Genomic DNA, 57671 nt, shown 5'->3' with positions numbered 1-57671 from the left:
TCTTTCTTGAAGCGATCTTGTATGGCGACCAGTTGATCGTCGCTGGTGGCGACGATCCATAGACGGGCGCGCTCGGCCATCAGCCGATTGTGATCCTTCAGGACGCCCATCGACACGGCCGTTTTCCACGCGACGGGTGCGGCGCGGCTGGTTCTTCCTGACGGCGTGCCGACCAGCAATGCGTAGGGCCCGAGGGGTAGCGAGACGAATGGCATGGCCGGCTTGACGCGCACGCGCCAGTCGATGAATGGTGAATCGCTGAACAGCAGCGGCGTGGGCAGACCGTGCAGCACGGTGAAATCGTAGAGCGCGAGTTGTTCACGCATGGGTCCGTAGACCCGGCGAATATCGCTGACGAGCGCCGCGCGGATTTCGTCGTCGAACATTGCTTCCTGGGTGTAGTGGTCGACGGCTTGTTGCGCGTCGTGCTGATAGGCGCTGAAGATCGCGAGCTCGACGCAATCGTGGACGGCGCGTTGGACTTCCGCTGCCGAGCCGGCTTCTTCGGGTTTGCCGAGTTGCGCGGCGCGCAGGAAGCGCGCGAGGGCGGCGTCCTGGGTTGACGGGCCGGTGACGCGTGGGTCGTCGATGGCGTCTTTGTCTAATGGGACGTAGAGGTATTTTTCTGCCGCGAAGCGGGATTTTTTGCCGTCATCGAAGTTGATTTCGCCGTTGGCGCAGTTTAGGTATCGGGTGCCGATGTGGCCGTGTTCCCAGACGTAGTTTTTCAGGAAGGGGCGCAGGGGATGGAGTGGGTCTGGTTGTTGCATTTTGCCTTTTGCACTCCGTGCGGGTTGGGTTTGGGTATGGTCACATAGAAGTTGCGGTTTTGTTGGTTTTTTTGCCTGTGCGGCGGTTGGTTGGCTGTGGTTTTATGGTGTTGGCGTTTTCTTGATCTGGCTCTTTGGTCTTTCCTTGATCTGGCTTTTTGGCCTTTCCTTGAATTGATATTGGTCTATTAGTGTTGCCCCTGTGCGGGGCGGCACTTGTAGTGGTTCAATGATCTTGGACACCTCTAAAGGCATCGGCTTATACACAATTTCCAGCGTGACCGCCGGCACGTAACTTCTGCAATGTCTTGGCAGCGACATGAACCTCTTTGAGTCCCAGCCAAATAGCTTTCGTGCCGGGTTCGCCATCGCCCTTGCGGCCGAGGAATCCGCCCAGGCGCGCGATCAGGCGCAGCACCTCGTTGAGCTTGGGCTTGTCCGGCTGCTTGACGTCGGTCAGCAAATACGCGCCACGAATTTCATCGACATCGAAGAACAGTTCGGCATCCAGATCGGGGCAACTGCGACCCATGTGCATCAGACGGACGATTCGCCAAGCCACGACCAGAAACAGCGCCAGCGCGCGTTCGAGCCGTTCGATCGCGCCCAGTTGCAGCGCCTCGACCCGGCAACCGTTCTTCAGCACGTTGAACAAGATCTCGATTTCCCAGCGCGCCCGATACCAGTCGATCAGTTCAATCGCTTCCTGCAACGTCGTGGCTTCGCGGTTGGTCAGCAAGCGCCATTCGATCGGCTTGACGCCGCCTGGTGCATCAAACTCACGCGCCACCAGACACGTGGCCGCAACGCTCTGACCAACGCCTGCCGGCAGTTCGATGCGCCGCAACCATACGTGCTGACGCACCTGGCGCGCCTTCACGCCGTGACGCGAGCCCATCGTGAAGGCAATCTCGCCCAGCGGTGTGCCTTCTGTCGTCGCTGTCCATAGCTTGGCTCCCTCGGGCAGCGCGCGGTCGTGGGTCGAGCGAATCAGCCAATCCGCCGGCGTGCCCAACTCCTGCGCCCGCACCATCAGCGCGAGCATGTCTGCCTCGCGATCAGCGACGTACACCAGTCGCGTGTGTGGCAGGCTCGATGCCGTTTCCGCTACGCGCTCGTAACCCTCGATCCAGCGCAGGCTTTCCTTGAGGCCGCCGCGCTGGCCCTGCGCGTCCTTGGGCTCACGCGCCCACATCCATGCGTCGAGTACACCCAGCGGCACCCGCTCAGGCGTCACCGCATAGGTCGGATGCAAATACATCCCGCGCTGCATCTCATAAGACAGTGGCCCAAGGCCCGCGGCCTGCCGGCCGTTGAAATCCAGTTCCGTGGTGTCCTGCAGGCACAACACGACCGACTGAGCGGCCATTCGTTGCTCGGTCTGCCGCCAGTGCGGTTCCAGAATCGCACTCCACTCGACCTCGCCGTTGTCGAAGAAGCGGTACGCCGCCATCGTCTCGCCCCAGCCCCGACACGCCTGCGGCACGCCAGCCGTCGGCTTGGCCGCCAATCGTTCCATCAATGTCCTCGCTCGCTTGTTCAAGCGCGCGTCGCCAAGGTCGAGGTCAGCAAATTCGGTTTGCGTCCAGCACGGTGCTTCCAGGGCCAAGGCGTTCACGCAAAAAGCGAGAGTAAACGCGATGCGCCGAAAGTTTACAAGCCCCCGTCGATCTCATTGCCCGACGACGGTTTGTTCCGGCCTACGGTTGCGGAGGGCTGACTTGTGTATAAGACGATGCTCTAAAGGGGATAATTCTCCAACTGAGGTGAGAAATGAGCAGACGGAACATTCCCGACGAATTGAAGGCAGAAGCGGTCCAGCTGGTGGTCAGCAGGGGCTATTCCTATGCGCAGGCGTGTGAGGCGCTGGGCGTGGGCGACACGGCGTTGCGCCGCTGGGTGACGCTGTGGCGCGCTGAGCAGGTCAGAGCGCCGCGTACACAACTGGAGATAGAGGCCGATGCGCGCCGCATCCGCGAACTCGAAGCCCGGGTCGCCGATCTGGAACGGGAGCGCGACATACTAAAAAAGTCCACGGCCTTCTTCGTCAAGGAAATGGATCGCTTCCCGAAGTGATCCAGTCACTGAAGAAGGTCTGGCCTGTGAGGGCGATGTGCCGGGTGATGAATGTTGCGCCTAGCAGCTATTACGCGTTTGCCGGGCGCACGTCGAAGAGTGCGGCGCCTTGCCAGCAGATAGCGGCCGCACGGGAAATTCATCGCGAAACCCGCGGCAGTTATGGGAGCCGCAGGATGTCGCAGGAGTTGCGAAAACGTGGTCACGCGGTAGGTCGTTATCGTGCCGGCACGCTGATGCGGCAGGCACAACTGGTGGTCACCAGAAAGCGCACACATCGCTATCCGAAGAGCAATGAGCAGGCGCAGGTGGTGCCTAATCTGCTGGACCGTAACTTCGAGCCGCCGGCCATCAATCAGGTATGGGCAGGCGACATTACGTATGTGAGGACGCTTCAGGGTTGGTCTTATCTTGCCATCGTGATGGACCTGTATTCGCGCCGTATCGTCGGCTGGTCGTTGGGGCTGATGCCTGATACAGCGCTGGTGATCAGGGCGTTGCAGCAGGCCCTGGAGCGGCGCAGTCCGTCGCCAGGCCTGATGTTCCACTCGGATCAGGGATGCCAGGGCGAATTCAATCGGTCGTTGCAACATCTCGAGATTGGAGGTGTTAAATGGGACGACCACGAGGTTGGGCTGCGCAACAGACGGGGCGGGCATCGATGTCTTCACCGGGCAGGCCAGGTGTCAATCAGTTAGAGACGAAACAAGCATTCTGGAACCGCATTGCCGAGGGAATGGAGAGTGATGCCGCCGCGTTGGCGTGCGGCGTGTCGCAGCCCTTGGGCCCGCGATGGTTTCGCCAGGCTGGAGGCATGCCGCCGATAGATTTGGCGCCGCGCTCGGGTCGCTATTTATCGTTCTCGGAGCGTGAGGAGCTTGCCTTGCTTCGGGCGCAGGACTGCGGGGTTTGCGAGATCGCACGGCGGCTTGGTCGTTCGCCCTCGACCATCTCACGCGAACTGTGCCGCAATGCCGCGACCCGTGGCGGTACGCTGACCTATCGGGCGACGGTCGCGCAGTGGAAAGCCGAGCGAGCGGCAAGGCGGCCCAAGACCAGCAAGCTCGCCGAGAACGAGCGATTACGGGCTTATGTGCAGGACCGACTGGCGAATGCGGTTACCGATGAGAAGGGCCGGCCGATACCGGGACCCAACGTACCGTGGAAGGGAAGACGGCATGGTCGTCGGGCCGACCGGCGTTGGGGCACTTGCTGGAGTCCGGAGCAGATCAGCCGCCGGTTGCGACTTGATTTCCCCGATGATGAGTCTATGCAGATCTCACACGAAGCCATCTATCAAGCACTCTACATTCAGGGCCGTGGTGCATTGCGACGCGAACTCTCTGCGTGTCTGCGTACCGGCCGGGCACTGCGCGTGCCACGGGCCAGAACGCAGCAGCGAGGAAAAAGCTTCATCACCTCCGAGGTGCTGATCAGTGAGCGCCCGGCCGAGGTTGCCGACCGTGCTGTACCTGGGCATTGGGAAGGAGATCTGATCATCGGCCTGAACAGCTCTGCAATTGGCACTTTGGTTGAACGTACGACCCGATTCACAATGCTGCTGCACCTACCGCCCATGCCGGGCCACAATTCTGGCGCTCGGGTGAAGAACGGGCCGGCGTTAGCTGGCCACGGCGCCGAGGCTGTTCGCAATGCCATTGCCGCGAAGATCGCGATGCTGCCCGAGCATTTACGCAAGTCACTAACTTGGGATCAGGGCGCGGAAATGGCCCAGCATGCGCAGCTACAAATCGACACGGGTTTGGCAATCTACTTCTGCGATCCGCGAAGCCCGTGGCAGCGTGGAACTGACGAAAACACCAACGGCCTGTTGCGACAGTACTTCCCCAAAGGCACCGACATCAGTCGATATTCTGAACGCGAACTCGATGCGGTCGCCAACACACTCAACGCCCGACCGCGCAAAGCCCTTCAGTGGAAGACCCCCGCTGAAGCGCTTGAAGAGTTACTATCCACAGCTTAAAAAACAAGTGTTGCAACGACTCCTTGAACCTAAGCAGTACACCAGCGCGCACTTCACGAACGAACTGAAGGCAAACGGCATCGTCCAGAGTATGAGTAGAAAGGGGAACTGCTGGGATAACGCGCCGGTGGAGCGTTTCTTTAGAAGCCTGAAAGGCGAATGGATCGACGACAAAGGGTACCGTGATCACGCGCATGCCGAACGCGACATTGAGGCTTACATCGACGACTTTTATAACCACCGTCGCATCCATTCTGCAGCAGGCGGACAACCGCCGGCACGATGTGAAGCGTCACTTTTTTAGAAATGCCCCTTTCCGGGTGTCCAATTTTACTTGACCATTACAACTTACTTTCTTTGCCGCCGCAAAGAAAGATAAGCAAAGAAAGCGGCTCACACCGCAAATTCTTAAGCGGGTGTCTCGCACAGTTGCGGTAGTGGTGCATCTGGAATCTGTGTTCTCGCACACTCCGCGTGAGTGACACAGCCGTCATACTTCCGGCGGCGCTGCGCGCGCCGAAGCGGTACTTCATAAAACCGCCCGTTACGTTTTTACATTCATGCTTTACTTGATGCGATGGCACTTCCAGAGCTCCGCGGTGTTCGCGCAATCCACGCGTCGCCGAATCGACGCCGATGGCCCCAACCACACTCGAACGAATCCATAGTTTTGCGTGATGAACCCTTCCGGCGAGCACGCAGTGCGAGGCGGGAAGTATGACTGCCTTGTCACTCACGCTGAATGTGCGAGAACACAGATTCCAGATGCACCACTACCGTGGCTGTGCGGGGGCCCCGCTTATGAGCTGGCGGTGTGAGCCGCTTTCTTTGCTTATCTTTCTTTGCGGCGGCAAAGAAAGTAAGTGCCGCCCCGCACAGGGGCAACGCTAATAGACCAATATCAATTCAAGGAAAGACCAAAAAGTCAGATCAAGGAAAGACCAACACCATAGGCAGCCAGAAAAACTAATCGCCGAGCAGGCAAAAAACCCACATCAAACAACAACCCCTCCGCCGCAGGCACCCCCACCGCCTCCACGCCAGCAAATTCATACGAAGCTTACCTAACGTTACAGAAGCGACAGCATAGTTTCACATACTCGACAACCCGCCCCCTAGAATGCAAAGCGATAAGAGCGCGGCACCGTTAGCCAACCGCAAGCGAACTGAAAGATCACAATGCATTCGCCCGCAATGCCCAAGGTGCACACGCATCGTCGTCGTTTCGCTTCCATTCCAAGGAGAACGTATGATCCGCTTGCCTCTCGCCGCTATTACCCATGCCTGTATGGCCAGCCTTCTGGTCGCCGCTACCGCGGCCAGCGCGCAAACCGCGCCCGCCGCGCCGTCAGCAGCGGCGCAAGACGCAGGTCGCCTACATGCGGCCGATCAGGCCTTCATCGCCGATGCCACCAGGAACGTCGCCACGCAACGCGATGCCGCACGCATCGCCACGTCGCGCTCCACCGACCGTGACGTCAAGGCGTTCGCCGAACGCGTGTCGAGCGACAACGCGAAAATCTCGGACGCGCTGCGCGCCGCGAGCCCGCGTGGTGTCGACGTGCCGAAGAACGATCCGGACACAGCAGTGCTCGCGAGCATCAACAACCTGCGCGGCGCCGATTTCGATAAGACCTACATCGAACAGGTCGCGCTCGCTGGCGAACAGAAGGCGCTGTCGGCATTCCAGGCGGAAATCGCCTCGGGCCGCGACGAACAGTTGAAGGAGGCGGCAAAGAAGGCGCTGCCGACCATCCAGGAGCACTACGCGATGGCGCAGGATCTCGCCAAACGTAAGCATCTGACTGTCCAGTAAGCTGCCGACTCGAGGCACGGTAAGGCACCAGCGCGCGTCACGTTATTGCGTGACGCGCGCGACCGCGAGATCAAAAAGCGGCTCGAACTCGGCTCGAAAAGCCGCCCCCAAATCCCGCCACAACCTTTTCGCTCGCGGCCAACCCCGGCCGCATGCACACAGCAAACCGAATCCATTCTTTTCAGCGATAATCGGCTTCGATCTTTCGAGCCGGATCTGACCCGCGCTGCTTTCAGCGCGACTCAAACAGTTCGAAAGCCGTTCCCGATTTCACGCGCATTCATTCAAAGCTCGCCTCATGAGCAAGCCTGCCAATCTCCCGCAACAGTTGGACCACATGCTTCGGCAAGCCATCGCGCTTCAGCACAACGGCGCATTCGCGGAGGCCGAAGAACTCTACCGAGAGATTCTCGAACTCAAACCACGCCATTTCGACGCGTTGCAATTGTTGGGCTCGCTCGCACTGCAAGCGGGTCGTCTGCAAGAGGGCATCGAGTTGATCAGAAGGGCGCTGGCCATCAACGCGAGACAGGCGCCACTTCATTCGAATCTCGCGTATGCGCTCAATACGCTGCAACGTTTCGACGAAGCCCTCGCGTGCGCGGATCGCGCGCTCGTATTGCAGCCCAAATTCCCGGATGCACTGAACAATCGCGGCAACGCGCAGGCCGGTCTGAATTTGCCGCTCGACGCGCTTGCCAGCTTTGATCGCGCGATCGCCTTGACGCCGGATTTCGCGCAAGCCTGGAACAATCGCGCCTGCGTGCTGCGCGATCTGGGCCGCCCCGCCGATGCATTGGCAAGTTGCGACCACGCGCTCGCACTGCAGCCGAACTATCCCGATGCATGGAGCAATCGCGGCAATGCGCTCAGCGATCTCAATCAGCCGCAAGAAGCAGAGCGTAGCTATCGGCGCGCACTTGATCTGGCGCCTGCATTCGCGGATGCCTGGAATAATCTCGGCCTGACCCAGATCGATCTCAACCAGCACGCTCAAGCGTTGTCGAGCTACGCGCGCGCGCTGGCTGTGAATCCCGCAGCGGCGGAAACGCATTGGAACGAATCGCTTTGCCTGTTGCAATTGGGGCAGCTTGAGACTGGGTGGCAGAAATACGAATGGCGTTGGGAACGCCGCCGCATCAAGGCGAGCAAGCGCGCCTTCGCACAACCCCTTTGGCTGGGAGATTTTTCAATCGACGGCAAAACGATTCTGCTGCACGCCGAGCAGGGCCTCGGCGACACGCTGCAGTTTTGCCGCTATGCCGCGCTCGTGTCGAAGCTCGGCGCCAAAGTCGTATTAGAAGTACCGTCCGAATTGATGCGGCTGATGTCCACGCTTCACGGCGTGGATCAAGTGATCGAAGCGGGGCAGGCACTGCCGCCGTTCGATTGTCACTGCCCTCTACTGAGCCTGCCGCTCGCGTTCAAGACCGATCTCGCGAGTATTCCCGCAAAGACACCGTATCTGTTCGCCGACCCGCACGCAACGCGTGAATGGGACGCGCGTATCGCAGCACAAGCGGAAGGGCGCTTGAAAGTCGGACTCGTCTGGGCCGGTGGAAATCGGCCGCATGTCGCCGAGCTCCGCAAGAACGACGCGCGCCGTTCGATTACGTTCGAGTGGCTCGCGCCGGTTCTCGATGTGCCGAATGTGCAGTTCTTCAGCCTGCAGAAAGGCCCGGCCGCGCTGCAATTAGCGCGCAACGATCCGCACGCGAGCGTCGTCGATTACACAGAAGAACTCGACGACTTCGCCGACACCGCCGCGTTGGTGGCGAACCTCGACCTGGTGATATCGGTGGACACATCCACCGCGCATCTGGCCGCTGCGCTGGACAAGCCGGTGTGGATTCTGAACCGCTTCGACAGCTGCTGGCGCTGGATGTTGGAACGCACCGATTCGCCCTGGTATGCGCAAGCGAGGTTGTTCCGGCAACCGGCATTGGGCGACTGGGACAGCGTAATTCGAAGTGCGCGTGATGCGCTGGCCGCATTGTGCGCCGCGCGAAAACCAACGGCGCAATGAAGATAAGGCACTATCTGTGCGTTAGCCGGATAGATCAGAACTGAACGCTTCACTCGTTGCCATGACAGCGCTCTTCAATCCGCGCGACACCTTTTACACCGGCGCGAGCCCGCCGGCACGTTTGCCCAGACGCGCGTAGACTAAACGTCCGTTTATCGATGGCTACGCCACGGAGATTGATCAATGGAATACAGACATCTGGGTGCATCCGGTTTCAAGGTGCCGGTACTGAGTTTCGGCACGGGCACATTCGGCGGCAAGGGCGAATTTTTTCAAGCGTGGGGCGCCACCGACGTCGCCGAAGCACGTCGCCTGATCGACATCTGTTTCGATGCAGGCGTCACGATGTTCGACAGCGCGGACATCTATTCGAGCGGCGCTTCCGAGTCGGTGCTCGGCGAAGCGCTCAAGGGCAAGCGCGATAAAGCGATCATTTCGACCAAGGCGACCTTTCGTTTCGACGACGGTCCGAACAACGTCGGCTCGTCACGTTTTCATCTGATCCAGGCGGTGGACGCGGCGCTCAAACGTTTGCAAACCGATTACATCGACCTGTTCCAGTTGCATGGTTTCGACGCGAAGACGCCGGTCGCCGAAGTCATGTCGACGCTCGACGATCTCGTGCGCGCGGGCAAGATCCGCTACACGGGCGTGTCGAATTTTTCCGGCTGGCACCTGATGAAATCGCAGGACACCGCGGATCGTTACGGCTATCCGCGCTACGTCGCGAATCAGACTTACTACTCGCTGATCGGCCGCGATTACGAGTGGGAGTTGATGCCGCTCGGCGCCGATCAAGGCGTGGGTGCGGTGGTGTGGAGTCCGCTCGGCTGGGGGCGTCTCACCGGCAAGATCAAGCGCGGTCAGCCGTTGCCGGAAACGAGCCGTCTGCATAAAACCTCCGACATGGGGCCACCGGTCCCGGACGAATATCTGTTCCGCGTGCTCGATGCGATCGACGAGGTTGCGGCCGAAACCGGCAAGACCGTGCCGCAAATCGCGCTGAACTGGCTGCTGCAGCGTCCTACCGTTTCGACGGTGCTGATCGGCGCGCGTAACGAAGAACAGTTGCGGCAGAACCTCGGCGCAGTGGGCTGGAATCTGACGCCCGAACAGGTGGCGAAGCTCGATGCTGCCAGCGCTGTACGTCCCGCGTATCCGTACTGGCATCAGGAGGGATTTGCGGAGCGTAATCCGAAGGCGGTTTAAGGGCGCTGCCCGGCGTATCCACCGGGTAACAACTCGCTCCGGCTCGACTTGCTACTTGACGAGTTCGGCCGGAGCGGCGAACAGTTCGCTGTAGTACCCATTTCCCCGCGCTTGCATGGCCCGCCGGGCCGTATTCGACTTGCCAGTCCTTCGCGTTGGCGAGCGCCCGCATTTCCTCGGCGCGTGGCTTGTTGCGTCTTTCGATATCGCGCATCGGCGCGTAGACGATATGGCCGGCTTCGGCCAACGATTGCGCCGTGAGCCTGCCGATGCCGGTACCCGCGTTCGTCACCAGGATGACGTTTTTCGGCATGGCTCTTCTCCGGTTCGATGAAAGTGATACGACGTTTAAAGACGCTGTGAAAGCGGCGCTTTATGCGTCTTCAAGTCGGCTTAAGCCACACCGCCGTTGGCGCGCAGGATCTGGCCATTGACCCAGGCTGCATCCGGGCCGGCGAGGAAGGACACCACCGAGGCGATGTCGTCGGGCTGGCCGAGGCGTTGCAGCGGCGGCATCTTCGCAAAGGTCTGAATCTGTTCTTCAGTCTTGTCGTCGAGGAACAGCGAGGTCGCGATCGGGCCTGGCGCGACTGCGTTGACGGTGATGTTGCGACCGCGCAGTTCCTTGGCGAACACGTGCGTGAATGCCTCGACGGCCGCCTTGGTGCCGTTATAGATCGCATAGCCCGGCATGTTCAGCGCCAGCGTGGTGCTCGAGAAGTTGACGATGCGTCCGCCGTCGTTCATCCGTGCGGCCGCTTCGCGCAGGGTGTTGAAGGTGCCACGCACGTTGATGTCGAAAGTCTGGTCGTACAGCGCGTCGCTGGTGTCGGCGAGCGGCACTGTCTTCAGCACGCCGGCGTTGTTGACCAGCACGTCCACTTTGCCAAGTTGCTGTTCGGTGGTCTCGAACATACGATGCACGTCGTCGGCTTTCGATACATCGGCCTTCACCGCGATGGCCCTGGTGCCCGCTGCCGTGAGTTCGGCGACGAGCGCTTCAGCCTCCGTCGAACTCGATGCGTAGTTGACGGCAACCGCAAAACCGTCCTTGGCGAGGCGTTGCGCAACGGCTGCGCCGATGCCACGGGATGCGCCGGTAACAATGGCGACCTGAGCGCGCTTGATCGTGTTCATGATTCGTTTCCTTCTCTGTGGTGGGTTGATGAGATGAATCATGGCCGCTTTCCTCGCTGAGATAATCGGCTTAAACTTGCCATAATCATTCCATTTGCTTTAACAATTGGCCGATGGGCCTGTCATAGAGGCGTTGAAGATGGATCGTTTCGAGGAAATGCGGGTGTTCGTGCGGATCGCCGAACGGCAGAGCTTCACGCGCGCTTCGGACGATCTGCAGATTCCGCGCGCCACCGTCACTAATTTGATGAAGCGCATGGAGCAGCGGCTCGGCGTGCGGCTGCTCGAGCGCACAACGCGCTCGGTGCGGCTTACGCATGACGGAGAGGCGTACTACCGGCGCTGCGTGCGGTTGATCGCCGATATGGAGGAGGCGGAGGGCTCGTTTTCCAACCTCGCGCCGAAGGGTCTGTTGCGCGTGAATCTGCAGGGCACCTTGGCGCGGCACTTCATCGTGCCGGCGCTGCCGGCGTTTCTCGCGAGGTTTCCCGACATCGAACTGACGATTGGCGAGGATGACCGGCTAGTCGATCTGGTGCGCGAAGGGATCGATTGCGTGTTGCGGGCGGGCAATCTGCAGGATTCGTCGATGGTGGGGCGGCGCGTGGCGCAGCTGCCGCAAGTGACGGTGGCGAGTCCGGCTTATCTGCAGGCGTATGGCGAGCCAGGCGATCCGACGGATTTGTCCACGCATCGGGCGGTCAATTACCTGTCCAGTGCAACCGGCAAGCCGGTGCCGCTCGAATTCAGAGTCGACGGCCGCGATACGGCGACCTACCTGCCGTCGGCGGTGTCGGTGACCGGCGCCGATCTCTACACAGGCGCGGCGGTAGCGGGGCTCGGCATCGTGCAGGTGCCGCAGTACCGTGTGGCGGGAGAGCTGGCTTCGGGGCGGTTGAAGATCATCCTCGCGGACTTTCCGCCGCCGCCGATGCCGGTTTCGGTGCTGTATCCGCAGAATCGTCAGTTGTCGTCGCGGGTGCGAGTGTTTGCGCAGTGGTTGCGCGATATTTTTGAGGCCGCGAGTGTGCAACCGGGGGCGCGGGGGGCATGAAGGACGCGTGTTGCGATGATGAAGTGAGTAGTCAAGGCAACTACGGTTTGCGAGGCGCCTGATGCGCGGTGTCGATATGATCCGTGTGATGTGCGTGATGTGCGTGATGTGCGTGATGTGCGTGATGTACGTGATGTACGTGATGCGCGCGGGCGGTGCGTTGCTTGGTGCGGGGGGCGGCTTATCGTGGGATCATGTGCGTCGTGCTGGGCGATATTGTTTATTTGCACGGTACGGACAGTTTGGAATAACAGGAGTAGAGCGATGATCGATGGACTGGTGGGCGGGCGATTGTACGGCGAGGCGCAGATTCGCACAGGACAGAATGGGAAGCGGTTCGTGACCTGCAAGGTGCGGGCGACCACCAACGATGGCGATACGGTTTTCGTCAATGTGATTGCGTTTGATGATGATGTGCAGACGGCGCTACTTGCGCTTACTGATTCAGATAGTGTCGCGCTGAGTGGGGCGCTGACGCCCAAGGTTTGGACTGACAAGAATGGGTTGATTAAGGCTGCTATGGATATGGTTGCACATAAAGTGCTTGTGGGGTATCGGGGGGAGGGGTGATGGTTTTTTTGCCTTTGGCGGCGGCATTGATTGTTGTACTGTGGGTGTGATTTTTTTTGGTTTTTTGCTTGCGCGGCGCTTGGTTGTCTGTTTGCCTGCGGTGTTGGGCTTTGCTTGGTCTGAGGTGTACTGTCAACAGCAGACACTCTTTTCTTAAGCCGCCTGTTGTTGTTTGCTGAACGCTTCGGCAAACAACGCTGGCGGAACATTGCCTAGGCGTGAGTGGCGCCGTTGGCGGTTATAAAAGCTTTCGATGTACTCCTGAATTGCCGCCTTCGCGTCGGCACGCGTGGCGTAGCGATGGTGATGTATCAGTTCGTTTTTTAGACTGCCCCAGAAGCTTTCCATCGGAGCATTGTCAAAGCAATTGCCCTTACGCGACATTGAGGCCTGCATGCCGAATTGTTCAACCAGCTTCCGATAGTCATGAGCACAGTATTGACTCCCACGGTCCGAATGATGAATCAAGCCTTTCTCGGGGCGTTTGTTGCGCACAGCACGCCACAGAGCTTGCGCCGTGAGTCCTTGTGTCATGCGCTCACCCATGGCGTATCCAACCAACTCACAGGTGAAGACGTCCTTAATACCGGCGACGTAGAGCCATCCCTCGTCGGTGGCACAATAGGTGATGTCTGTCACCCAGGCTTCGTTTGGCCGCGTTGGCGCGAACGTCTGGTTCAGCAGATTGTCGGCGACAGGCAAGTTGTGATTCGAATTCGTCGTGGCTTTGAATTTGCGCTTCTGCTTACACCGCAGATTGAGCTCTCGGCGCAGGCGAGCGATGCGGTCGCGGCCGGCTATAAAGCCTTGTGCCTCAAGCTCAGGCTTCACGCGTCGCGTGCCATAGGTCTCGCGGCTCTGCTTGTGCACAGCCTTGATGGCGACTTTCAGGCGTTCATCAACCTGCGCACGTGGAGACAGCTTACCTTTAGACCAGACATAGAAGCCGCTGCGCGAAACCTTAAAGGCACGGCACAGGACAGCAATTGGATAATCGAGTCGCATCGTATTCATGACCGCGTATTTGGCAGCGACTCCTGCGCAAAATACGCTGCCGCTTTTTTTACGATATCTCGCTCCATCTTGGTCTCCGCCAGTTCCCTACGTAGTCTGGCTACCTCGGCTTCTAATTCGGCAACCGTACGACTGCCTGGCGCCGTCACGGCGCCATTGCCACGCTTGGCTGCTTTGACCCACGTGGCCAAAGTCCCCATCGGAATGGCAATTCGCTTCGCCGCTTCATCCAGCGTCAGGCCCTGTGCAAGCACAAGCTTTACAGCTTCTTCACGAAGCTCTGGCGTGTATGTTCTTGGTTTCGTCATCTGTGCTCCCATTGATAAAGTTTATCAAAAAGGAGTGTCTTAAAAAGTCAGGCTACCTCAGTCTGGTTGCCTGCTCGGCGCTTAGTGTCTGGCTGCCTATGGTGTTGGCGTTTTCTTGATCTGGCTCTTTGGTCTTTCCTTGATCTGGCTCTTTGGTCTTTCCTTGAACTGACTTTTTGGCCTTTCCTTGAATTGATATTGGTCTATTAGCGTTGCCCCTGTGCGGGGCGGCACTTACTTTCTTTGCCGCCGCAAAGAAAGATAAGCAAAGAAAGCGGCTCACACCGCTAGCGCATAAGCGGGTCCCCCGCACAGTCGCGGTAGTGGTGCATCTGGAATCTGTGTTCTCGCACATTCGGCGTGAGTGACAACGCGCTCGTCAGCTCCCACTCCGCACTGCGTGCGTCGCGGATGGGTATACGTGGGAAACCAAGGGCTTCGTTTGTGCGCAGTGGGAACCATCGGCTTCGCATCGGCGAAGCGCCCCCCGCAATCATGATTCAACCCCCTCAATTTGAAATGTCGGTGTCGCACTCGCACCTGCATTCGTCTCACAGCCACCGCCACGGCCAAGAAGCCAAGAAGCCAAGAAGCCAAGAAGCCAAGAAGCCAAGAAGCCAACAAGCCAAGAACCCAAAACCGGAGAAGCCAAAAAGCCAAAAAGCCAAAAAGCCAAAAAGCCAAAAAGCCAAAAAGCCAAAAAGCCAAAAAGCCAAAAAGCCAAAAAGCCAAAAAAGCGGAGAAGTGGAGAAGTGGAGAAGTGGAGAAGCCGCAATCGCTGCCGCATTGGCGATGCAATGACGAGCCACGGTATGGGGTAAAACGCGAGAGCGAAGACGTGGAGGTCGGTGTTGTGAAATGCTCTACGGCGCGCGAAGCGCCGCTGGAAGTATGACGGCTTTGTCACTCACGCCGAATGTGCGAGAAGACAGATTCCAGATGCACCACTACCGCGACTGTGCGGGGGCCCCACTTATGAGCTGGCGGTGTGAGCCGCTTTCTTTGCTTATCTTTCTTTGCGGCGGCAAAGAAAGTAAGTGCCGCCCCGCACAGGGGCAACGCTAATAGTGTAGTGGTTCAATGATCTTGGACACCTCTAAAGGGGATAATTCTCCAACTGAGGTGAGAAATGAGCAGACGGAACATTCCCGACGAATTGAAGGCAGAAGCGGTCCAGCTGGTGGTCAGCAGGGGCTATTCCTATGCGCAGGCGTGTGAGGCGCTGGGCGTGGGCGACACGGCGTTGCGCCGCTGGGTGACGCTGTGGCGCGCTGAGCAGGTCAGAGCGCCGCGTACACAACTGGAGATAGAGGCCGATGCGCGCCGCATCCGCGAACTCGAAGCCCGGGTCGCCGATCTGGAACGGGAGCGCGACATACTAAAAAAGTCCACGGCCTTCTTCGTCAAGGAAATGGATCGCTTCCCGAAGTGATCCAGTCACTGAAGAAGGTCTGGCCTGTGAGGGCGATGTGCCGGGTGATGAATGTTGCGCCTAGCAGCTATTACGCGTTTGCCGGGCGCACGTCGAAGAGTGCGGCGCCTTGCCAGCAGATAGCGGCCGCACGGGAAATTCATCGCGAAACCCGCGGCAGTTATGGGAGCCGCAGGATGTCGCAGGAGTTGCGAAAACGTGGTCACGCGGTAGGTCGTTATCGTGCCGGCACGCTGATGCGGCAGGCACAACTGGTGGTCACCAGAAAGCGCACACATCGCTATCCGAAGAGCAATGAGCAGGCGCAGGTGGTGCCTAATCTGCTGGACCGTAACTTCGAGCCGCCGGCCATCAATCAGGTATGGGCAGGCGACATTACGTATGTGAGGACGCTTCAGGGTTGGTCTTATCTTGCCATCGTGATGGACCTGTATTCGCGCCGTATCGTCGGCTGGTCGTTGGGGCTGATGCCTGATACAGCGCTGGTGATCAGGGCGTTGCAGCAGGCCCTGGAGCGGCGCAGTCCGTCGCCAGGCCTGATGTTCCACTCGGATCAGGGATGCCAGCTTAGGTTCAAGGAGTCGTTGCAACACTTGTTTTTTAAGCTGTGGATAGTAACTCTTCAAGCGCTTCAGCGGGGGTCTTCCACTGAAGGGCTTTGCGCGGTCGGGCGTTGAGTGTGTTGGCGACCGCATCGAGTTCGCGTTCAGAATATCGACTGATGTCGGTGCCTTTGGGGAAGTACTGTCGCAACAGGCCGTTGGTGTTTTCGTCAGTTCCACGCTGCCACGGGCTTCGCGGATCGCAGAAGTAGATTGCCAAACCCGTGTCGATTTGTAGCTGCGCATGCTGGGCCATTTCCGCGCCCTGATCCCAAGTTAGTGACTTGCGTAAATGCTCGGGCAGCATCGCGATCTTCGCGGCAATGGCATTGCGAACAGCCTCGGCGCCGTGGCCAGCTAACGCCGGCCCGTTCTTCACCCGAGCGCCAGAATTGTGGCCCGGCATGGGCGGTAGGTGCAGCAGCATTGTGAATCGGGTCGTACGTTCAACCAAAGTGCCAATTGCAGAGCTGTTCAGGCCGATGATCAGATCTCCTTCCCAATGCCCAGGTACAGCACGGTCGGCAACCTCGGCCGGGCGCTCACTGATCAGCACCTCGGAGGTGATGAAGCTTTTTCCTCGCTGCTGCGTTCTGGCCCGTGGCACGCGCAGTGCCCGGCCGGTACGCAGACACGCAGAGAGTTCGCGTCGCAATGCACCACGGCCCTGAATGTAGAGTGCTTGATAGATGGCTTCGTGTGAGATCTGCATAGACTCATCATCGGGGAAATCAAGTCGCAACCGGCGGCTGATCTGCTCCGGACTCCAGCAAGTGCCCCAACGCCGGTCGGCCCGACGACCATGCCGTCTTCCCTTCCACGGTACGTTGGGTCCCGGTATCGGCCGGCCCTTCTCATCGGTAACCGCATTCGCCAGTCGGTCCTGCACATAAGCCCGTAATCGCTCGTTCTCGGCGAGCTTGCTGGTCTTGGGCCGCCTTGCCGCTCGCTCGGCTTTCCACTGCGCGACCGTCGCCCGATAGGTCAGCGTACCGCCACGGGTCGCGGCATTGCGGCACAGTTCGCGTGAGATGGTCGAGGGCGAACGACCAAGCCGCCGTGCGATCTCGCAAACCCCGCAGTCCTGCGCCCGAAGCAAGGCAAGCTCCTCACGCTCCGAGAACGATAAATAGCGACCCGAGCGCGGCGCCAAATCTATCGGCGGCATGCCTCCAGCCTGGCGAAACCATCGCGGGCCCAAGGGCTGCGACACGCCGCACGCCAACGCGGCGGCATCACTCTCCATTCCCTCGGCAATGCGGTTCCAGAATGCTTGTTTCGTCTCTAACTGATTGACACCTGGCCTGCCCGGTGAAGACATCGATGCCCGCCCCGTCTGTTGCGCAGCCCAACCTCGTGGTCGTCCCATTTAACACCTCCAATCTCGAGATGTTGCAACGACCGATTGAATTCGCCCAGTACACCAGCGCGCACTTCACGAACGAACTGAAGGCAAACGGCATCGTCCAGAGTATGAGTAGAAAGGGGAACTGCTGGGATAACGCGCCGGCCCCCTGCGTCACAATAGATGTCGCCTCTGAATTTTCTTGATTTAAAGAGATCAGAGGTGCAAGTTGAAGTTGAAACAAACGTATTCTGTCGAGTTTAAAGAGCAGGCGCTATTGAAGGTCTTTCACCGCGGAAGTCGCACCATCGGATCCGTGGCCGATGAATTGAACATGAACGTAATGACCTTGAAGAACTGGATGAAAGGTGCCGCTGCATCGACCCGGGGCGATGGATCCGGACACGCAAAACGTCCGGAAGACTGGTCGTTGGAAGAGCGCCTGCTGGCCTTGCAGCAGAGCCATGGGCTGGTCGAGGAGGCCCTGAACGCGTGGTGTCGTGAACGGGGCCTGTTTGTCCATCATCTCGATCAATGGCGCGCGGACTTCTGCGCCGCCGCCGGGACAGGAAGCCGGCGCGAGAGCGCCCAGGCAGTCCGTGAACTGAAGCACGCCAATATGCAACTGCAGCGCGAATTGAACCGCAAGGAGAAAGCGCTGGCTGAAGCCGCGGCGCTGCTGGTGCTGCAAAAAAAGTATCGTGCGCTGTTCGGGGACGAGGCCGAATGACGGCCCTCGAAGAGCGCAAAACATTGATTGGTTTGATCAGCGAGGCGACCATGGGCGGTGCTCGCCAGGCACGCGCGTGTGAGGTGCTGGGGCTGAGCGCCCGGACGGTACAGCGCTGGCAGGGCGCTCAGCCTGACGCGGTGGATGGGCGCTCGTTACGCTGCTTTGAGCCGCCTCACAAGCTGAGCGCTGCCGAACGTGCCGAATTGCTGGCTGTCGCGAACTCAGCCGAATTCGGTCATCTGCCGCCGAGCCAGATCGTTCCACGCCTGGCTGACCAGCAACGCTACATCGCCTCGGAATCGACCTTCTACAGGGTACTGCGCGAGGAGAATCAACTCGCGCACCGGCGTAGTGAACGCCCGACGACCGTGCGCAGCAAGCCACGCGCGGTCTGTGCCGACGCGCCGAACCAGCTCTACAGCTGGGATATCACTTACCTGCCGGCGGCGATTCGTGGGCAGTATTTCTATCTGTATCTGTTTATGGACGTGTTTAGCCGCATGATCGTCGGCTGGCAGGTCTATGCCGAAGAGAGCAGCGCCCAGGCCAGCGAGGTACTCAAGGATCTCTGTGCGCGTGAAGCAATACAGCCCAACCAGGTCATTCTGCATTCCGATAACGGTGGTCCGATGAAGGGGGCCACGATGCTGGCCACCTTGCAGGCGCTGGGCGTTATGCCGTCATTGAGTCGTCCGGGCGTGAGCAACGACAATCCCTATTCGGAATCGCTGTTCAAAACGCTGAAGTACCGACCCGCTTATCCGCTGGAGGCGTTCGATACCCTGTTCGCCGCGCGGACCTGGGTTGCCGGGTTGGTGCGCTGGTACAAACCACGAACATCGTCACAGCGCGATCCGGTTCGTGACGCCAGCCCAGCGTCATGCCAATCTCGATCAGGACATCCTGGATCGACGTGCAGCGCTCTACGAGACTGCGCGGCAGCGTAATCCGCTGCGTTGGAAAGGCCCCGCCCGCAACTGGAAGCGCATACATGCCGTGCATCTGAATCCGGATCGGGCCGACGACGATGGCGTCATTCCACAACCCCGCTACCAGGAGCGAAAAGCCGCCTGAAATTTAATTGTCGAGGCGACAACTACTTTGACAACGGCCGGGCTCGAGGCACTGTAGGCAGACGAGCTGACTGTCCGTGTGGCGACAACTGATCGGGTCGGCGCCACGGAGGGGAATATACAAGTCGGGTAAGGACGCGACGTTGCCGTCGCGTCCTCCCCTAAGAACCGTACGTGCGAGTTTCCCCGCATACGGCTCAAGCCTCAATAAGGCTGGCTCATGCCAACCCGGTCAACGACGTTTGACCAGCATGTGTACCGGCGTTAGGGCCGGACGACCGCATGCGCGTTGCCTTTAGGTAACGTTCTGCGGGAGCGGGACTTGCGGCTTCGGATCGCAGCGCGCTGCGCGAAGTACGTGAACCACTCGGTGTCGTAAGGATTGGCGTCTGATTGGACCTTCGGGTGCCGCTCGATCGGCGTGGCCGACGCTTTTCGAAGCTCCCGGTAGATCGGGGAGCCAGTGTCATCCAGTTCGTCCGTGCGTGCGGCGAACACCCAGTGCCGCAGCCCGAACTGGTGGAAGTAACGCCGGTATACCCAGTGTCCCAGTTTCTTCGGATGGCGTCGTCGCGCCCATTGCCATAACGCGTACCAGATCTGGCTATCCACATAACTGAAGGTTTTCTTCGCTACGATGTGCCGGTGGTACATCGCCCAACCAGTGATGACCGGGTTGAGAGTATCGATGAGTTGCCTTTGCGGAGCGCCCATCAGTTGGCGAATCAGACTCCTGACCTTTTGCAGGAACGCGTGAACGTTCTTGCGCGCCGGTTTGATGAGCAGTTTGCTGCCATATCGCCGGACGTGCTGGCCGAGGAAGTCGTAGCCTTCAGTCAAGTGGGTGATCTTCGTCTTCTCCGGAGCAAGCTCCAACCCTCGTGATGCAAGGAAGGCCGTGACGACTGGAGTAATCTTCTCCTCCAGCACCTCCCGACTTGCCCCAGTGATGACGAAGTCGTCGGCGTATCGCACCATGTTGACTTTGTTGATAGCCCGCTGTGACGCATTCCTGAAGGCGGACGATAACGCCTTGTCCAATCCGTTTAAAGCCAGGTTTGCCAGGACGGGGCTGATTACGCCGCCTACAATGTTGCATACTTTTCACTCCATCGTCTGAATCATTCGAATTCTCGCCTGCGAGGAGACCTCCGGGCTGCGGATCGATCCGGAATACGACGAGGATTTCATCTTTGTGGATTTCGACACGCTTGACCAGAGCCAGTACGATCTTGCGCTTCGTTGCGAGATCGATCGTAGCGAGTTTGTCCGTAACGGCACTTGCAAATTCCTCCAGCCGGTTGATGACCAGAAACAGTTCACTTTGAGCCACCCCGTGCTGCCGGGATTCCTGGATCTGCTGATCGACCTGCTCTAGCCGGTTCTTCAACTGCTGTATCTTCGGCTCGAAGTCCGTCCTGTCGATGATACCGTCGGCATAGCTGTCGATGAGCCGGGACTTGCCTTTCTCCAACTGAAGCCTTTGCCTTTCCAGGCTGGCCGTATCGAAGCCACTATTCTCATTGCGCTCCATCGCATCCAGTCGTCGTTCATATTCCTTCTTCAGTCGACTCGGATGCCTCAACAGATCCGCGACCTGCTGCCATACGAGGTCATCGAGACGATCCGTTCGCACTTGCAGGTTGTCGCAGATGCGTTGACCACCGAAGCGATAGGCATCGGTTCCGACACAGCGGTAATAAGCATAATCTCGCTGATGCCCCTTGGCCGCCGCCTTGCTGACTTTCTTGCCGTAGTACGCGTAACGGCATTGCCCACAAACAGTCAGCCCCTGAAGCAGGTAGATCGGCGCGTTCTGGCGGCGTTGGCGCGCCAGCTTGCGATTCTCGGCAAGCTGCTCCTGGACTGAATGGAACATCGCTTCGCTAACAATCGCCGGCACCGGGATTTCGATCCACTGCTGCGGGTCCGTGGATGTTGTCGAGTATGCCCTCCTTGGCACATCGGCGCTGTGGCGTTGGGTGCGCACGCGGACATGCGGCAGGCGATCACGAGACTGGGTTTTACCGAACGCGGCCCGCCCCATGTAAGCGGGATTACGCAATATTCCCCATACCACACTACGGTCCCAGTACAGCTTGCCGGATGCCGTCACCGTGCCCGCCTCGGCAAGACGACGAACCACTTCGCCTATGCTCAGCCGGTCCATCCCGATCCACTGGAAGATAGTCTTTACCGTCGCCGCTTGCGGTAGTTCAATCACGTACTGGGCCGGTGTCCCATCGAGCTGCTTGCGGATATAACGGTAACCATAGGGAGCCGTCGATAGCACATTCACGCTTCCGCGCTTTGCGCTATGAAGCTTACCGCGTCGATTACGCTCGGTGATCTTTGCCCGTTCGTACTCCGAAATCATGCCCTGCATCTGCAACAGCAGCGACTCTTCCGGTGTCGCGCCAATCTCATGATTGAGAAACACCACCTGCACGCCACACGCAGAGAACTCCTCCATCAGCAATGCCTGGTGTGCATACTTTCGCGCCAGCCGGTCGGGAGACAGGATGTACAGCCGATCAACCAGCCCGAGTGCGGCACGGTCCCTGAGTCGCTCTAGCTGCGGTCTGATCAGCGTCGCACCGCTTATCCCGGCGTCTATGAAGCACATGTCGTCGACAAGATGCGCATCGTCAGCGGTAATGCGCTCCCTCAGCGCGGCAATCTGGCTTTCAATGGTGCCGCGTTTGGTCTGTTGTTCGGAGGATACCCGCGCGTAGAGCGCGACCATTGCAGCGTTGCTCATCGCTTACCTCGCTTGATAGCCGCTCGCCGTGTCGCCACGGGCCGAACAGCGGATGGCTGTGCCGTAGCGCGTGAATCTATCGGACTGAGCTGCTCGTACGCCTTCTGCAGCTGTTCGCCGGCATACCGGTTCGGTTCAAAGGCAAGACGGACACGCCAGTTCTTACGTCGTCCTCGGGTCATTGTCGCGCCTCCCTGTCGGCGGGAGCGAGGGTCTCAAGGACGAGAACCGCATCGACGTCAGGACATCCTCTGGACCACGGCGCCAGACACTCCCTTGAAATGCGCAGGCCCCATTTTACCCGCGAGTTTGCTATGTTGTTGGCGGAGCTATGATGCCGCCCTGCGGCGTTCCATCGTTGGTCGGTGCGAAGGTGCCGTCCTTCAGGTAACCAGCCTTCAGCCATTTCTTCAACACAGCCTTGTCCATTGGCACGTTCTGTAAAAGCCACGTGTGGTCAATATTGTCGAAACAGCCGCGGATGTCCGCTTCGAGTATCCACTGAGCTGATACTCGTGCGCCCCGATCTTTTGGGTTGCCGTGGTATCGGGCATTCAGAAAGCACTGTGCTATTGCATCGTGCGTAGATCGCTCTTTGCGGAATCCGTAGGACTGCGCGTCGGAGATCGTTTCCGACACAGGATCGAGCGCGAGCAGGTAAAGCGCCTGCATCGCCCGATCCTGCATCGTCGGGACGGTCATCGCGAACTGCACAAGCGCTCAACGGGCATTTGGGTTGGGCTGAGATTCGTCACCCGTTCCATCCCCTCAGAGGTCAACGTTTTCCCGTTCTGAAGGAGCGCCGTGTCGCGGGCGTCGACACACTGCTCCTCGGTCATGTGGAACGCGGCAGCTTCAGCATTGCCCGCGAATGGACCGACTGGGGCGCACCCTTCGTCCAGGACGACGCCAGCATCACCGTGTGCCGATTCGATCTGGGCATGTTGCTGGAGCTGATCGACCTAGTCGACCAGCTTGCCGTTTCGTCCTCCAGGAAGTCATCCACCAAAGGAGCTTGATCAATGGATCGTCCTATCCTACTATCAGACCAGTCGTTAACGTGGTCCGCTTATGGAAGACACTCCATCATCCGCCTTACGCAGACGCCGCGCCCAATTGCTGAAGCAGATGCCGGCGTTGGAGACACTCCTGCGGGGCTCGCTCATCGAGCGCTACAAACGCTGCGGCAAACCTGGCTGCAAGTGCGCCGACGGTCCCGGTCATGGCCCCAAGTACTATCTGTCCGTGAGCTTTCCCGGGCGCCGACCGCAAATGGACTACGTGCCTCAGGCCGATTACGCCGACGTCACCGAACGCCTGGCGAACTATCACCGCGTCCGCGAGATCATCGAGGAGATCTGCGAGATCAACCGCGAACTCTTACGCCGCCGCGAGGCGCTCTGAGAGGCGGCGGTGAGCCAGTCGTCGCTGTCACTCACCCAATCCGTCGATCCTCACCTGGCCGGCGTACTCATCGCCAACATGCTCGAGGCCTGGATCACCGCCGGACCCGCGCTGGAACCGACCGAGGAGGCCGTCGATGAACAGCAAGATCACCTCGCAACATCACAGCAAGCCGGCGTACATCTATATTCGCCAGTCGACGCTGGCCCAGGTGCGACACCATCAGGAGAGCACCGAGCGTCAGTATGCGTTGAAGGACAAAGCACTGGCGCTGGGCTGGCCAGAGACCGCGATCCGCACGCTGGACCGCGACCTCGGTCAGTCGGGGGCGCAGATGACGGGCCGCGAGGACTTCAAGACGCTGGTGGCGGATGTCTCGATGGGGCAAGTGGGCGCAGTGTTTGCACTGGAAGTGTCGCGACTGGCGCGCTCAAACCTGGACTGGCATCGCCTGCTCGAACTGTGTGCGCTCACTCATACCCTGGTGATCGACGCCGATGGTTGCTACGACCCGGGCGACTTCAACGACGGCCTGCTTCTCGGTCTCAAAGGAACGATGGCGCAGGCCGAACTGCACTTCTTGCGCGGCCGCCTCCAGGGCGGCAAGCTGAACAAGGCCCAGAAGGGTGAGTTGCGCTTTCCGCTGCCTGTCGGATTGTGCTATACCGATGACGGCCGCATCGTCCTGGATCCCGATGACGAGGTTCGCGGCGCCGTGCAACTGGCATTTCGTCTGTTTCAGGAGACCGGCAGCGCATACGCGGTCGTCAAGCGTTTTGCTGAAGATGGCCTGCGCTTTCCAAAGCGGGCCTATGGAGGCGCCTGGGCAGGCCGACTCATTTGGGGGCGCCTGAGCCACGAACGCGTACTCGGTCTGATCAGGAATCCTTCCTATGCAGGAGTCTATGTGTTTGGACGGTACCAATATCGTCAGCGCATCACCCCACAAGGAGAGGTTCATAAGCGCGTGCAGCCGGTACCCAAGGCGGACTGGCGCGTCCATCTGCCCGACCATCACGAAGGATATATCACTCCGGAGGACTTCGAACGCAACCAGGCACGCCTGGCGCGCAATCGGACCAACGGCGAAGGTACCGTGCTCAGCGGTGCGGCACGTGAAGGGTTGGCACTGCTTCAGGGGATGCCGATATGCGGCCGCTGTGGCCGGGCGCTGACCGTGCGGTACCAGGGTAACGGTGGCCTTTATCCACAGTACCTGTGTAGTGCGCGTCGCCGCGATGGTCTGGCGACCACCGATTGCATGAGCATGCGCAGCGATCTCCTTGACAACGCGATTGGCGAGGCTGTACTCACCGCCCTACAGCCTGCCGAACTCAAGCTCGCCGTCACTGCCCTGAACGAACTCGAACAGCGCGATCGCGCCATCATGCGTCAGTGGCACATGCGCATTGAACGCGCCGAGTATGAGGTCGCACTCGCTGAACGGCGCTACCAGGAATGTGACCCGGCCAACCGTCTGGTCGCGGGCACCCTCGAGCGGCGCTGGAACGACGCGATGATTCGCCTCGAAGCAATCAAGACCGAAGCCAACCAATTCCAGAGCCAGAAGGCACGCGTCGCCACGTCCGAACAGAAGGCCCAGGTCCTCGCGCTGGCGCGCAATCTGCCGCGTCTCTGGCGCGCGCCAACGACATCAGCGAAGGATCGCAAGCGCATGTTGCGACTACTCATCCGGGACATCACGGTCGAGAAAGTATCTGCCGCGAGACAAGCCGTGCTGCACATCCGCTGGCAGGGCAGCGCGTGTACTGACATCACCGTGGACCTGCCAAAGCCAGCTGCCGACGCGATGCGTTACCCCGCCGCGTTCGTCGAGCGGGTGCGCGTACTATCGCAGCATCTGCCTGACCGGCAAATCGTTGCACACCTCAATCAGGAAGGGCTGCGCAGCGCCTCTGGCAAATCGTTCACGCTTGAAATGGTCAAATGGATCCGTTACCGGTATGAAATTGAAGCAACCTGCTTCAAGCGGCCGGACGAGCTCACGGTACAGCAGCTTGCCCATCGACTGACAGTCAGTCCACACGTCGTGTATTACTGGGTCGAGCGTCAAGTGGTCCAGGCCCGCAAGCTCGACGGGCGGGGGCCGTGGTGGATCACGCTGGATCCCGCCAAGGAGCAGCAACTGCGGGATTGGGTACGCACTTCAGGGCATCTGCAGCGGCAACATTCCAACACTCAACTGTGAGAGGTGCATTATGAAATCACCGTCGGGATACTCAGTGGGCGCAGCTTCCCGTTACTTTTCGGAATGTAGATCCGTTTGAGCGGCAGCGGCTTATAGCCACGTCGCTGTAGCGAGCCTATTGCCTTGTATTTGGCATCCGGAGTAGACCACAGCACACCGTCTACGCCCGGGGTACGTTTGCCCTGATTTTCCGTCACGCGTTTCACGGCTAAAGCTTTGCCATGAAACGAGCAGGTCAGCAGCTTTTGCAAGGCTTTCACCTTGTTCCAGCGGCCTTCCTTCGTCGCCTTCACGATACGCGCCTGCATTCTTTTGACCACGCTGCATACCGTGCCCCAGTCAATGCTGTGCCACGACTGTGCATGGTCGGCCAGTGCACACGTCGACTGCCCGTTCATTTGCTTTCCCGCCTTCAAAGTTCATGCTGGTTATCTCGTGATGAGAGACCAGTTGGAAGTCTGCCCACTTTCGTGTCGGGTGATGTCGCAACCCGTATCCGCACCATTACAGCCCGGCATTCGCTTTCTCCAACCTCCTTTACCCACTCCGCCGACAGCGTTCCTCACGGTCGGCCTGCCCAGATGGGCGGCGGGATGGGCTTACCCTGTTCCGCTATTGCAACAAGATGGCGACGGTTCCCTCTTTACGCCGGCGACACGATGTTCTGCGTGCGTCCATAACAGACTGTCCGCACCCGGTCGCGTAGCTTTTGCCCTCAGCCTGACAGCATCTTTGGCTGGACTGTATTCACGACGCTTGCGAGAATTCACTTCCGTTAACCATGCCACCCGAGCCCTTCCGGCTCCTGCGTGATGCTCGCAGGTGTCGCCTTTGCCTCGCGGCTCGGGCCTGGCCTTTCGGCCCCAGTTGGTGTCCTCGATGCTTCGCACCCCGCTGTTACCAGCGACGCACGATCGAGTAGGCTACTGCTGGCAGAACAGCAGGTCTTGTCCAGTTACTATCGGCAAGACAGTTGCGATAGCGACCTTCAGGTCGCACCTGTATAAATATACAGTATAGTACCCCGTTGCAACCCGGGCCTTTGGCACATCTTCCCGCCGGCTCGGGCACACTGAACTTGCGCGGTCGCGAGGCGTCCGTGAGAGGTGGTCCACTCATTCAGACGGTCGGAAAAATTGGCATCTAACGGAATTATCCGCATTCGCGGCGCGCGTCAGCACAACCTGAAGAACGTCGATCTCGACGTAAGAACCGGCGAAATGACGGTCGTCACCGGCCCGTCCGGTTCCGGCAAATCGAGCCTCGTGTTCGACACGTTGTACGCGGAAGGGCAGCGGCGCTACGTCGAAACCTTCAGCGCTTACGCCCGCCAGTTTCTCGACCGGATGGACCGGCCGCAAGTCGACCGGGTCGACGGCGTGCCGCCCGCCATCGCGATCGACCAGACCAACCCGGTGCGCAGTTCGCGCTCCACCGTCGGCACCATGACGGAGCTCAACGATCACCTGAAGCTGCTCTACGCGCGCGCGGCCGAACTGTTCGATCGCAAGACCGCGCATCAGGTGCGCCACGACACGCCCGAGACGATCTACGCCGAACTGCTCGAACGCACGGCGAAGCATGACCCGCGGCTGGTCGTTACGTTTCCGGTCGAGTTGCCGGAAACGGCGTCCGAACAGGAAGTGGAGCAGTGGCTTTCCGCGAGCGGCTACACGCGTGTGCAGGCGCAGCGTGAAGTCGATTCGCCCACTGGCAAGCGCAAATTGCTCGACGTGGTGGCTGACCGCTTCCGCTTGCGCTCGGTCGACAAGCAGCGCGTGGTCGAAGCCATCGAGGCATCGCTCAAGCGCGGTGCCGGCCGCGTCAACATCTACGTGCTGCCGGCCGCGCCAGAGGCGCCGGAAGCCAAAGAAGCCGAGCCGCAAATCTGGCGTTTCTCCACCGGTCTGCACAGCCCCGAGAGCGACTTGCGCTATGCGGATCCGCAGCCGGCGCTGTTCTCGTTCAACTCGGCTTACGGCGCATGCGAGGTGTGCCGCGGTTTCGGCCGCGTGATCGGCGTCGACCTCGGTCTGGTGATTCCCGACGCACGCAAGACGCTGCGCGAAGGCGCCATCAAGCCGATGCAAACGCCGGCCTGGAAAGAATGCCAGGACGACCTGATGCGCTATGCCGCGAAAGCCGATATCCGTCGCGGCACGCCTTGGGGCGAGCTGACGGAGGCCGAGCGCGATTGGGTCATCAACGGTTCGCCGGACTGGAACGGCAAGTGGCAAAGCCATTGGTACGGCGTCAAACGCTTCTTCGAATATCTCGAATCGAAAGCGTACAAGATGCATATCCGCGTGCTGCTGTCGAAGTACCGCAGCTATACGCCGTGTGAGACCTGCGGCGGTGCGCGTTTGAAAACCGAGTCGCTGTTATGGCGCCTCGGCAGCAAGCAGAATGCGGACGAGGTGCTCGCGCCCACGCAGCGCTTCATGCCGCGCGGCGTCGAGTGGTCGCGTGCGCAGCTCGAGTCCTTGCCGGGTTTGACCGTGCACGACCTGATGCTGATGCCGATCGAGCGCATCCGGCGTTTCTTCGACGAGATCAGCCTGCCGAGCGCGCTGCTCGACGACGCACTCAAACTATTGCTCGCCGAAGTGCGTACGCGCCTCAAGTATCTGTGCGACGTCGGGCTCGGCTATCTGACGCTCGACCGGCAAAGCCGCACGCTCTCGGGCGGCGAGGTGCAGCGGATCAATCTGACCACCGCACTTGGCACATCGCTGACCAAAACGCTGTTCGTGCTCGACGAGCCGAGCATCGGCCTGCATCCACGCGATCTGAACCGGATCGTCGAGGCCATGCACCGGCTGCGCGACGCGGGCAATACGCTGGTGGTGGTCGAACACGATCCCTCGGTGATGCTCGCGGCCGATCGCCTGATCGATATGGGCCCGGGGCCGGGCGAGCGCGGCGGCTCGATCATTTACGACGGTGCGCCTGAGGCGATCCGCTCGTCCGGCACGTTGACCGGCGAGTACCTGGGTGGTCGCCGGCATGTGGCGGATGCGGCGCACTGGTCGCAGCGTCCGGTGGAGGCCAGCACGCCGCGCATCGTGCTCGAAGGGGCAACCGAACACAATCTGCAAGACGTCACCGTCGAGATTCCGTTGGAACGGCTCGTCTGCGTCACGGGGGTGTCGGGCTCCGGCAAGTCCACCTTGCTGCAGGATGTGTTGTATCCGGCCATGGCGCGGCACTTCGGCCTCGCCACAGAATCGCCCGGCGCGTTCAGAAGCCTGACCGGCGCCGACCAGGTCACGGACGTGGTATTCGTCGACCAGTCGCCGATCGGCAAGACCGCGCGCTCGAATCCGGCCAGCTACGTGGGCGCATTCGACGAAATCCGCAAGCTGTTCGCCAAGGCGCCGCTCGCGCAGCAACGCAGTTACGGCCCCGGCATGTTCAGCTTCAACTCCGGCGACGGGCGCTGCCCGACCTGCGGCGGCTCGGGCTTCGAACACATCGAAATGCAGTTCCTGAGCGACGTCTACCTGCGTTGCCCGGATTGCGACGGGCGGCGCTATCGTGCGGAACTGCTCGAAGTGAAAATCGAGCGCGGCGACCCCGTACGCGCCTTGAGCATTGCCGATGTACTGGAATTGACGGTAAGCGAAGCCATCGCCTACTTCGCAAAGGATGCCGAAGTATTACGCGTGCTGCAGCCAATCGTCGACGTCGGTCTCGAATACGTGAAGCTCGGTCAGCCGGTGCCCACGTTATCCGGCGGCGAGGCGCAGCGACTCAAGCTTGCCGGCTTCCTCGCGGAATCGGCGCAGGCGCGCACCGCGCGCAGCGCGAAGCAACCGGTCGCAAAACGCTTGTTCATGTTCGACGAACCGACCACCGGGCTGCATTTCGACGACATCGCCAAATTGATGCAGGCATTCGGCAAGCTGCTGGCAAGTGGCCATTCGTTGATCGTGATCGAACACAATCTCGACGTGATCCGTGCGGCCGACTGGCTGATCGACCTCGGCCCTGAAGGCGGTGACGGCGGCGGCAGGGTGCTGTGCGCGGGCACGACGGAAGAGGTCAAGCTCTGTGCGGAATCGCATACCGGCGAGGCGCTGCTGCAATACGACCGCGCCATGAACGCGGCGGCCGAACCTGCATCGCAGGGTATTCCGCTGCAGAAGGCACTGAGCGCGGCGCGCGCGCGGCGGGCGATCGAAGGCGAGGACGTGGTGCGCATCGTCAATGCGCGCGAGCACAATCTGAAAGCGCTGGATGTGGACATTCCGCACGGCAAGTTCAATGTGATCACCGGCGTGTCCGGTTCGGGCAAGTCCACGCTGGCCTTCGACATTCTGTTCCACGAAGGGCAGCGCCGTTACCTCGAATCGCTGAACGCGTACGCACGCTCCATCGTGCAGCCAGCCGGCCGGCCCGAGGTGGACGCGGTGTATGGCATTCCACCCACCGTCGCGATCGAACAGCGTTTGTCGCGCGGCGGCCGCAAGAGTACTGTGGCGACCACGTCCGAAGTCTGGCACTTCCTGCGCCTGCTCTATGTGAAGCTCGGCCTGCAACATTGCATCCACGACGGCACGCCGGTCACGGCGCAAAGCGTCGAATCGATTGCGGCGCAATTGCTGCGCGATCACAAAGGGCAGCACGTCGGTTTCCTCGCGCCGCTGGTCGTGAACCGCAAGGGCGTCTATACCGATCTCGCCAAGTGGGCGAAAGCACGCGGCAATACGCATCTGCGTGTCGACGGCGAATTCGTGCCGGTGGACCCATGGCCGAAACTCGATCGTTTCCGCGAGCACACCATCGAGTTGCCGGTGACCGACCTCGTCGTGTCGCCGGATAATGAAGCGGCGCTGCGCCAGGCGCTCGACCAGACGCTCGAAATCGGCAAGGGCGTCATGCATCTGCTGGCGCCGCTCGACGGTTTGCACGACGCGATCAGCGGTGGCCGTGCCACGGCGAAACTCAGCACGGTGAAGGTACTGTCCACCAAGCGCGCCTGTCCGGTCTGCGGCACGAGCTATCCCGAACTCGACCCGCGCATGTTCTCGTACAACAGCAAGCACGGCTGGTGTACGACGTGCGTCGGCACGGGCCTCGCGTTGACGCGCGAACAGCGCGCGGCATACGACGACACCGTGATGGTCGAAGACAACCGTGGCCGCGAGCAGAGCTTGCCTTCCGAGGAACAGGAACCGGAAGGCCTCGTCGACGAACCGTGTGCGGATTGCGGCGGCACGCGTCTGAACCCCACCGCACGCGCGGTCACCTTCGGCGAGCAGGCCATCGTCGACGTCGCGCAATGGACGGTGTCCGACACGCGCGCGTGGATCGACACGTTGCAGATGACCGGTCGAGACGCGGAAATCGCGCGCGACGTGGTCAGCGAAATCGGCAGCCGTCTGCAATTTCTGGAAGAAGTCGGACTCGGTTATCTGAGCCTCGATCGCGCGGCGCCGAGCCTCTCGGGCGGCGAGGCGCAGCGTATCCGGCTTGCCGCGCAACTGGGCAGCAACCTGCAAGGCGTGTGCTACGTGCTGGACGAGCCGACCATCGGCCTGCATCCGCGCGACAACCAGATTTTGCTCAACGCCCTGCGCAAGCTGGGCGAAAAGGGCAACACGCTGGTGGTGGTCGAGCATGACGAGGACACGATCCGGCGTGCTGATCACATCATCGATATCGGGCCCGGCGCGGGCAAGCGCGGCGGCACGCTGGTCGCGCAGGGCAGCGTGGCCGATCTGTCGGCGCAGCCCGATTCGCTGACCGGGCAGTTTCTCGCCCATCCGATCGTGCATCCGTTACAGCCGCGCCGCGAGGTCGTCGCGCCGACCAAACGCGCAGCCGCGGTGCCGGAGAACTGGTTGACAGTGCACGGCGGCAAACTGCACAACCTGCGCAACGTCACCGTCGGCATTCCGCTTTCACGGCTGGTGGCGGTGACCGGCGTGAGCGGTTCAGGCAAATCGACGCTTGCGCGCGATGTGCTGATGGCCAACCTGCTGGATGCCGTGGGGCGCTCGGTGCTGTCGTCGCCGGCCACGCGGCGTGCGCGCGCGGCCGCCGAGACCCAGCCGGCGGCGAACCGGCGGTCAAGCGTGTTGGCGCGCACGGCGCCGCGTGCGCCGCTGAACGTCACGCACGCCTGGCAAGGATGCGATGCGATCACCGGTTGGGAAACCATCGACCGTGTGCTCGAAGTCGATCAGACACCGATCGGCAAAACACCGCGGTCGTGTCCGGCAACCTACATCGGCGTATGGGATGCGATCCGCAAGCTGTTCGCCGGCACGCTCGAAGCGCGCGCGCGTGGCTATACGGCATCGCGTTTCTCGTTCAACACCGGCGAAGGACGTTGCCCGGCCTGCGAAGGGCAGGGCGTGCGTACCATCGGCATGAGCTTCCTGCCCGACGTGAAGGTGCCGTGCGACGTTTGCCACGGCCAGCGCTTCAATCCGGAGACGCTAGCGGTCACGTGGCGCGGCAAGAACATCGGCGACGTGCTGACCATGGAAATCGACGAAGCCGTCGAGTTCTTCGCGCCGATCTCGAACATCGCGCATCCATTGCAATTGATGAAGGATGTCGGGCTCGGTTATCTGACGCTTGGGCAGCCGTCGCCCACGTTATCGGGTGGCGAAGCGCAGCGTATCAAGCTCGTCACGGAGTTGAGCAAGGTGCGCGACGACATCACGCGGCGTGGTCAGAAGCCGCCTCATACGCTGTATGTGCTGGACGAACCGACTGTCGGCTTGCATATGGCGGACGTCGCGAAGCTGATTCGCGTGCTGCATCGTCTCGCGGACGGCGGCCATAGCGTCGTGGTCATCGAGCACGATCTCGACGTGATTGCCGAGGCGGACTGGATCATCGATCTCGGTCCGGAAGGGGGTGTGGGTGGTGGCACAATCGTCGCCGCTACCGACCCCGAAGGCCTGTCACGCATTGCCGCCAGCCACACAGGGGCGGCGTTGCGTCCCGTGCTCCAGCGAGCGCAGAGCGATGCAGCAATGATGGCGGGCGAGGGTACTAACGGTTGAGGCAGCGAAGCGGCGCAATAAACTTTGTGCCGCTTCGAATTTTGCAACACCCAGTCGCTGCTGGCGTCGTCGCTAATCGTATCGCGCCGCGGGCGCAGCAGAGACTCCTACGAGAATCGCTAATGATTGACGAACGTTGGGCGCAAGCCGCCCGGTTGCTGACGAGCCGCGCGGCGTTCTGGTCGCTGCGCATTGTCGATGAACAGATCGACGATCACGAGATCCGCAACGACATCGCGCAACCCATGCGCACGGTGCGCGATCGCGGCGCGATGCTGATCGCATGGGTGGGCGCGGGAGCAGGCTATGCGGCCACCGCGAATCTGAGCGCCGCAGGCTTGCAGGAGGCGCTGGATCTCGCCACGGCCCGCGCGCAAGCGTGCGCCGCCTTGTCGTTGATCGACCATCGCGAAGTGGCGCGTCCTGCCGTGAGCGGCCACTACGCATCGCCGAATGCGCAGCGTGCGTTGCCGAGCCGCGCCGAATGGTTAGACTGCCTCTCCGTGGAATGCGCGAGCGCGAATCTCGACACACGGATTGTCGAACGCGTCGCGGCCGTGCAGATTACGCATACCGATCAGCTCTACATCACCGGCGACGGCGTGCGGATCGATCAGCAGTTCCAGTTCGTGATGCCGCAATTGAGTGTGGCCGCGCACGCGAACGGCGATACACAAGTGCGTACCCTTGGCGGCGACTATGGCACCTTGGGGCAGGGCGGCATGGAGGTGCTGACGCGCTTTGGCTTCGACGGCTCGGGTGTCCGTGTCGCCAATGAAGCGTTGCAATTGCTGGGCGCGCCGAATTGCCCGTCGGGCAAGCGCGATTTGCTGCTGATGCCCGATCAGATGATGCTGCAGATTCACGAATCGATCGGCCATCCGCTCGAACTCGATCGTATTCTCGGCGACGAGCGCAACTTCGCCGGCTGGAGCTTCGTCAAAAAGGAAATGTTCGGCTCGTACCGTTACGGCTCGGCACTGCTGAACGTGACTTTCGACCCGGAACTGCGCGAAGAAGCCGCAGCGTACGCATTCGACGACGACGGCACGGAAGCGAAGAAACACTATCTGATCCGCGACGGCGTGCTCGAACGTCCGCTCGGCGGCGCGCTTTCGCAGCAACGCGCGAATATGGCGGGCGTGGCGAATTCACGCGCGTCGAGCTGGAACCGGCCACCGATCGACCGGATGGCGAATCTGAACATCGAACCCGGCGAGAGCTCGCTGGAACAGATGATCGGCAACATCGAACACGGCATTCTGATGCGCACGAATACGTCCTGGTCGATCGACGACCATCGCAACAAATTCCAGTTCGGCTGCGAGTTCGGTCAACTGATCGAAAACGGCAAGCTTACTCAGATCGTCAAGCAACCGAATTACCGCGGCATCTCGGCGAATTTCTGGCGCAGCCTGAGCGCGGTGGGCAATGCGGACACGCGTGAGGTTTACGGCACCTCCATGTGCGGCAAGGGGGAGCCGGCGCAGATTATTCGCGTCGGCCACGCATCGCCGGCTTGCGTGTTCAGCAACATCGACGTGTTCGGAGGCGTATGATGAGCCAATTCATGTCCTCGCGTTCTGGCGTGTCGGTCGATTGGCAGCAGCATTTCACGTCGCTTGCTGATGCGATTGAAGGCTTGCAGCAGGGTGCGGAAACCACGCTGAGTTCATTCGCCGGTGAGCAGTCCGACTTTATCCGCTTCAACTCTGGCAAAGTGCGGCAGATCGGCAGCGTGTCGCAAGGCAAGCTGACCTTGCGTTTGATCGACGGCGCACGTCAGGCCTATTCCACGCTGACCGTCTGCGGCGATCTGCAACAGGATCTGGACGATGTGAGCGCGGCGCTCGTCACCTTGCGTGAAAGCCTGCGCGATGCGGCGGACGATCCGCATCTGTTGTTCGACACGTCGACATGGCAGCGCACCACCCAACGTTCAGGCAAACTGCCGGAGCCGGACAGTCTGCTGCGCACCGTTGCCGAATGCGCGCAAGGACTGGATTTCGTGGGCTTTTACGCCGGCGGCACAATCGTGCGCGGTTTCGCGTCCACGAGCGGCAGCCGCGGTTGGTACGAAGTGGATAACTTCAATTTCAGCTGGTCGTTATACGATCCGAGCGGCCGCGCGATCAAAACGACTTACGCCGGCGACGAGTGGAGCGAGGCCGTTTTTTCCCGTAAGGTCGAGCAGGCCGCAGCACGTCTGCCCGTGCTCGCGCGCACGCCGCGAACATTGGCGCCCGGGCGCTATCGCTCGTATCTGGCGCCTGAAGCGCTCGCGGAATTGCTCAGCGTGACAGCGTGGAGCGGTTTCTCCGCCCGCGCCCAGGCGAGTTCGCGCAGCGAGCTGTACAAACTGCATGTGGGAGAAATCGTAGTCGACCCACGCGTTACGATTAGCGAAGATCTGGAGCTCGGTATTACACCCGGCTTCAACGATGACGGCTACCTGCGCGACAGCGTGCCGTTGATCCAGGGCGGCCACAGTGCCGAACGCCTGACCAATGCACGCAGCGCGCGCGAGTACGGTCTGACGCCCAACGGTGCGCTGGCGAACGAGTCGCCGACGGCGCTCTCGATGCAAGCGGGCGATCTGCTTGAAGAAGACGTGCTGGCTAAACTCGATACGGGTCTCTACATCGGCAATCTCTGGTACGTGAATTTCTCGGACCGAATGAATTGCCGCCTGACCGGCATGACGCGCTTTGCGACCTTCTGGGTCGAGAACGGGCAAATCGTCGCGCCGCTCGAAGCAATGCGTTTCGACGACAGTTTGTACCGTCTGCTCGGCAGCGAACTCGAACAACTCGGCGCGCATGCGGAAATGCTCTTGAGCGATTCGACATGGGGCGAGCGCGCCACGGGCGGCATGCAATTGCCTGGTATCCTGACGAGGTCGTTCGAATTGACGTTGTGAGCCTGTGAATCAAGACGCGCCAACTCTCCAGGCAATCTGAAAGGATTTTTTGTGCGCTGCCGGTCGGTGTGTCGTATGACTGGGTCGCCGCGGTGCGTGAAGAAACCGCGGCGGCACGGATCACACCGCTGTTGATTGAGCAGGACAACTGGAACGTTGCATGGCGACGTTCCAGGTTCCAGAAACACACGCACGACGTTTTTCCACAACGAAAAAGTCGTCGCAAATTCGAGGTTGCCGTCTAAACCGGCTGAACCGACAAACCGCTTTCTCTCTTTGTGCACGGGTCTGCTATTCCTGACCTTGTGCCGCCATGCTCAAAGCATGGTCCTTGGTCCTTCCTGACTGGCAAAGAAGCACGGGCCCCCCGCGCGCGCTGCGCAATCTCGCTCTCCCGAGCGCCGATACCACCGGCATTGACTATCTGCGCTGCATAAGTTCCGCGGCGCCGTGCCGCATAGCGTACGGCGTGCCGGCATCGCATGATTTTCACGAAATTGTGGTGCAGCAAATCCTCTGTCGGGAGCCTCTCTTCTGCGATTCAAAAAGTGCTTTAGAACCCGTTAGTCCATTCTATTAGTTTAGGAATACCTATTTATGAAATCGCGTCAAGACATTCTCGATTGCAACGCCACCGGTCTCCTTTCACTGGGTGGCGCGTCCGACTGCATAAGCCGATCCGCGCCGGCCGGTTCGCTGATCGATAGTGTCCGTTCAATGTGCCAACGTCTTGGCGCGGCCGGTTGGCGCGAGATGCTGCTGGACGTCACCGGCGGCGCCTTCGACATGATGGCGTCCGATCTCGAGGAGGCGCTCGTGAAACCGCTGCCGTGGATCGACCGTCGCTTTGCGGGTTTCGGCGACTTCGCCGCGGCGGGTTGTGCTGCGATCCAACCGGGTCAGCCTGACTTCAGTTTGCTCTATCACGCGTTCGCCGCGCCGTCGGTCGTCACGGGCCGCGATGGTGCACCGCTCAGCGCGTATCCCACGCTGGCGGAAATCGACACACTCGAAAACTACATTTTTGCGGCGCGCCGCGTGTCACTGAGCGAGTTGCGCGCCGAATGCGGCGCATGGCCGATCGCTGTTTCGACATTCGCGGCGCAATACCGCAACGCGCCGATGGGCGTAAACGGCCGCCGTGCGCAGCTGTGCTTTTCGCGTGCGGGCGTCGCGCGGATCGGCAATCTGGAACCGCGCTATGAACCGAAGCTGCGCGGCTTTGTCGGCTGCGACGAAAGCCGTCCCTTCGATTTCCACGTGGTGCCGCGCCGCTTCTCGACGTACCTGGCGATCCGCAGGCGGTTCGAGCCGGACGGACCGGCGCAGTTCGGACCGCAGGACCGGCTCGACGACGACGATCGCCGACATTTCTGGGTGCCGGTTCATAAACTGTTCAGCGGGCCGGAATGCATTGTCGGGATGGATCTGCAGATCACCCCGATGTGCCGGCTGCACAACGACACGCTGGCGGCATTTCATCGCTTCCTCGATGCCGAGGGTCTGGAGAACAACTGGTCCGGCGACTGTCTGGAGGAGTTTCCGTTTACGATCCGCAACAAGATGATCGGGTCGCTGACGACGGACGCACAGTACGGTCCCGGCGTGCTGGTGCCGCGCCCCAACTCGATGATCGAGGAAGACGGCAGACTACTCCTTATCGATCGCGGCGGATCATGGCAACTGGACAAGACGATACCGACGTCGTGATCGTCGGCGGTGGTCCGGCCGGCAGCGCGGCGGCGATCGCCTGCGCGGCTCGCGGGTTGCGAGTACGGCTCTTCGAGCGCGAACGGTTCACGCGCGAGCGCCCTGGCGAGACGTTGCATCCGGGCATCGAGCCGGTGCTGGAACAGTTGGGCATCAGTAGCGCGCGCCTCGCGTCGGTCACCGGCGCGCGCCATGAGGGGATCTGGATCGACTGGAACGGCGCGCGTCGATTCGAACAGTTTGGGCAGGACGTGCGGGGCGCATGGCGTGGCTTCCAGGTGCAACGGGCCGCGTTCGACGCGATGCTGCTGGCGCGTGCCGCCGAAGCGGGCGCGCTCGTATGCCAGCCTTGCGCGGTTGCCGGACTGCTGATGCAGGAGGGGCTGGTGCGCGGCGTCATTGCGGATGGCGGGCCGGTGGCGGCGCGCGTCGTGGTCGACGCGAGCGGCCGCACGCAGTGGTTGCGCCGGCAACTGGGGATCGGCGCCGCGCCACGTTCGCCGCAACTGATCGCGCGTTATGGCTATGCGAACGGAACGTGTCCGCAGCGTGACGCCGCGCCGCAGATGAACGGCGATGCGTCGGGCTGGATATGGACCGCGATGATCCGGCCGGGCACGTATCAATGGACGCGGGTGTCGTTGAACGGCGAAAAGATTGCCGCGGACTGGATGCCCGACGAATTGCGTCATCTTGCGCCACAAGGGCCGTCTCGCGGTGCCGACGTCACCTGGCGGATCGCGGGCGACGTTGCGCGGCCGGGCTGGTTCATGATTGGCGACGCCGCCGCCGTGCTCGACCCTACGTCGTCACATGGCGTGCTGAAGGCGATCCTGTCGGGCGTCACGGCAGCGCATCTGATTGCCGCCGTGCTCGCCGACAAGGCCTCGGCGGACGACGCGGCGCACGCCTATCACGACTGGCTTGCCGACTGGTTCGACACCGATGCCGCGCAATTGGCGCATTTCTATCGTGAGCTCGGCGTGAGCGGTTTCGGCTAGACGCTCACACTAGCCGGCCGGGGTCGCCGGTGCTTGCGAAGGCGCGAGGGTGCCTGAGTTTTGCGAGGTCGTCAGGTTCGCGGCCGGCAGGCAGTCCGCGCGATATTCGATTTGCAGTTTTTTCTCTGCCTGTTGCAGATCGCTGGGGTATTCGTCATCGTCGTGGTCGGGGTCGTAGCCGAGCGCTTCCAGTTCGCCGAGTTCGCGCATCAACTGCTTGTGCGTGACTTCGCCTTTGAGTTGTTTGAACGGGTAGGCGTTGCATTGCTGCTGCGTGAGGCCGGGCGCGGCCATCGCCGATGCGCTGCCGATCAGCAGAAGGGTGGCGACGAGTGTCCTGGTTGCGAGCTTCATTTTGATACCATCCACGATAAGGTTTGAGTCGGACCGCAAGGAAAGCGGTGGGATGGCAGTAGCCTAGTTGAGGCGTCCTACAGGAGCGGCGTCGCGACAATGAAATTTGTTTTATGGTTTCGTCGTTCGTTTTCAGCGGACTTACGGCGAAGTTAAATTTTCCTTCATGAAGCGGATATTCATCCGCTATACGAGCGCGTGTAGCCTGCAGGCAGGCACTGAGGCGAAGCGGCGACAGCCGTCGAATCGCACGCCCGTGCTCTGAACGCGCAGCCGAATATGGCATCATGTCCTTCTACTGATAACCTGTCGCGTCCGCCGCTTGCATTGGTAGAGCGGGCTGCGACGAATGCAATGATCATGTCGCGAGTACTCACGATCGAAGATGATGAAATTACCGCGAATGAAATTGTCGGGGAACTGAAAAGCCGCGGCTTCACCGTGGATTGGGTGGCCAACGGCCGCGACGGCATGGCGCGCGCGCTCAGCGAAGATTACGATGTGATCACGCTCGACCGCATGTTGCCAGGCGTGGACGGTCTCACGATCCTTACCACCATGCGCAGCATCGGCATTCAAACGCCGGTGCTGATGTTGAGCGCGCTGGGCGATGTGGACGAACGGGTGCGCGGCCTGCGCGCCGGTGGCGACGATTATCTGACCAAGCCTTTCGATCCCGAAGAAATGACCGCGCGCCTCGAAGTACTGTTGCGCCGCAGTCAGACACCGGCCACACCACTCGAAACGCAACTGCGGGTCGGTCCGCTCGAACTCGATCTGATTTCCCGCAAGGTTCAGCGCGATGGCGAAGAGATCGCCTTGCTGCCCACCGAATATCGCGTGCTTGAATTCATGATGCGGCACGCGGGACAGACCATTACACGCACCATGCTGTTCGAAGCGGTGTGGGGTTACCACTTCGACCCGGGCACCAATCTGATCGATGTGCACATGGGCCGGCTGCGCAAAAAAATCGACCCGCCCGGCGTCTCGCCGATGATTCAGACCGTGCGTGGGTCGGGTTATATCCTCGCATGAGCAGGACATTTTGATGGACCCGACCTTCCCGGCTCAGTCTGCGCTCGGGCAGCGCTGGCATTCCACCACGTTTCGCCTGCTATCGATCTACGGGGTTATTTTTTCGCTTTCGGTGATGGTGTTGCTGGGCTATATCGGCTGGGCCGTGACCGGCGATATGGAACGCGAGACCGACGTGGTGATGGACTGGCAACTGGTCTACTTCGATTCAGTGCCTGACGCAGGCCTTGCCGGCGCGATTCATCGGCGTATCGAACACGAGCGCATGCACGCCAATTACTACGGTCTGTTCGCCGCGGACGGCCGTCTGATAGCCGGTGACGTGCTGGTGTATCCGTCGCAACTGCCCACTGATCGCAGCGGCAAAACGCTCGATCTCGTGCTTTCGATGGCGCGTAACGACCAGGTGCCGGTGGTTCGCGCCATGGCCGAGCGCCGCAATGACGGCTCGACGCTTGTCATCGCGCGTGATCTGACGCACATCCTGCGGATTCGCGAGACCATCATCAACGCACTGGTGGGCGGCGGGATCGTCTGCCTGCTGGCGGGCGTGGCGGGCGGCCTGGCGCTGAGCATACGGCAGATGCGCCGACTGAAAGCGATCCGGCGGGTCACGCAGCGTATTGCGCAGGGCGATCTCGCGCAGCGCTTGCCGATTGGCGGACGCGACGAAGTGGATATGCTCGCGCATCTGGTGAACCATATGCTCGCGGAAGTCGAACGCCTCATGAATGAAGTGAAGGGCGCCTGCGATGGCATTGCGCACGATCTGCGCACGCCGCTCGCGCATGTGCGAACCTTGCTGGCGCATGCGGCGGAGCGCACCGATACGCTCGACGACGCCGCACTGTCGCAACTCGTGGAGCGCGCGCGCACCGAGACCGATGCATTGCTCGATCGGTTTCGCGCGATGTTGCGTATCTCCGAGATCGGCACGCTGCAGCGGCGCGGTGGTTTCGGCGAAATGCATCTGGAGACACTGGTGCAGGAAGTCGGTGAACTCTACGAACCACTCGCCGAGAGCCGCTCGATTCAGCTGTCCGTGCATGTGCAACCGGTCGATGCGATTCATGGCGACCGTGCGTTGCTGTTCGAAGCCTTGAGCAATCTGGTGGATAACGCGATCAAGTTCACGCCTGAAGGCGGGGCGGTGCGCATGGAACTGCGCCAGACTTCGGCGGGGCCACAGGTGGATATTGTCGATAACGGGCATGGCATTGCCGCGGATGAGCGCGATGCGGTCCTGCAGCGGTTTTATCGTGGGGAAAGCACCCGGCACCTGGCTGGATCGGGGTTGGGTTTGAGCATCGTTTCAGCGGTGATGCGGGTGCATGACTTCACGATGAAAATCGGGAATGCGGAACCTGGCACCCGGATTTCGATCGAATGCTGGTCGAGGACGCTTGCATGAGGTCTGTTTCTTTTCTTGTCATGGCACGGTGGTGAATGCGCATCCTGTTTGTTGGGCCTTCTCATCCGGAAGCTGCGTGGCTGTTCAAGGCGCTGCAAGAGAGCGCGCATAGTCTGCAACGAGCCGACGATCTGCGGGATGGGGTTTTTCTTGCTTCGCAGGAACCGTACGATGCGGTTGTTTTGATGGTGCTTGAGGTTGGGTTTTATTCTTCCTTGCAGGGGTTTATTGGAAAGTTCGCTGCGGCGGGGAATGGAGCGGCGATTGTCGCCGTGCTTGGGGTGGCTACCGCGCAGGATCGGACAAGGGTTTTGCGCGCCGGCGCGGATGCGTGTTTTTGCCAGCCTTATTCGTTTATTGAAATGCATGAGAGGATGGCCGCCTTGCAGCGGGTTGCGGGTGGGCGAGTGGCCGTTGGCGGTGGTTCCGGGTTTGTTTCTGCTGCGGCGTCTGTTTTGCCCGCTGTTGGCGGGGCTTGCCTGGATACCGCTACGCGGGAACTCGTTTTTGACGGGCGGCGGGTTGCCGTTACGCGGCGGGAGTTTCTCTTGCTTGAGTGCCTGCTGAGGCAGGTTAATGCGCCTGTGGCAAGGGATCAGCTGATCCGTTATGCCTGGCCGGAGAAGGAGGATGTTGATCCTTCCAGTGTCAATCTTGTTGTGTCTCGGTTGCGGCGGAAGCTTTTGGGGGATGTGCCTGAGGTGCGGATTGAGACTGTTAGTCGGTTTGGGTATCAGGTTTGTGTTTGATTTTTTTTGCCTGCGCGGCGCTTGTTCGTCTGTATGCCTGCGGCGTTGGCCTTTCTTTGCATTTTTCTGCCTGCGCGGCGGTTATCGGCTGTTTGCCTACGGTGTTGGCCTTTCCTTGATTTTTTAGTGGTCTATTAGTGTTGCCCCTGTGCGGGGCGGCACTTACTTTCTTTGCCGCCGCAAAGAAAGATAAGCAAAGAAAGCGGCTCACACCGCTAGCGCATAAGCGGGTCCCCCGCACAGTCGCGGTAGTGGTGCATCTGGAATCTGTGTTCTCGCACATTCAGCGTGAGTGACAAGGCAGTCATACTTCCCGCCTCGCACTGCGTGCTCGCCGGGAGGGTTCATCGAAAAGTATCGGGCTTTGTTTGGCGCGGCGGGCCATCGGCCCCCGATGCGGGGGCATTGGTTTCGCCTCGGCGATGTGCCTGGCGACGACGAGTGAGGCAGAGACGAAGAGCCCGACGCGCCCTGCCACCGCGCCAAATGAAGCGTGAGCGCGAAAATGCAGCGGACCGCTTAAAGAAGTACCCTTCGGCGCACGCAGCGCCGCCGCAAACACGACGGCTTTGCAAACAAAAGCCGATGACCTGCAGGAGTCCGAGCGAAACCGCGAAACCGCGAGTCCCGATGCCCCGTTCCGGCGAGCACGCAGTGCGAGGCGGGAAGTATGACTGCCTTGTCACCAACGCGGAATGTGCGAGAACACAGATTCCAGATGCACCACTACCGTAGCTGTGCGGGAGCCCCGCTTAAGAATTAGCGGTGTGAGCCGCTTTCTTTTGCCTACTTTTCTTTGCGGCAGGCAAAGAAAAGTAGGTGCCCGCCCCGCACAGGGGCGACGCTAATAGACCAATATCAATTCAAGGAAAGGCCAACGCCGCAAGCGCCCAGACACAAGCGCCCAGACACAAGCGCCCAGACACAAGCGCCCAGACACAAGCGCACAAACCCAAACGCAACACCGGCAGAAAGAACCAAAAAAAATCCCCGCACCGCAGGTACACACACGAATCCGCCGTCTGACGACAATCAGACCATCGGCCGGGTGGCCATTCGACACTCATTCTAAAAGCAACAACATCAAGAAAGAGCGCGCTGCCAAAAGCGCCCCCCGCTCGTGTTCACGAACCAAAATAGATATTGCAAAAACTCACGGGCCCAACACAGTTGTCGGCGCTGGTGGATGTCGTCGTTGCGCAGCCGGATAGCAGCAGTCCAGCTACAACAGCGGTAGCGGCGAACGAGGCCATCCGCTTGATCGTAGTGCGAAAAGTCATTGAGATCAGCATGATAAATGTTGCATGTTACGTTTAACGATAGAGCCAATTCAGATAGTTCATCTGTCCATCGTCTCGGATTTGATCAGTTGCCTGTAAACCGGGGTCCGTGTTTGGCCATGGCCATTCGTTGCGTTCGGCGATGGCCGTCCGCCAGCGAATGCCAGCCCGGTCGAGCGCTCAGTGTTCGGCCACCGGCGGCGCGGCGACGGCCGACGTGGCCGCGTTTGCGAGACCGCAGGTGAGAGGCACCGCCCACACGGCGTGCACCCGATTGCGGTTCTTCACGCGCATCTCAACGTGAGTAAAGGGTCGAGTCCAGATAGGCGCGCTGACCATCCTTCTCCGAATGCACCAGCTCCTGATAGACCTCCGCGCGCGTCTTCTCTCCAGTCACCTGATCGTAAGGCGGCACCCACGATCCTGCAGTATCGGCCGCAGAAATGCTGTTCTGCGCCACTTGCATCGTCGTCGCATTCTGCTGCGCCGACGCCGTGGTCGATTGAGCGAAAGCGGAAGCCGTTGCGGTTGCACCGATGAAAGCGATGGCGAGCGTCAGAGATTTCATGTTGATAATCCTCGCAAATCCGATTGGATGGACCGATGCCCGAACCGCAATGCATTCGTGGATCGGTTGATAAGAAGGATAGTCACCTGGCTTTAGCGGATCAGCGATCTACGCATGAAAAGATATTTATCCGTTGGAGCGTCGGCGACCCGTTGATTCAGGGAGCTGTCGGGCGTGTGTCATGAACATGAAAAACGTTTCATGAATCGGCCGGTTTTGATCACGGATATGTCACCGCGCAAATTTACATTGCGGCTACCCGCACGATGTGCGGGATCGGTTCGCTCATGCGCGGGCCGGCGCCTTCTCTTATCCGGAATCACACATGAATAAAGCATTGGCAACCACACTCGTCGTGCTCGCCGGCACGTTTGGCGCGGCAGCGCACGCGCAAAGCAGCGTCACGCTCTACGGCACGCTCGATACCGGCATCGACTACGTCAGCAATCAGAAAACAGCCTCCGGCGGGAAAAGTAACTGGATGATGGAGAGCGGCAATCTCAATACCGACCGCTGGGGTTTGCGCGGTAACGAAGACCTGGGCGGCGGGCTGAGTGCGATCTTCGATCTTGAGAACGGCTTTAACGTCGACAGCGGCAAGTTCTCCAACGATGGCGACGAGTTCGGCCGCCAGGCATGGGTCGGTCTCGCGAGCAAACAGTGGGGCACGCTGACCATGGGCCGGCAATACGACTTCCTCGTCGATTTCGTCGCGCCGCTCTCGGCGACAGGTTCAGGCTTCGGCGGCAATATCGCCGATCATCCGTTCGATAACGATAACCTCGACAACGATATGCGTATGAACAACGCGGTGAAATTCCGCAGCGCAACTTATGACGGCCTCACGGTCGGCGGCGCCTACGCGTTCAGCAATGCGGCGGGCGGCTTCAGCAACAACAGGGCGTATAGCCTTGGCGCGCAATGGGCAGGCGGTCCGTTCAACCTGGCGGTCGCGTATCTGCAGGTGAACCAGCCGGGCGGCGTCAATCAACCCACCAATACCAGCGGCGCGGTGAGCAGCAGCGACGACGATGCGACCTTCACCGCCGCGCGCCAACGTGTCCTCGGCGCCGCGGGCCGCTACACGTTCGGCGCGGCAACGGTCGGCCTCGTCTTCACACGGACGATGCTCGACGATCCGCAGCAGATCGCCCAGGGCGGCGCGTATTCCACGCTCAACGGCGATTTGCTGACCTTCAACAACTACGAACTGAACGCGCGCTACGCGATTACGCCGGCATTGTCGCTGGGCGGTTCGTACACGTTCACCGACGGACATTTCAGCGACGACGGCAAGAGCGTCGCGCCGAAGTGGAATCAGTTCATGCTGCAGGCGGACTACGCGTTGTCACGCCGCACCGATCTATATCTGGAAGGCGTCTATCAACATGTGTCGGGTGCGGACGGCATCGCGGTTCTCGGCAACGCGTCGATCTATTCGCTGGCAGCTTCGTCGAGCGATCGGCAGGCGGTTGTGGCATTGGGAGTGCGGCATCGGTTCTGAGCGCCGCAAGCCCACCGCAAGGCGCTGTAGGCCTGCCTGAAACGCAAACGTCGCCGGTGATGAACCGGCGACGTTTTTTTACCGCATGGGTGGATTCTGCTGGCAGATTCAGCCGGCAGAATCAGCTGGCAGATTCAGCTGGCAGATTCAACCGGCAGATTCAGCTGGCAGATTCAACCGGCCGATTCAACCGCCAGACTCAACCGCTAGATTCAATCAGCGGACGCAAACACCCCCGGATGCGCTGCTTGCAAGCTAGCCGCCTGAACGCCAGCCGAGCCCGCAGCGCCGTCCGGCGACCAACCGCCGCCCAAGGCCTCGATCAGTCCCACCGAGGCCGGCAGGCGCCGCGTATCGAGGTTCAATGCATCGAAGTTCCAGACCACGCTGATCACGGGAATGCGGATGTCGGGAAAGATATCAGTCGGCGTGCGCAACGCGGCAAGCGGGCCGATCAACAGGATCAGCATCGCAAGCACGATGAACGTGTAGGGCCGGGTCAAAGCTAACGGACTATTTTTAACATCGAAGGCTGCTCCGTTCAGGGTCGCGCCTGAATCTGCACAGGCGTGTGGCGGTTAGGGCTCGCATGCATGGCGTGGCCCGGTAACGCATTCTGGAGAGCGGGACCTAACAGTCGTGGACTAGACAGATGAAACTAGTTTTGGGAAGACGGGGCGGTGCGCGTGATGATGTCGATACTCGCGTTGCAACAAGGTTAGCGCTGCATGCAGCGCTAACGCTTCGTCAGAAAACCTGCGCATAAAGCCGCGTCAACCGAACAGATAGCCTGAGCCGCGAATCGTGCGAATCAATGGAGGTTCGCCGGGCGTCTCGACTTTCTTGCGCAAACGGCCTATGTGCACATCGATCAGATTGGTGCCGGGATCGAAGCGGCAGCCCCACACGGCTTCGAAAATCATCGTGCGCGTGAGCACGTGGCCGGTGTGGCGCATCATGAATTCGAGCACGCGGAATTCGGTGGGCTGCAGATCGAGTTCGCGCTGCCGGTGGGTGACTTTGCGGCGCACCAGATCGAGTTCCAGCGCGCCGGCGCGCAGCAGCGTTTCAGCTTTGGCGTGACGTGGCCGACGGCGCAACAGCACTTCGACGCGCGCGAACATTTCCTCGGGCGAGAACGGCTTGGTCAGATAGTCGTCGCCGCCGGCGCGCAGGCCTTGAATGCGCTGATCGACATCGGACAGCGCGCTCATCACCAGCACCGGCGTTTCCATGCCGACACCACGCATGGTCGCCACAATGGTCAGGCCGTCGAGATCGGGCAGCATGCGGTCGAGTGTGACGACGTCGTAGTCGGCCGCCATCACTTTCGCCATGCCTTCGCGGCCGGTGCGCGCCACGTCGACGGAGCAACCGCGGGTGCTGAGCGTGCGCACGATGTCGTGTGCGATCAACTCGTCATCTTCGATCGTCAATATTCTGGGCATGATGCGCGAGCCCAGTCAGGCCACCGCCCGCAATGCAACCGGGCGGTCCGGCGCGCGATACTGGCTGACCGCGAAGTCGATGAAACTGCGCACGCGCATCGACAGGTAATTACGTCCGGAGTAGAGAATCGACGTCTGGCGCGGGCCGCCGTTGATTTCGAACTGTTCCAGCACGGGTACGAGCAAGCCTCGCGCGAGATCGTCGGCAATGATCGGCAGCGGCAGCAAGGCGATACCCATGTGATTGAGCGCGGCCACGCGCACCATCGCGCTGCTCGTTGCGCTCAGCGCGCTGCCTGTATTGACACGGTAGATGCCATCGGCGTCCGCGAACTCCCAGGAGCGCGACACACCGTCGGAAACGCTCAGCAGACCATGACGGTTCAACGCCGCCGGATCGCGAGGGGTGCCGTGACGCGCCAGATAGGCAGGCGAGGCGACCGTCATTTCATTGATGCTGGTCAGCGTGCGGCTCACCAGCGAGGAGTTGGCCAGGCGCCGGTCGTCGGAGAAACACACGTCGAAGCCGCCTCCCACCAGATCGATGGGCGTATCGAACGTTGTCACGTCGAAGTCCACGCGTGAATGCAGCGTGCGATAGGCGGCAAGCAATCCACCCAACCCGGCGGCCGCGAACGTCATGGACGTGGCGATCCGCAGCGTGCCTTGGGGATCGCGCGTCGTCTCAAGCAGGTTCGATTCCATCTCGTCGAGCTTCTCGATGATCGTGCGGCAACCGTCGAGATATTCGCGGCCCACATCGGTCAGCGAAAGGCCGCGCGTGGTGCGGTTCAGCAAGCGCATATTCAGATGCGCTTCCAGTGTGCCGACGCTGCGCGTGACCGCCGCGGCCGACATACCTAACTGTCTCGCAGCAAGATTGAAGCTGGCGAGATCGACCACCCGCGTGAAGACACGCATCGCTTGTAGCTGGTTCATGTTGGAACAGTAGAGAAGGACGATGGGTGCATCATCGGCGATCGCGGATAAAACGGCGCTGCCAGGCGGATTAAGTCTTTTTTAATTTTGGGCGATGTTCGTGATCTGTGAGGCGAGCCTGCAATCCGACCCGTGCTGCGCGAAACGCAACTCGCCGCGTGCGTTTGTAATTCAGCCGATCCGGCTGATTCAGTTCAGCATGCCGTGTACTTCGAGCGATGCTTCCAGTTGCTGTGTCAACGCATGGTGCAGCCTGGCGAGGCTCTCGGTGGGGAGCGCAAAGCCCGCCCAGCCAAGACCGGAATGCCTCAGGAACAGCACGGCGCCGTCATGCAGCGGATGCTTTTCGGTGTGCCAGCACGGATCGATTTCAATCACGTACTGATGCGTGCGCAGCGGCTCCTTGGGTACTTCCGGGCGCATCGTGGCGCGCAGCACGCTGAGGTGTTCGATCAGGGCGTCCAGATCGGCTACTTCGAGCAGCACCGCACTGTCCTCGATGGCGATGCGAACCGCGTTCTGTCCGTACTCGTTGACTTTCTCGATGCTCATGGGGCGCGACATTTCTTTGCTCCTTACAGCTCTCACGGTGCACAAATTATGGCGCCGCCTCTCTTAACCCAGTCTTAAAGAGCACGATCCAGGGATGAAACTTTGTTTAAGAAAGCTGGCCGGCATGATTTATGGTGCAGCGCGAAATCGTCTGATGTTTGCTCGCGGGCGGCTAACGGCCGACGCATTAAGTCATATGTAAAAGGAACTCGATGTTTCAAATTAGAAACGTTTTGAGTCGATTAAGTATTTCGTGGTGAAATGCTTAATCGTCAATGTTTTGATAAGTGTGCGGTTCGCCACATTGGCACTGCCCGTAAATTCCCGGTTTGCGAATAAAAGCCGGATTGAACGTTCATTATTTGCGAGGTTTGGAGTTCAGGTTTGAAACACTTTCGGTTGCTGTGGCGGCTAATCGATGCTCCGAATCAGCGTGATCGGTGACGACCTGACACACTGGCGAAACAGGCTTGAAAGCTAGTGCGTGTAAGGTTTTCAGGCCGCGTGGCTGCCGCTATTCCGGTATCATCAATGGCACTGACCGGTGATATACCGGCAGTCATCTGAAACGAACAATAATGGTTTTCTTCATACATTGAATTTCCCGATGCGGATTTGTTTTTAAAATTTACTATAGCGAAGCATTCAGCTAACATCACGCTTAATCCGTTAAGCGGCGTTGCCAGCGGTTATCACCCGCCTGATTAAGTTCGACCATATCGGCCAGCCGACGGGGCAGCGGGGTCCACAACGTACGACAGTTTGGGGAAACATCATGCCGCACATGCACCTGGATACTGCGAGGATTACCTGGTTACATACGCCGACACTCAATGTGCGTACTGCAGCGCGGCGAATCGGCGTGTTGCTGTTCGATGGCTTCTGGTTGCTCGGGCCTGGCACGGTGGTCGAGATGTTCCAGACCGCCAACGAACTCTCGGGTTCGCGGGCCGGCGAAGAACCGCCTTATGAAGTGCAGTTTCTGTCGATGGACGGCGGCAGCGTCGCGAGCTCGTCATTGGCGCGGATCTGGACGGACCGTATCGACCCACGTTACGGCAGCGGTTTTGACGTGCTGTTCATCGCAGGCGGATACGGTGCACATGAGGCCGCGCTCGACGAGCGGCTGCTCGGGTGGCTGCGCTCGGTGCAAACGCGTACCCGCGCGATCGAGACGATCGGTGAAGGCCGTCTCGTGCTGGAGGCGGCGGGGCCCGCGGAGCATGACGGCCTGCAGGTGAACCGCTATCTGGGCAGCGCCGCGATCGATCCCACACGCAGCGCCGCCAATGATCGTAACGACTGTGCGCGTAGCGCGTTGATGTTCATCAAGCGTGATCTCGGCGCGGAGCTCGCGCGCAGCGTGGCCGATCGGGTGATGCCGGGGATGGCCGCCACCTGGGTGCCGCTGCCGGCTGAAGGCGGCACGCTCAGCGTCGCCGAGAAAATCCGTGCCGCCGCGCGCTGGATGGAGGCGAATTGCGATCGTCCGGTGTCGGTTGCCGACGCCGCCCAGGTCGCGGCGATGAGCGAACGCAATTTCCTGCGGCGCTTCAAGCATGAAATGCAGGTCACACCGTCTGACTACCTGTTGCAGGTGCGGTTGCGGATTGCCTGTAACTTCCTGACGGAAACCGAACTACCGGTCGACAAGATCGCGCGCCGCAGCGGCACCGGCAATGGCGATCGCCTCGCGAAGATATTCCGCAAGCGCATGGCGTTGTCGCCCACCGAATATCGCGCGCGCAGCCGGGTGGCGTCCGAAGCGTAAGCTTGGGGAGCGCCGTGCACACGGCACACTTCTGCGTGGATGGGTATGTGCGTAGCGGCGTGCGTAGCGGCATACGCAACGACGTGCGTGGTGACGTGTGTAATAGCGTGTGCAACGGCGTGTTCATCACCGGCTGTGTTTTCTCCGGGCGGGCTTCTTACGAGCACAGTGGCCATGGGCAACAAGGTAATGGCGACCGCATTGCCAGAAGTGAAACTCATCGAGCCCGAGGTGTTTTGCGACGAATTCGGCTTCTGCTTCGAGAGTTTCAGCGCGGATGAGTTTACCGACGACGTTTCGCACGGATTCACTTTCGTGCAAGACCGTCATTTGCGGGCAGTGCGTGGTGTGTTGCGCGGGCTGCACTATCAGGTGCAGCGTCCACAAGGTCGGCTCGTGCGCGTGGTAGTGGGGGAAGTGTTCGACGTCGCCGTGGACGTGCGGCTCAATTCGCCGACCTTCGGCAAGTGGAGCAGCGCCTATCTGAGCGCGGCCAATCATCGGCAGGTGTGGGTGCCGCCGGGCTTTGCGCACGGTTTCGTCGTGCTGTCCGAGGTCGCCGAGTGCCTCTGGAAGACCACCGAATACTGGTTCCCGGAACTCGAGCGCTGCATCTTGTGGCGCGACCCTGATATCGGTATCGAGTGGCCCATCGACGTCGAGCCGATCCTCGGCGCGAAGGACGCAGCGGGCCGGCGTCTCTACGAAGCGGAAAATATCGCCTGAGCGCGCGGCACCCGCACCCGCACCCGCACCCGCACCCGCACCCGCAGCGATTGAACGCCGTTCAGCGTGTTGCCACTACGGCACCCACACTCGCGACGACCACCAGCAGCGTACCTGCTATCTGCGGCACACCCATTGGTTGATGCAGCACCACGAAGCCGGCCAACGCGCCGATCGCGGGTTCCAGACTCATCAGTATCCCGAACGATGCGGCCGGCATGTGCCGCAATGCCACCATTTCCAGCGCGTAGGGTAACAACGGGACCAGCACCGCGAGACCCGCGGTGGCGGCGATCTGGCTCGCCGCGATGTGGATGCCGCCTTGCGCGAGGCCGAATGGCGTGGCGACCAACGCCGCGGCGATCAACGACACCGACAATCCTTCGAGTCCGGCGAACACGGTGCCGGTCTTTTTCATCAAGACGATATAGCTTCCCCAACCGAGCGCGGCCCCAAACGCGAGCAGTACGCCAAGCGGTTCGCCGATCCAGCCCGCGCGATCGCGCGAGAGCAACAGCACGCCGGCAATCGCCAATAGCGGCCACAGTAGCGCTCGCGCGCGCCGTACCGCGAAAGTCGCTACGGAAAGCGGCCCCAGAAAATCGATCGCGACGGCAAGCCCCAGTGGAATCCGCTGAAGCGCCGCGAAAAAGCACAGCGTCATGCCGGCCATTGCCGCGCCCAACGCACCGGCCGCAAACCAATGCGAGCGCGAGTAGGTAAAGAAACGCGGACGCACCAGCAACGCAAGCACCACGGCTGCCCAGCAAAGGCGCAACCAGGTGGTGCTGAGCGAGCCGTATGCCGCCATCGTCGGCGCGGAGAGCGCGGCGCCGAACTGCACGCTCGACATCGACAGCAGGCATAGGAGCGCGGCACCCGCCGCCGCGCTGGCGGGCTTCACTGGTGCTGGCGCGGAATTCAGCGCTGGTTTGATGGTGGTGTCCTGCATCGTGGCCTCGGTCCCGCCTTTCTGGTTCGTGGACGCTATCTTATCGGTATGGGCGGTATTAAGATTAGTTGATATTTCTTATGGCCACTTCAGGAAACGTGATGACCCGAGATCTCGACAGCAGTCTCCTGCGCGCGTTCGTCACGGTGGCGGAGACCGGTGCCGTCGGTTTGGCGGCCGTGCGCCTCGCGCGGACCCAGGCGGCGGTGAGCATGCAATTGCGCCGGCTCGAGGAAGAACTGGGGTGCCGTTTGCTCGACCGCTCGCCGCGCGGCGTGCAACTCACCGAAGCGGGGCATCTGCTGCTGCCGTTCGCCCATACGATCCTCGGCGCGGGCGCCGATGCGCGGCGGGCGTTGAGTGCGGGGCAGGTGTCCGGCACAGTGCGGCTCGGCATGCTGGAAGACATCGCCGTCGGCCGGCTGCCGCGCGCGCTGCGGCGTTTTTCGATCGCTTATCCGCAGGTGGCGCTGGAGATCGTTGTCGATACCAGTCCGGCATTGTCGAACCGGCTTGCGGAAGGGAGCCTCGACGTGGTGGTGGGGGATCCCGCACTGGTCGACTCAGTGCCGCTGCTGACCTGGACGCAGCCGCTGTTCTGGGTCGGCGCGCGCGGGTTTAGCCGCGACGCGGACGCGGCGTTGCCGGTGGTTGCGTTCGGCGGCGCGTGTTTGTGGCAGCAGCAGGTGTTGACGGCGCTGCGGCGCGCGGGGATTGCGTGGCGCATCGTATGCACCAGTACCAGTTTGCCGGCGGTGCAGTCGGCCGTGGAAGCAGGGCTTGGTGTGTCGGTGCTGCTCGACGGCAATATCCGTTCGGAGTCGATGCGCGTGCTCGGTCAGGCCGATGGATTGCCCGATGCGCCCAGCGCCGATTTCGGGCTTTTCATGCGTCCGGTGGCCGGCGCCCAGGCCGCGGCTGTGCAGACATTGCAGACGTTTCTTTGCGAGGAATTGCATCTCGGGTTACGGGAGAGTGAGCCGGTTGCGTTGTTCGCGGGGTAGCGCGTGGGCAGTTGCTGCGGGCAACGTGGTGTCATGCTGGTCCATTGGTCCATTGGTCCATTGGTCCAATGACACGTTGGCACGTTGGCACATCGGCGCGTTGGCACATCGGCATATCGGCATATCGGCAAGTCGGCAAGCGGCAAGCGGCAAGTCGGCAAGTCGGCAAGTCGGTAAGTCGGTAAGTCGGTAAGTCGGCACTACATCCCATGTGAGTTTTTACGACATTTTTTCTTGAGACGCTTATGCGTGAAACCTACACTTCGTGCATCTTGATAGCGCGAGGTGCTCAACGTGAAGCGACGTGCAATGACGCAGCAATCCGTCCGTATCGACTACGTGTGTCACGGCATCGGCCGTGTCGAACTGCGCCGGTTTGATCCGTCGCGCGATTCGTACGTTGCGTTGACTGCGCTGTTGCATCGGGCTTTCACACGACTCGGCGCGATGGGCTTGAATTGCACCTGTGTGGATCAAACGGTGGAGACGACACGTTCGCGCGCGACGCGGGGCGATTGCTACGTCGCGGTTTGCGGGGGGCGCATTGTCGGCACGATGACGCTGTATGCGCCGGATCATGATTCGCCGTGCGAGTTGTATCGTCGCGACGATATCGCCAGCTTGCGCCAGTTCGGCGTGGAGCCCATGTGGCAGGCACGGGGCATTGGTACCTTGTTGATCGCTTTCGCCGACCATTGGGCCGCGACGCGCGGTTATGCGGAGCTTGCGCTCGATACGCCGCAACCGGCCGCGCACCTGATTGCATTTTACAGAGGGCAGGGGTTTCGCATCGTCGATTTCGTACGTTTCGATGGCAAGCGATACGACAGCGCGATCCTGAGCAAGCCGCCGGTAGTGACACGTACGCTCGCGAACTGGTCGCATAGATTGACGGTCCCGGCGAGGATTGCGCGCGCGGCATGACGAGTGTCCTCGTGCACTAGCGGGCTTGAGCTTTGAAGCTGGTGAACCTCGAAATTGCTGAGCTACCGAGCTGCTGAGCTGCCGCGCTACTGAGCCACCGAGCGGGTGAGCTACTGGGCTGGAGAGGTATTGAGTTTCTGAATTTTTTTGGGTGCTTGAGGTAGTTGAGAAGCAGTGCTGCGATGCAATGCGCTCCGGGCGTGCATACGTGCGACGTGTGGGTGTTTGCAGTAAAAACCCCGGTGTGGGGAGCAACTATTGCAATACCGTGTGGCAAGTATTGCAACGAGCTGCTGGTCCTCGCGCCGGGGTGGGTGTTTCTTACCTTGGTCGATGCGGTGGTCAGCGTCGCATCACGCCCATCAGCAAGGTGACGAGGAAGATCACCACGAAGATGAAGAACAGGACTTTGGCGATTTCCGTAGCGCCCGCGGCAATGCCGCCGAAGCCGAATACTGCGGCGATGATCGCGATGATGAAGAAGATTGCAGCGTATCGAAGCATGGGGCCTCCCACCGATGGATTGCTGGAGTGAAATAAAAAGCGGCGGCTCGTTGTGGGCACAGCGTGCTTTGACGGATTTTTGCCGGCGAGCGATATGGAGCAATAGGTGTGCCTAAGGGGGAGTTTTTGCCTTTGGCGGCGGCATTGCGGGGCTGGTCGGCAGGTTCTGGTTGGGCTGCCTGCGCAGCGCTTGTTCGGTTGCCTGCGGCGCTGGCTTTCCCTGATTTGTTTGCCCGTGCCGCGCTTGTATGGCTGTCTGCGCGTGGTGTTGGCCTTTTCTTGATCTCGTTGCTTGCGTGGCGCTTGTTCGTCTGTATGCCTACGGTGTTGGCCTTTCCTTGAATTGATATTGGTCGATTAGCGTCGCCCCTGTGCGGGGCGGCACTTACTTTCTTTGCCGCCGCAAAGAAAGATAAGCAAAGAAAGCGGCTCACACCGCCAGCGCATAAGCGGGTCCCCCGCACAGTTACGTTAGTGGTGCATCTGGAATCCGTGTTCTCGCACATTCCGCATGAGTGACAAGGCCGTCATACTTCCGGCGACGCTGCGCGCGCCGAAGGGCACTTCTTAAAACCGGCCGCCGTGTTTTTGCGCTCATGGTTCGTTTGACGCCGTGGCGTGTATTGCCTCTTCGCCTCTGCTTCCGCTTTCTTTTGCCTACTTGTATATTCCCCTCCGTGGCGCCGACCCGATCAGTTGTCGCCACACGGACAGTCAGCTCGTCTGCCTACAGTGCCTCGAGCCCGCAGAAAAGCCTGAGCGACTGTCCTTTTCATCCTCTTAACCCGAACAGTTGACTGAGCCCCGAGCTCGTATTTTCCTGCAAGTATGGGTACCGTGATGAACCAGACCTCTTCGTCCCTTTATATCGGCATCGACGTCAGCGGTAGCACGCTCGACGTTGCCATCCACGACACGACCGAACATTTCAGTGTCGACAATCAAACCGCCGCCATCGACCAGCTGGTCCAGCGTCTGATCGCGCTGAACCCCACCCTGATCGTCATGGAGGCCACCGGCAAGCTCGAACTCGCCGTGCTCAGGGCGCTCTGCCAGGCCGGCCTGCGCGCGGTCGCGGTCAATCCCCGACAGGTGCGCGACTTTGCCAAAGCCACCGGCAAACGGGCGAAGACCGATCGCATCGACGCGTTCGTCATCGCCCATTTCGCCGCCGTCATCAAACCCGTCGTGCGTCCGCTCAACGATGTGCAGACCGAGCAGCTGCAGGCACTCCTGCTGCGCCGTGCCCAGCTCATCGACATGCTCGTGGCCGAAAAGGCCCGCCTGGAGCGCGCTCACGCCGCGGCGAAGGAAAGCCTGAATGACCACATCAAATGGCTCAAGCAGCAGCTCACCGTCGCCGACAAGGACATCGATTCGTTCATGCGCGCTTCGCCCGCGTGGTGCCAGAAGGAGGACCTGCTGCGCTCGGTGCCCGGCATCGGTCCCGGTGCGGCGGCCACGCTGATCGCATTCATGCCGCAACTCGGTTCACTGAACCGCCGCGAGATCGCCGCGCTCACCGGTGTCGCACCGTTCAATTCCGACAGCGGCAGGCACACCGGCAAGCGGCGCATTCAGGGCGGTCGTGCCATCGTGCGGCGCGCGCTTTATATGGCCTGCATTCCCGCGCTGCGCTTCAACCCGGTGATCAGGGCCTTCTACGACCGTCTGCGCAAAGCCGGCAAACCCTTCAAGGTGGCCATGACCGCGTGCATCCGCAAGCTCATCGTGACGCTCAACGCCATGGTCCATAACTCAACACCCAATACGGTTGCTTTTCTTTGCGGCAGGCAAAGAAAAGTAGGTGCCGCCCCGCACAGGGGCAACGCTAATAGACCAATAACAACTCAAGGAAAGGCCAACGCCGCAGGCAAACAGAAAGCGAGCGCCGCGCAGGCAAACAACTCAGCGAAGGGCCAACACCGTAGGCAAACAGAAAACAACCGCCACGCAGGCAACCACCTCAAGAAACGGCCACCGCGCATAAGCGCACAGAAACAAACACCGCGCGAGCAGACAATTCAAGTAAAGGCCATCCCAGCACCTTCATCTAGGACAGCGCGTTTAGCGTCCAAAAACCCACCTCGCCACCGGCGTGACTGTCGCGTCGCTGCAACAGCACAGCATCCGCGTCTTCCCAGGAATCGCAAATCGCCAAGTTGGCAGCAGCTATCTGACTCGAATCAGATGAGCAGGGCGCGTAGAAATGCGCCAACGCACCATCGAAGAGAACCAGAAACCCGAACTTTCATCCCGCGCTAACGTTTGCGCATCCCAATCCATCCACACGCAAACGATCAATACGCATTACAGAAGAAATTCAGGCGCACGGCATGCGCCAGACCTGGCCGCGGCTCATATTTGCGCGCGGAGCCAGTGATAAACGAGCGGCCCGCACAATACGCCCCACGTCACCGCGCAGATCAGGAGCGCCATCGTGACCGCCGCGCTGCCGCAGTCCTTGGCACGCTTGGACAATGCGTGCCGTTCGAGCGAAATGCGATCAATCGCGGCCTCGATGCTCGAATTCAACAACTCCACCAGCAGCACCAGCAGCACGGAAACAATCAGTAATACCCGCTCGATCGCGCCAACCGGCATCAACACGGCAGAAGGCAGCAAAACCGCCGCCAGCGCAATCTCCTGACGAAAAGCGCTTTCCTCGCGCAACGTCGCAACAATGCCGTCGCAGGAGTGCCGCAGCGCATACAGCGCACGCAAAGGCCCGCTGCGTTTAGCAGGCAACGACGTGGAAGAAGCCGCCGAAGGGGCCGAAGAAGACTTTATCGGATTGCTCATGATTTGCTTCGAGTCAAGGTGGCCGCAGCATGCCTCAAATGTCACAAATTGTCGCGGACTTGTGATATCTTCTCGCCCGCCCAATGGCGCCGGTACCCCTGAGCCACAGTCCTCGGAAAAAGCGCGAAGCAGGCATCCGGCACGCTATGCCGGACACGCGCCATGTGTTGGCCGTTTGTCGTGTCGCTCGTCATTCAAGGTTTCGCGGGATCGTCCGTATACAAGCGTAGGGGACCGCATCGCGGTCATGTCGCATTTCCGTTTTTCACGTTTTCCGCAAACTTCCGCGGCAGGCCGAATTCGCAACGATGTCCCACGCAATCATGGGGCGGATGGCCGATGTCCAACAAGCTGATCGTCCATGAAACCTGTCGTTTCGTTTTGTCTGTCGCTGACGGCGCTCGTCGGCGCCTTGTATGCCGCTACGCTAGCCGCCGCGCCTACCGCACTTCCTTTGTCTTCCGCGCGCGTTCCGTCGTCCGCCACCGTCGCTGTACTGCCGTCGCCCGCTGCGCCGGGCACCGCTGCCAACGGCGCGCGCGCAATGAACGCAACCCACGCAACCCACGCAACCGCCGCACCGCTTGCAACCAACACAACCGCCGCACCGCTCGCAACGGGAGCGTCCAACGCGACGAACGCATCCAACGCCGCGGCCAGCGCAGCCGGCTCGACCACGGTACACATACCGTTCTCCGCGCTGGGTGCGTATCGGCCGCTGAATCTGCGCGGTCTCGAGGACGTGAGCGTCGTCAACGTCGGCGTGCGGCTCGATCGTGTGGTGAACGCGGCGCGGCTGCGTTTGCGCTACACGTATTCGCCGGCGCTGGTGTTCCCGATCTCGCACTTCAAGCTGTCGATCAACGACGAAGTGGTGGCGACCGTGCCGTTCGATCGCGAGCATGCAGGGCAGGTCGTCACGCAGGACATCCCGCTCGATCCGCGTTTCCTGACCGATTACAACCAGCT

General features: G+C 60.6%; 44 protein-coding genes and 6 pseudogenes (2 of these 50 running past the window's edge). 31 read left to right on the top strand and 19 right to left on the bottom strand.

Features of this window, described 5'->3' with window-relative positions:
• Window positions 1-770, bottom strand: partial view of a hypothetical protein gene (locus P0D84_RS13565; RefSeq protein WP_408337097.1) — the 5' portion only. It extends 10 nt beyond the left edge of the window; the window shows 770 of its 780 coding nt (coding positions 1-770); its start codon is at window positions 768-770; its stop codon lies off the left edge, out of view.
• A 259-nt stretch (window positions 771-1029) separates the two neighbouring features.
• On the bottom strand, window positions 1030-2379 hold the full coding sequence (locus P0D84_RS13560; protein WP_459252212.1) for an IS4 family transposase: 1350 nt from the start codon (window positions 2377-2379) through the stop codon (window positions 1030-1032).
• Between the two features lie 164 nt (window positions 2380-2543).
• Between P0D84_RS13560 and P0D84_RS13555 the strand changes: the two genes are divergently transcribed.
• The 7 genes and pseudogenes from P0D84_RS13555 to P0D84_RS13525 all read left to right on the top strand — a co-directional run bounded on the left by P0D84_RS13555 (window position 2544) and on the right by P0D84_RS13525 (window position 9881).
• Window positions 2544-2846 (top strand): transposase, encoded by a 303-nt coding sequence (locus P0D84_RS13555; protein ID WP_408336920.1) that lies wholly within the window; start codon window positions 2544-2546, stop codon window positions 2844-2846.
• Window positions 2843-3544, top strand: a complete 702-nt coding sequence (locus P0D84_RS13550) for an IS3 family transposase (RefSeq protein WP_408337095.1) — start codon at window positions 2843-2845, stop codon at window positions 3542-3544. Before P0D84_RS13555 ends, P0D84_RS13550 begins: the two co-directional genes overlap by 4 nt.
• Window positions 3460-4830, top strand: coding sequence for an IS30 family transposase (locus P0D84_RS13545; RefSeq protein WP_408334891.1), 1371 nt, complete (start codon window positions 3460-3462; stop codon window positions 4828-4830). Before P0D84_RS13550 ends, P0D84_RS13545 begins: the two co-directional genes overlap by 85 nt.
• A gap of 34 nt (window positions 4831-4864) precedes the next feature.
• Window positions 4865-5134, top strand: a pseudogene (locus P0D84_RS13540) (integrase core domain-containing protein); the annotation flags it as partial.
• Between the two features lie 945 nt (window positions 5135-6079).
• On the top strand, window positions 6080-6646 hold the full coding sequence (locus P0D84_RS13535; RefSeq protein WP_408337093.1) for a DUF4142 domain-containing protein: 567 nt from the start codon (window positions 6080-6082) through the stop codon (window positions 6644-6646).
• A 298-nt stretch (window positions 6647-6944) separates the two neighbouring features.
• Entirely contained in the window at window positions 6945-8672 is a 1728-nt protein-coding gene (locus P0D84_RS13530) for a tetratricopeptide repeat protein (protein WP_408337091.1), read from the top strand.
• Window positions 8673-8855: 183 nt separating this feature from the next.
• Entirely contained in the window at window positions 8856-9881 is a 1026-nt protein-coding gene (locus P0D84_RS13525) for an aldo/keto reductase (RefSeq protein ID WP_408337089.1), read from the top strand.
• Between the two features lie 393 nt (window positions 9882-10274).
• On the opposite strand, the gene P0D84_RS13520 is transcribed toward P0D84_RS13525, so the two are convergent.
• Window positions 10275-11018, bottom strand: a complete 744-nt coding sequence (locus P0D84_RS13520; RefSeq protein ID WP_408337087.1) for an SDR family oxidoreductase — start codon at window positions 11016-11018, stop codon at window positions 10275-10277.
• A 139-nt stretch (window positions 11019-11157) separates the two neighbouring features.
• Here P0D84_RS13520 and P0D84_RS13515 point away from each other — a divergent pair, with 139 nt between their 5' ends.
• On the top strand, window positions 11158-12072 hold the full coding sequence (locus P0D84_RS13515; protein WP_408337085.1) for a LysR family transcriptional regulator: 915 nt from the start codon (window positions 11158-11160) through the stop codon (window positions 12070-12072).
• Between the two features lie 264 nt (window positions 12073-12336).
• Window positions 12337-12642, top strand: a complete 306-nt coding sequence (locus P0D84_RS13510) for a single-stranded DNA-binding protein (protein ID WP_408337083.1) — start codon at window positions 12337-12339, stop codon at window positions 12640-12642.
• Window positions 12643-12795: 153 nt separating this feature from the next.
• On the opposite strand, the gene P0D84_RS13505 is transcribed toward P0D84_RS13510, so the two are convergent.
• Window positions 12796-13964, bottom strand: a protein-coding gene (locus P0D84_RS13505) for an IS3 family transposase (protein WP_408335889.1) whose coding sequence is annotated in 2 segments (ribosomal slippage) — window positions 12796-13700 and window positions 13700-13964 — 1170 coding nt in all. Because the reading frame shifts where the segments join, the coding sequence is not laid out codon by codon here.
• A 495-nt stretch (window positions 13965-14459) separates the two neighbouring features.
• Here P0D84_RS13505 and P0D84_RS13500 point away from each other — a divergent pair.
• From P0D84_RS13500 to P0D84_RS13490, 3 genes are all read left to right on the top strand, one after another.
• A complete protein-coding gene (locus P0D84_RS13500; RefSeq protein WP_408337081.1) occupies window positions 14460-14765 on the top strand; it encodes a hypothetical protein in 306 nt (101 codons plus the stop codon).
• A 328-nt stretch (window positions 14766-15093) separates the two neighbouring features.
• Complete coding sequence (locus P0D84_RS13495) at window positions 15094-15396, top strand: transposase (RefSeq protein ID WP_408336920.1); 303 nt, start codon at window positions 15094-15096, stop codon at window positions 15394-15396.
• Complete coding sequence (locus P0D84_RS13490) at window positions 15393-16073, top strand: IS3 family transposase (protein ID WP_408336922.1); 681 nt, start codon at window positions 15393-15395, stop codon at window positions 16071-16073. The genes P0D84_RS13495 and P0D84_RS13490 overlap by 4 nt, the downstream gene beginning before the upstream one ends.
• On the opposite strand, the gene P0D84_RS13485 is transcribed toward P0D84_RS13490, so the two are convergent.
• Window positions 15997-17367 carry an IS30 family transposase gene (locus P0D84_RS13485; protein WP_408334891.1) on the bottom strand — a complete coding sequence of 457 codons (1371 nt, stop codon included), beginning with the start codon at window positions 17365-17367 and terminating at the stop codon, window positions 15997-15999. The genes P0D84_RS13490 and P0D84_RS13485 overlap by 77 nt on opposite strands.
• Before the next feature lie 211 nt (window positions 17368-17578).
• Here P0D84_RS13485 and P0D84_RS13480 point away from each other — a divergent pair.
• Window positions 17579-19150 (top strand): annotated as a pseudogene (locus tag P0D84_RS13480) (IS3 family transposase).
• Window positions 19151-19413: 263 nt separating this feature from the next.
• Here the strand turns inward: P0D84_RS13480 and P0D84_RS13475 are convergent.
• From P0D84_RS13475 to P0D84_RS13460, 4 genes and pseudogenes are all read right to left on the bottom strand, one after another.
• Window positions 19414-19989 carry a group II intron maturase-specific domain-containing protein gene (locus P0D84_RS13475; RefSeq protein ID WP_408339830.1) on the bottom strand — a complete coding sequence of 192 codons (576 nt, stop codon included), beginning with the start codon at window positions 19987-19989 and terminating at the stop codon, window positions 19414-19416.
• Window positions 19990-20016: 27 nt separating this feature from the next.
• Window positions 20017-20190: pseudogene (locus tag P0D84_RS13470) on the bottom strand (hypothetical protein); the annotation flags it as partial.
• A 565-nt stretch (window positions 20191-20755) separates the two neighbouring features.
• A pseudogene (locus P0D84_RS13465) lies at window positions 20756-21895 on the bottom strand (recombinase family protein); the annotation flags it as partial.
• A 339-nt stretch (window positions 21896-22234) separates the two neighbouring features.
• A pseudogene (locus P0D84_RS13460) lies at window positions 22235-22606 on the bottom strand (reverse transcriptase domain-containing protein); the annotation flags it as partial.
• A 35-nt stretch (window positions 22607-22641) separates the two neighbouring features.
• Here P0D84_RS13460 and P0D84_RS13455 point away from each other — a divergent pair.
• The 3 genes from P0D84_RS13455 (at window position 22642) to P0D84_RS13445 (ending at window position 25523) form a co-directional block, all read left to right on the top strand.
• The gene (locus tag P0D84_RS13455) at window positions 22642-22929 is read left to right on the top strand and encodes a Y4bD/Y4pK family protein (protein ID WP_408337079.1); all 288 of its coding nucleotides are present in this window, start codon (window positions 22642-22644) and stop codon (window positions 22927-22929) included.
• Between the two features lie 52 nt (window positions 22930-22981).
• Window positions 22982-23314 (top strand): DUF6788 family protein, encoded by a 333-nt coding sequence (locus P0D84_RS13450; RefSeq protein WP_408337077.1) that lies wholly within the window; start codon window positions 22982-22984, stop codon window positions 23312-23314.
• A gap of 136 nt (window positions 23315-23450) precedes the next feature.
• Complete coding sequence (locus P0D84_RS13445; protein WP_408337075.1) at window positions 23451-25523, top strand: recombinase family protein; 2073 nt, start codon at window positions 23451-23453, stop codon at window positions 25521-25523.
• Between the two features lie 8 nt (window positions 25524-25531).
• Here the strand turns inward: P0D84_RS13445 and P0D84_RS13440 are convergent, their stop codons facing one another.
• Complete coding sequence (locus P0D84_RS13440) at window positions 25532-25921, bottom strand: reverse transcriptase N-terminal domain-containing protein (protein WP_459252201.1); 390 nt, start codon at window positions 25919-25921, stop codon at window positions 25532-25534.
• Window positions 25922-26659: 738 nt separating this feature from the next.
• Here P0D84_RS13440 and uvrA point away from each other — a divergent pair.
• The 5 genes from uvrA (at window position 26660) to P0D84_RS13415 (ending at window position 38176) form a co-directional block, all read left to right on the top strand.
• Window positions 26660-32545: an excinuclease ABC subunit UvrA gene (uvrA, locus tag P0D84_RS13435; RefSeq protein WP_408337073.1), complete on the top strand. Its 5886-nt coding sequence runs from the start codon at window positions 26660-26662 to the stop codon at window positions 32543-32545.
• Between the two features lie 122 nt (window positions 32546-32667).
• Window positions 32668-34104, top strand: coding sequence for a TldD/PmbA family protein (locus P0D84_RS13430; protein ID WP_408337071.1), 1437 nt, complete (start codon window positions 32668-32670; stop codon window positions 34102-34104).
• Window positions 34104-35465 carry a TldD/PmbA family protein gene (locus P0D84_RS13425; protein ID WP_408337069.1) on the top strand — a complete coding sequence of 454 codons (1362 nt, stop codon included), beginning with the start codon at window positions 34104-34106 and terminating at the stop codon, window positions 35463-35465. Before P0D84_RS13430 ends, P0D84_RS13425 begins: the two co-directional genes overlap by 1 nt.
• Window positions 35466-36062: 597 nt before the next feature.
• Window positions 36063-37175 (top strand): hypothetical protein, encoded by a 1113-nt coding sequence (locus tag P0D84_RS13420; protein ID WP_408337068.1) that lies wholly within the window; start codon window positions 36063-36065, stop codon window positions 37173-37175.
• Window positions 37142-38176 (top strand): NAD(P)/FAD-dependent oxidoreductase, encoded by a 1035-nt coding sequence (locus P0D84_RS13415; RefSeq protein WP_408337066.1) that lies wholly within the window; start codon window positions 37142-37144, stop codon window positions 38174-38176. The genes P0D84_RS13420 and P0D84_RS13415 overlap by 34 nt, the downstream gene beginning before the upstream one ends.
• Before the next feature lie 9 nt (window positions 38177-38185).
• On the opposite strand, the gene P0D84_RS13410 is transcribed toward P0D84_RS13415, so the two are convergent.
• Window positions 38186-38530, bottom strand: coding sequence for a DUF4148 domain-containing protein (locus P0D84_RS13410; RefSeq protein ID WP_408337064.1), 345 nt, complete (start codon window positions 38528-38530; stop codon window positions 38186-38188).
• Between the two features lie 360 nt (window positions 38531-38890).
• Here P0D84_RS13410 and P0D84_RS13405 point away from each other — a divergent pair, with 360 nt between their 5' ends.
• From P0D84_RS13405 to P0D84_RS13395, 3 genes are read left to right on the top strand one after another with little or no spacing between them, the layout of a single operon-like run.
• Entirely contained in the window at window positions 38891-39568 is a 678-nt protein-coding gene (locus tag P0D84_RS13405; protein ID WP_408337062.1) for a response regulator transcription factor, read from the top strand.
• A 13-nt stretch (window positions 39569-39581) separates the two neighbouring features.
• Entirely contained in the window at window positions 39582-40979 is a 1398-nt protein-coding gene (locus tag P0D84_RS13400; protein WP_408337060.1) for a HAMP domain-containing sensor histidine kinase, read from the top strand.
• 35 nt (window positions 40980-41014) lie between these two features.
• Window positions 41015-41728, top strand: coding sequence for a winged helix-turn-helix transcriptional regulator (locus tag P0D84_RS13395; protein WP_408337058.1), 714 nt, complete (start codon window positions 41015-41017; stop codon window positions 41726-41728).
• Between the two features lie 1575 nt (window positions 41729-43303).
• On the opposite strand, the gene P0D84_RS13390 is transcribed toward P0D84_RS13395, so the two are convergent.
• Window positions 43304-43576 carry a DUF4148 domain-containing protein gene (locus P0D84_RS13390; protein WP_408337056.1) on the bottom strand — a complete coding sequence of 91 codons (273 nt, stop codon included), beginning with the start codon at window positions 43574-43576 and terminating at the stop codon, window positions 43304-43306.
• A 325-nt stretch (window positions 43577-43901) separates the two neighbouring features.
• Between P0D84_RS13390 and P0D84_RS13385 the strand changes: the two genes are divergently transcribed.
• The gene (locus tag P0D84_RS13385) at window positions 43902-45080 is read left to right on the top strand and encodes a porin (protein WP_408337054.1); all 1179 of its coding nucleotides are present in this window, start codon (window positions 43902-43904) and stop codon (window positions 45078-45080) included.
• Window positions 45081-45292: 212 nt separating this feature from the next.
• On the opposite strand, the gene P0D84_RS13380 is transcribed toward P0D84_RS13385, so the two are convergent.
• The 4 genes from P0D84_RS13380 to P0D84_RS13365 all read right to left on the bottom strand — a co-directional run bounded on the left by P0D84_RS13380 (window position 45293) and on the right by P0D84_RS13365 (window position 48031).
• Window positions 45293-45583: a hypothetical protein gene (locus P0D84_RS13380; protein ID WP_408339930.1), complete on the bottom strand. Its 291-nt coding sequence runs from the start codon at window positions 45581-45583 to the stop codon at window positions 45293-45295.
• A 270-nt stretch (window positions 45584-45853) separates the two neighbouring features.
• Complete coding sequence (locus P0D84_RS13375) at window positions 45854-46528, bottom strand: response regulator transcription factor (RefSeq protein WP_408337052.1); 675 nt, start codon at window positions 46526-46528, stop codon at window positions 45854-45856.
• 15 nt (window positions 46529-46543) lie between these two features.
• Window positions 46544-47467: a LysR family transcriptional regulator gene (locus P0D84_RS13370; protein ID WP_408337050.1), complete on the bottom strand. Its 924-nt coding sequence runs from the start codon at window positions 47465-47467 to the stop codon at window positions 46544-46546.
• Window positions 47468-47656: 189 nt separating this feature from the next.
• On the bottom strand, window positions 47657-48031 hold the full coding sequence (locus P0D84_RS13365) for a hypothetical protein (RefSeq protein ID WP_408337048.1): 375 nt from the start codon (window positions 48029-48031) through the stop codon (window positions 47657-47659).
• A gap of 763 nt (window positions 48032-48794) precedes the next feature.
• Here P0D84_RS13365 and P0D84_RS13360 point away from each other — a divergent pair.
• Together P0D84_RS13360 and rfbC are read left to right on the top strand one after the other, a co-directional pair.
• Entirely contained in the window at window positions 48795-49790 is a 996-nt protein-coding gene (locus P0D84_RS13360) for a GlxA family transcriptional regulator (RefSeq protein WP_408337046.1), read from the top strand.
• A gap of 174 nt (window positions 49791-49964) precedes the next feature.
• A complete protein-coding gene (rfbC, locus tag P0D84_RS13355) occupies window positions 49965-50516 on the top strand; it encodes a dTDP-4-dehydrorhamnose 3,5-epimerase (protein ID WP_408337044.1) in 552 nt (183 codons plus the stop codon).
• A 61-nt stretch (window positions 50517-50577) separates the two neighbouring features.
• Here rfbC and P0D84_RS13350 read toward each other — a convergent pair whose 3' ends face one another.
• Complete coding sequence (locus P0D84_RS13350; protein WP_408337042.1) at window positions 50578-51468, bottom strand: EamA family transporter; 891 nt, start codon at window positions 51466-51468, stop codon at window positions 50578-50580.
• 101 nt (window positions 51469-51569) lie between these two features.
• On the opposite strand from P0D84_RS13350, the gene P0D84_RS13345 reads away from it, so the two are divergent.
• Together P0D84_RS13345 and P0D84_RS13340 are read left to right on the top strand one after the other, a co-directional pair.
• Window positions 51570-52472: a LysR substrate-binding domain-containing protein gene (locus tag P0D84_RS13345; protein ID WP_408337040.1), complete on the top strand. Its 903-nt coding sequence runs from the start codon at window positions 51570-51572 to the stop codon at window positions 52470-52472.
• 309 nt (window positions 52473-52781) lie between these two features.
• Window positions 52782-53396, top strand: a complete 615-nt coding sequence (locus tag P0D84_RS13340; protein ID WP_408339828.1) for a GNAT family N-acetyltransferase — start codon at window positions 52782-52784, stop codon at window positions 53394-53396.
• Window positions 53397-53738: 342 nt separating this feature from the next.
• On the opposite strand, the gene P0D84_RS13335 is transcribed toward P0D84_RS13340, so the two are convergent.
• Window positions 53739-53900: a DUF1328 domain-containing protein gene (locus P0D84_RS13335; RefSeq protein ID WP_007182451.1), complete on the bottom strand. Its 162-nt coding sequence runs from the start codon at window positions 53898-53900 to the stop codon at window positions 53739-53741.
• An 840-nt stretch (window positions 53901-54740) separates the two neighbouring features.
• On the opposite strand from P0D84_RS13335, the pseudogene P0D84_RS13330 reads away from it, so the two are divergent.
• Window positions 54741-55664: pseudogene (locus P0D84_RS13330) on the top strand (IS110 family RNA-guided transposase); the annotation flags it as partial.
• A gap of 594 nt (window positions 55665-56258) precedes the next feature.
• Here the strand turns inward: P0D84_RS13330 and P0D84_RS13325 are convergent.
• A complete protein-coding gene (locus P0D84_RS13325; protein ID WP_408337038.1) occupies window positions 56259-56702 on the bottom strand; it encodes a diacylglycerol kinase in 444 nt (147 codons plus the stop codon).
• Between the two features lie 361 nt (window positions 56703-57063).
• On the opposite strand from P0D84_RS13325, the gene bcsB reads away from it, so the two are divergent.
• Window positions 57064-57671 carry the beginning of a cellulose biosynthesis cyclic di-GMP-binding regulatory protein BcsB gene (bcsB, locus tag P0D84_RS13320; protein ID WP_408337036.1) on the top strand. The gene runs 1843 nt beyond the window's last position, so 608 of the gene's 2451 nt are visible here — the first part of the coding sequence; its start codon is at window positions 57064-57066; the stop codon falls past the right edge of the window.

This window comes from Paraburkholderia sp. RL17-337-BIB-A (genome assembly GCF_046025895.1).
GTDB classification, from domain to species: Bacteria; Pseudomonadota; Gammaproteobacteria; order Burkholderiales; family Burkholderiaceae; genus Paraburkholderia; species Paraburkholderia fungorum_C.
The sequence above is the reverse complement of the archived record's forward strand: the minus strand, read 5'-3'. Positions and strand labels throughout refer to the sequence as shown.

Coding starts and splice junctions, on each gene's coding strand:
- P0D84_RS13555 (WP_408336920.1), top strand. CDS start 2,544: ATGAGCAGACGGAACATTCCCGACGAATTGAAGGCAGAAGCGGTCCAG.
- P0D84_RS13545 (WP_408334891.1), top strand. CDS start 3,460: ATGGGACGACCACGAGGTTGGGCTGCGCAACAGACGGGGCGGGCATCG.
- P0D84_RS13535 (WP_408337093.1), top strand. CDS start 6,080: ATGATCCGCTTGCCTCTCGCCGCTATTACCCATGCCTGTATGGCCAGC.
- P0D84_RS13530 (WP_408337091.1), top strand. CDS start 6,945: ATGAGCAAGCCTGCCAATCTCCCGCAACAGTTGGACCACATGCTTCGG.
- P0D84_RS13525 (WP_408337089.1), top strand. CDS start 8,856: ATGGAATACAGACATCTGGGTGCATCCGGTTTCAAGGTGCCGGTACTG.
- P0D84_RS13520 (WP_408337087.1), bottom strand. CDS start 11,018: ATGAACACGATCAAGCGCGCTCAGGTCGCCATTGTTACCGGCGCATCC.
- P0D84_RS13515 (WP_408337085.1), top strand. CDS start 11,158: ATGGATCGTTTCGAGGAAATGCGGGTGTTCGTGCGGATCGCCGAACGG.
- P0D84_RS13510 (WP_408337083.1), top strand. CDS start 12,337: ATGATCGATGGACTGGTGGGCGGGCGATTGTACGGCGAGGCGCAGATT.
- P0D84_RS13500 (WP_408337081.1), top strand. CDS start 14,460: ATGATTCAACCCCCTCAATTTGAAATGTCGGTGTCGCACTCGCACCTG.
- P0D84_RS13495 (WP_408336920.1), top strand. CDS start 15,094: ATGAGCAGACGGAACATTCCCGACGAATTGAAGGCAGAAGCGGTCCAG.
- P0D84_RS13485 (WP_408334891.1), bottom strand. CDS start 17,367: ATGGGACGACCACGAGGTTGGGCTGCGCAACAGACGGGGCGGGCATCG.
- P0D84_RS13450 (WP_408337077.1), top strand. CDS start 22,982: ATGGAAGACACTCCATCATCCGCCTTACGCAGACGCCGCGCCCAATTG.
- P0D84_RS13445 (WP_408337075.1), top strand. CDS start 23,451: ATGAACAGCAAGATCACCTCGCAACATCACAGCAAGCCGGCGTACATC.
- P0D84_RS13440 (WP_459252201.1), bottom strand. CDS start 25,921: ATGAACGGGCAGTCGACGTGTGCACTGGCCGACCATGCACAGTCGTGG.
- P0D84_RS13430 (WP_408337071.1), top strand. CDS start 32,668: ATGATTGACGAACGTTGGGCGCAAGCCGCCCGGTTGCTGACGAGCCGC.
- P0D84_RS13425 (WP_408337069.1), top strand. CDS start 34,104: ATGAGCCAATTCATGTCCTCGCGTTCTGGCGTGTCGGTCGATTGGCAG.
- P0D84_RS13420 (WP_408337068.1), top strand. CDS start 36,063: ATGAAATCGCGTCAAGACATTCTCGATTGCAACGCCACCGGTCTCCTT.
- P0D84_RS13415 (WP_408337066.1), top strand. CDS start 37,142: ATGGCAACTGGACAAGACGATACCGACGTCGTGATCGTCGGCGGTGGT.
- P0D84_RS13410 (WP_408337064.1), bottom strand. CDS start 38,530: ATGAAGCTCGCAACCAGGACACTCGTCGCCACCCTTCTGCTGATCGGC.
- P0D84_RS13405 (WP_408337062.1), top strand. CDS start 38,891: ATGTCGCGAGTACTCACGATCGAAGATGATGAAATTACCGCGAATGAA.
- P0D84_RS13400 (WP_408337060.1), top strand. CDS start 39,582: ATGGACCCGACCTTCCCGGCTCAGTCTGCGCTCGGGCAGCGCTGGCAT.
- P0D84_RS13395 (WP_408337058.1), top strand. CDS start 41,015: ATGCGCATCCTGTTTGTTGGGCCTTCTCATCCGGAAGCTGCGTGGCTG.
- P0D84_RS13390 (WP_408337056.1), bottom strand. CDS start 43,576: ATGAAATCTCTGACGCTCGCCATCGCTTTCATCGGTGCAACCGCAACG.
- P0D84_RS13385 (WP_408337054.1), top strand. CDS start 43,902: ATGAATAAAGCATTGGCAACCACACTCGTCGTGCTCGCCGGCACGTTT.
- P0D84_RS13375 (WP_408337052.1), bottom strand. CDS start 46,528: ATGCCCAGAATATTGACGATCGAAGATGACGAGTTGATCGCACACGAC.
- P0D84_RS13370 (WP_408337050.1), bottom strand. CDS start 47,467: ATGAACCAGCTACAAGCGATGCGTGTCTTCACGCGGGTGGTCGATCTC.
- P0D84_RS13365 (WP_408337048.1), bottom strand. CDS start 48,031: ATGTCGCGCCCCATGAGCATCGAGAAAGTCAACGAGTACGGACAGAAC.
- P0D84_RS13360 (WP_408337046.1), top strand. CDS start 48,795: ATGCCGCACATGCACCTGGATACTGCGAGGATTACCTGGTTACATACG.
- rfbC (WP_408337044.1), top strand. CDS start 49,965: ATGGGCAACAAGGTAATGGCGACCGCATTGCCAGAAGTGAAACTCATC.
- P0D84_RS13350 (WP_408337042.1), bottom strand. CDS start 51,468: ATGCAGGACACCACCATCAAACCAGCGCTGAATTCCGCGCCAGCACCA.
- P0D84_RS13345 (WP_408337040.1), top strand. CDS start 51,570: ATGACCCGAGATCTCGACAGCAGTCTCCTGCGCGCGTTCGTCACGGTG.
- P0D84_RS13340 (WP_408339828.1), top strand. CDS start 52,782: ATGACGCAGCAATCCGTCCGTATCGACTACGTGTGTCACGGCATCGGC.
- P0D84_RS13335 (WP_007182451.1), bottom strand. CDS start 53,900: ATGCTTCGATACGCTGCAATCTTCTTCATCATCGCGATCATCGCCGCA.
- P0D84_RS13325 (WP_408337038.1), bottom strand. CDS start 56,702: ATGAGCAATCCGATAAAGTCTTCTTCGGCCCCTTCGGCGGCTTCTTCC.